This window comes from Aquirufa sp., assembly GCF_964796385.1.
In genome coordinates this window covers 57672-115342 of the sequence record NZ_CBAUBA010000004.1, presented here as the reverse complement: position 1 = coordinate 115342, position 57671 = coordinate 57672, and the positions used below count along the sequence as shown (strand labels likewise).

Sequence of the window (57671 nt, the reverse complement as noted above, 5' to 3'; positions counted from 1 at the left end):
AAGAACTTTCTCGTTTAGGTAGAAATACCATTGATACCTTAACCACATTGAAATGGTTAGAAGATAATGGAGTGAATGTAGTTGTAAAGGGTATGGGTAATCTTCAATCCCATGTAAACGGAAAGAAGAATCCAATTTGGAATTTGATAACCTCTGTAATGAGTTCTCTTTATGAATTAGAAAGAGAGAACATCTTGGAGAGAACAGAGATGGGAAGAAAGATGTACGTTATCAATGGAGGGAAGTTAGGTAGAAAGATAGGTACAGTTGAGAATCGTCAAGAGTTCCTGCAAAAGGATACCAACCAGAAGATTATATCCCTATTGGATAAAGGTAAATCCGTAAGGGATATATCTGGTAGATTAGGTGTTTCTACTAGTACAGTTGTCAAGGTTCGTAAATATCACCTAAACTAACTTTAATTATGATCGATGAACGTAGAAAATGGCAAATTGGGTGTAGGTTAAATGCAATGAATCGTATCATTCCAAAGAAAGAATCTGAATTAGAGATGATTTCTTCCCATTTACCAGAGATTGCAGGTGAGTTCCCCAATAGTCCAAGAGTATTACAATTAATGTACGAGGGGTACAAATTGAAAAATGATTTGAAAAATCTACATCTAGAATTTGAAAATCTTAATTCTGAATTAAATGAGATTTAATTCTAAACTCTCTAAAAAAGAGAGGAAGAGGTTATTTGAGGAGTTTAAAGAGATTCAAAGAGAGAAATCAAAGTTTGAATCAAAGGATAACGACCAATCGGTCTCCTCTTGGGATTTTGTCTATTATATGATGAAGTATAAGTCGAAAGACTAACCCATTCCCTCCACATACTTACTCTTTTTGACGAGGATTTGGAGTTGCAGTATCATACATCTCAATTCGTTCAGTTCATTTTCAGATTTTTCAAACTCTGAAACCTTTGTTTGAATCTTTTCTTTTGGAATATGTTTTGACTCCCATTTGTCTTTAAATTCGGGAATCATATATCCGAACTCATCATAGATTGGATTCCATATATCCAAAAGTTCTATATCTGTAAGGGAACTATCCAATTCACTTGCTAAACCTCTTCTTTGTTTGTCCTCTGTTGATAATGAGGATGAGTTGTAAATCAATCCAAGATGGGATTTTGATTTAGTCAGAAGTAGGTTTCTGTGTGTTTTGGATAGTTTCTCATTACATTGGATATAGAAGTTGAATCCATAGAACTTCCGTTTTGATGGAGTCCCCTTGTTCCTTCGATTTAAATACTTCTTCATTAGAATAATAAATTTAGTATTGAACCGAATGTTTGATAAACACTTGTTCGTAAAGAATCAGAAAGTCTTCAACACATTGAATTGAATCCAAATATTCTGAATATAAATCATCATCATTTATATTTTCACCCCATTTTGACTCACATTCATCCTTTGTATTGATTAAAGTCTGGTATATTGTTTCTAATATTTGGACTTCATTGTGTTCATTTTTGTTCAAAGTTTGCAAGTCAACAATTTTTTCAATTGATTCATTTAAAATATTTGAATAGTTGGTATCAAATTTTTCCATTATTTCTGAACAATCTTCTAATAATGAAATGAACTTGTTATTGGATGTAAATTTTTCTTTTGAATGGATGTTGTAATTGGTATTCATAATTTTGCTGGATTTAAGGAAATCCCTACCTTTTTTGTTTGAAACTTAATTTTGTTTAATTGATGATAATATTTTGTTATTCTTTGAAATTATGAATTGCATATTCTGCAATTATTATATCCAATTTCAAATCAGATATTTGTTTTATTGTTTCTTCCAAATCAGATTCCCATTCCATAACATATTTTTCATAGGTTTCTTTTTCATTATGGAAATCCGACATCAATCGGTAATCAAACTCATATCCTTCCGGGTCATTGTCGTAATCAAACTCATCGGAGTATCTATCAATTTGATTCTGTAAATCCTCAATTCTGTCATTGTATTCTTTTATCAGATTTCCAAACTTCACTAAATCGTTAAGGTGTGAATCAATTTCATTTTTTAACCTCTTTAAAACCTTTTCTTTTAGAATTTCATTGGTTTGTACTTCATTTGAATTATTCATTTCATTTATGGATTTAAGGAAATCCCTACCTTTTTTAGTTTGATACTCATTACTTTGTACTTCATTTGAATTTTTCATTTCACTTATGGATTTGAGGAAATCCTTACCTTTTTTTGAATCGTAGTTCAACCCCGAACTACATAACAAATATACAAAAATTGTATCTAATTATCAAGGAGATTGATTTGTAGATACAACTTTGAAATGTATCTTAAATTCACTAATTTGAGGAGTATTCAAACTTTATTCAAACAATGGGAAGGAAGAAGTCGGTTGATTATTCACCAGAGGAGTTTCAAGAGTTATCAAGAGAAGAAAGACAAATCAGAGGAAGAATGTCTACTCTTAATCGGATGATTAAACGTAGAGAGGATGAGATTACTGAACTTATGAAACCCGTGTTAGAAAAGGAATCAGAGATAAAAACTATTCGGGAAGAATTGAATGGATTAAAGGAGCAAATTTCAAACATTGGGTTTGAATTTCCTTCGTTTAGGATTGAATCTTATATTTCAAAAGGGAAGAGTTATTATAGAGGGGTTTGGTATGTAAATTCTAAAAAGTTTCAATACTACATTGGTTCTGAAAAGATTGTTCAGAAAGTAGTTTCAGAGAAGTATCCAGGTATATTGGTTCAAAATGAGTATGATAAGGTATTGGATTGTTATTTGAAGGATTTACAGATGAGTTACTGGAACAATCAGTATAAGAAGAAAGATGAAGTTTAAGTGTTTTAGTTTTCTTTCAAAATTGAACTGAAATCAACCAACCCATCCTCTGTTTTTATTGTTTGTTTATCAAGATTCAATTCTAAAATACTTATATAAGTTCCGTCAATAAGTAATACGAATACTTCAATGATTTTATAGTCTAATTCATCTCCGAAGTAGTTTTCAGAATAAATAACTCTAAATCTTATTCCGGTTTTATAATTCAGTAGGATGAATTCGGACATCCTATAAACTTCATCTACTTCTTTTGTTTTTGAATTTAGGTATTCTCTTTCTGTGTATTTGAGATATTCCTTCTCATCCCAAAAATTCATATTGGGTTCCTTGCAAGTTATTTCACTTTTTAACCCAAATTGATTTAGTATCTTCTCTAATTTCATATGTTAACTATTGTAAAAAACAATTTAATGAATTTTTTGAGATTGCAGTTGTGAATGATAAAATTATCAGTGTATTGATAATCTCACTACTGAATTAGTGTTCTTTTCAATTTCTACCTAAATTTCAATCTATTAGTGGTTAGGTAGTAAAAAAAGGTGGTTTCTCTCGATTCCACCTTTTTAATTTGATACTTTATCAATGAATGTGTTCAATACCTTCAAACATATTGACACCCGATCCTTCTTTTTTTGTTTATTGTCTTCTATTAATATATGAACGAGGTATCATTTTTGATAATGATATATCTTCTGTTTTGACAGACTTTGAATCCCCTCTGTGAAAATTAGATTTATAGTACTCCTTTGTGAAAAGGTCGTGTTGTTTCTTCTGTAAGATTACATTGTCCAAATTCTGGTGTAACTCTCGTAGTTTATCCATTAAATCCGACAATTGACTAGAATCTAACTTATCCCAGTCTCTGTATATAAGTTGTATAATCTTATTGTAAAGGATTAAATCTGTCTTATCCAGGTATTGTTCGATTTCCATAATTTTAGTGTGTTAAAATGGTGTTTCTGTGGTGAAAAATTGGGTTCCGGTATAAAAGGTAGTTCGACCTTTGATTTTCAAACCATACTTTTTCTCGAATCACGAAATTCAGTTCGGTTTATTGGATTTCAATCTTTACACCAATGTTTGAATAATACTCTTGTATCTCTGATGGTTTGAACATTCGTTTACCATTTAGTTTAACTCCTGCTGGGAACTTATGTTGTCGAATCTTCTTGTAAATACTATATCTGTTTATACCTATCATCTCTTCAATCTCTGTAATGTGGTAAAGGGGTTCAATCGTTATCATATCTGTATAGTTAAGTTGTTTGTACTTATATATATCAGAAATGTAGAAAAGTGGTGTGAAGTGGAAATGAGTAACCAATTATCACACCCCCCTAGTAGTAAGTTTAGATTTTAAATTTGTATCACTTTTGCAGATACCGACCATCCATATCACAATTTCAGTTGGGGTGTATGGTTAATTATTCAATTGGAAACTTACAAAGACCGAAGGAAACATAGAGGGATTTTAGGTTACCTGAACCAATCAGAGTGGATACTGAAAGTTTGGAGTAGGGTTTCCTCGATATACCTAGTGAGTTTCCCCACGAATATATATATCACAAAAAATCTCAAACGAACACAAATGTTCATAAAAGTTGAAAAAATATTGAGTTAAATCGGAGGATCTTAAGATTCAAAAGCAGTGCCTCCGCAAGTGCTTGATTATCAGATAGTTGAGGAGGCCTTGAATTTTAATTGTATTTTTTACTGAATTCTGGAGTTTGAAAAATAGTGGAAGAAATAGTGGAAAATAATATTTGGTAAACAAAAAACCCTTCATACGTTATGTATAAAGGGTTTTTACAATTTAAATGGTGGTAGATCCCGGACTCGAACCGGGGACACACGGATTTTCAGTCCGATGCTCTACCAACTGAGCTAATCCACCTCAATTGCCCGTAGGGTAACGGGACTGCAAAAATAGGAGAAATTTTAGTTAATCCCAATCAGGCCTTTAAAAATTGTCAAAAAATATCTAGATAACCTTTCAAGATCATAGATATAACCGTAAGCTAAACACCGTTTGATAAATTCAGATAAAACTCCGTACTTTAGCTTTATTACACTCCATTCAGATGATATTAAGTATTTTACTTACCTACTTTAGCTCGCTGATAGCTTCACCTGATACAAGTATTCATACCATGGTCGAAGCTCAAGCTATCGTTTCAGATGCAGGTGTCACACCTTTCTGGATGCGTAGTTTGCAATATGGCTCGGTACCCCTAGAGAATCCAGGCTTAGTCCTGCGAGCATGGAATGGCAAGAGCTATAATCTCAAGAAAAAGTACGATTGGAAATATGAGGTCGAAGCAACCGGATGGACTGGTAAACAAAATGACTTCTGGCTAACTCAAGCCTATGTCAGTGGACGCAGAGGTAAATGGGAACTTTGGGCGGGTAGAAGAAAAGAGGTATATGGACTGGGAGATACCACAATGACCGGTGGATTTTACGCTTGGTCAGGGAATGCCATGCCTATGCCAAAAGTACATCTAGGGACGCGCGATTATTTGAATTTTGCCAAGGGATGGTTAGGGGTGCATATGACGTATTCCCATGGATGGTTTGATAATCAGGGGCCAACTATAAATGCTTACTTACATCAAAAATCCTTATACGGTCGATTAGGTAAACCTGATTCATTTATAAATCTTTTTGGAGGTCTAAATCATCAGGTATTTTGGGGAGGGGAAGCCAAAGAAAAAGGTGGCCAATTTGATTATTACCCCTCAAGTCTAAATGCCTACTTTTATGTAGTCACAGCATTAAAAGATCGAACTATTGTGCCGATTGATAAAAATACATCCTGGTATGATGCATGGAATCAATATGGAAATCACATGGGATCAGTTGATTTAGCGATTGAAATAAAGCCTAACTGGGGGAAAATTCAAGTATATAAGCAGACTGCCTATGAAACGGGAAGAGTTGCCTCATTAACTACATCAGATGATGGAATTTGGGGGGCCTCAGTGAAATTAATAAAACATGGATTGATTGAACATGTTGCCATTGAATACCTAAGCACAGCGAATCAAGGGTTGTATGTTGCGAGTTTTGCTAAGGTCCTTGGCCTAGTTGATACCCATTATCCTGAAACGGAAAACTACTTTAATAATGGAGCAAGTGGTGGGTGGGCTTATTGGAAAAAAGGAATTGGAACTCCAATTATTGTAATCGATGCAGAAACGAAACAAGGCGGAATGACATCCTTCCGTTACAATGCCGTCAAATCATTTTACTTTGCCGTTCGTGGCCAATTACCTGCCGAAATTAAGTGGATGATGCGACTATCGCAATCGAAACATGGTTATATTCAGGATGGGACGAATTACCCAAGTTCAAGATTTATTACATTTATTAACCAAAGTTCCTATCAAATTGAAATTGAAAAAAAAATCACCCGATATATCCATTTCGGATTAAATTTCTCTAAGGATAACGGTCAACTATTAACTAATAGTAATGCAATTTCTATAAGTGCAAAATTAAAGTTGTAATTATTCTAATAGTAAAAAATGAAAACTCTAAAAGAGCTGATTGTACTAATATTAGATACTTTTCTAAAAATTTATTATAAATGTTCAAAATCTGAACTCAATAACAATATTTTATTTGTTAAAATAGATGCAATAGGCGATTATCTGATTGCACGGAATTTGATGAATGAATATATTTCTAAACATTCAGGTTATAAATTCCATTTAGTTGCTAACTCTAGATTAAAAACATTTATAGACTTAAATGACAAAAAAAACTACGATACAATTACTTACTGCTCAATTAATTCAAATAGAGAATTCTTCAAAACAATTAAGTTTATAAATAAAATTAGATCTACTAATTACTGCTTAAGCTTTAATCTTTCCTATTCTAGAACGTATCTATCAGACAAAATATCGATTTATTGTGGTGCGGAAACAAAAGTAACATTTATTGGCGATGATTTGAACTATGGCAAATTCAATAAGAAAATGTTTGATGAATTATATGATAAATTGATTGACATAACTCAACTAAATGGCACGGAATATTTACATGAGTTTTCAAAAATGAAATTCTTCTTTGAAGAGATTTCTTTAAATAAAATAACTTTCTCTTCAGCGCCAACTTTGGAAGCAACATACATACCCAATAAAAAAAACGTAATAATTTGTCCCGGTTCTAATGAGTTATATAAAATTTGGAATAGTTCAAATTTTGCAATTTTAGTGGACAACCTGTTAAAAGAATTCTCAAACATAAACATTATTATTTTGTGTGGTCCGGGAGAAAGTGAACTTGGTAACAATATCTGTAATTCAATTAACCCCAATTTCTTAAATCAAGTTATTAAGTATGATTTGAATGATATCAACGAACTGATTAAAATTATAAATACAGGCATAATACTAATTGGCAATGACTCAGCTCCAATTCATATTGCTACTATACTAAATATTAGTAATTATTGTATTTTCAACGGTTCGAGATATGGCCGTTTCGTACCATATAATAATTTATTTAATACTTCAAACAAGTGCATAATGCCTTCAAACATAGAAAAATGTAGCGAACCTTATCAATATAATTCTACAACATTTAAAAATAATGAAATAAATAGTATTGAACCTAATCGCGTATTTGAGGCAGTATTTAAAGAATTAATTAATATTATAAAGGAGGATGAATCAAGGGCAAAAAATTTTACTAATTGGGAACAAGGGTAAATTATTAAATTTAGTTTACGAGAAATTGATGCAAATAAATAACTCTAGCATCTATTTAATCTATTCTCAAGAAATTGAAAATAATATTCAACATATTACAATTACAAAATTTATTGCGAAGGCTTTAAACGTAGAAATAAAGTTTGATTACATAATATATCTTGGGGGAGAAGTAAGGGATGAAAGAAAAATGGAATTAAGAAACATTCAAGTTCCGCTAGAACTACATAAATTTTCCATTGTTGATGATGCAAAATTCATCTATCTAAGCACACTTTCTGTATATGAGAATTTGCCAAATAATGTAACAATAGTAAACGAAGAACTAATCCCCATTAACTGTGAATCACAATATGCAAAAACTAAATATATACTAGATAAAGAAATTTTAAAATCAGAAAATTATATCTGTATAAAACCTGCGTCAATAATTGGTTCAGAAAGACTAAATTCATCTCTTGATAACTTATTAAAAGTATTATTAAAATATCCAATAATAAATAAATTAGTAATACCAGGCCAAATAAGTTTTATTTCAATGGAAGAAATTTCAGATTATATTAATTTTTCAATAATGAATCGAACTAAAAATGAAATAAAAATACTTAGCCATAATCTTCCGATCAGCACGATTCAAAAATTTGTTCTTATAAAACTTGGACTATCATCTAACCAAATAAGAATTAATTTTTTTTGGCATTTTATTAAATTTGTATCTAGGTTATTAACAAAGAAACATAATAAGATAATTGCTAATTTACTTAATAAAAAAACATATATCAGTGATAAACAATTTCCTCTAAAAGAGACATCAGAGATTCTATCAGAACAATTCAATAAAATTTATTAAAACTTGAAAAAAATAAAAGTCATTAGGGTAATAACATCTAATTATTGCATACCTGCACACCTAAGCAATACATTAAGGCGAATTCCTGAAGAATATGTAATGTATGTTATAGGAGATGATGTAATCAAGTTTCGTTCTGAATACCCAAATGTAAATTTTATTAACCTTAAAATACAACGAAACCCCAACCCCATTTTTGACTTATATTGCTTATTTAAGCTTTTTATATATTTCGTTAGAATTAAGCCCGATATAGTACATTCAATTATGACAAAATCTGGGTTAATGGCAATGATTGCTAGTAAATTTTCGGGGACTAAAGTTAGGATACATACATTTACAGGGCAAGTCTGGGCCAATAAGGTTGGAGTTAAAAGAACTTTATTAAAGTTAATTGATATCTTGATATGCAATTTTAGTACAAATTGTTTGACGGATAGCCATTCTCAGTCGGAATATTTATTACAAAATGGTGTTTCAAAAAATAACAAAAAAATTAACGTATTACATAAGGGGTCTTTAAGTGGAGTTGATTTTAATCGTATTGTAAAACTTACGTCTGAAAAAAAATCAAAACTCAGAAATAATTATAACCTAAAAGAAACTGACTTCGTATTAGGGTATATTGCAAGAAAGTCAGAAGAAAAGGGTTGTATTGAAATGTTGGAAATTTTCAAATCAATCCAACGCGAAATACCCAATCTGAAATTATTGTTTGTAGGCCCAGATGAATCTCAGGGTAAGATTACAGAATTCCTACAAAGGAATATGTACTTAAAAGAATACATTATTTCACTTGATTTTTCATTTAATCACTTTGAGTTATTAAATATTATCCAAATTTTATGTCTTCCAAGTAAAAGAGAAGGATTTGGGAGTATTATTATTGATGCATCGGCGATTGGAACTATATCCATAGGTTATGATATAGTGGGAATTAAAGACTCAATTCAAAATTCAGTAAATGGATTTAAAGTTAGTCAGAACAACAGAGATGAATTTATTGATATGATTAAATTAATTCACTCACAAAATAGCCTTCTAAACGAAATGCAAAATAAATGTATTGAATATGCGCGATTAAATTTTGATGCAGACTTGCTAAATAATAAATTATACCAATTCTATAATTCTTAGATTTTTAGACTTTTTCGCTTTCTGGTAATGATGTGTATAAATAATAAAACAGCTAGATAATAAATATACTTTGTTTTATTAAATGCGTGAAAAAAAAACACAAACAGCAAACAGTAATCAATGTATGCTAATAAAAAGGCTTGAAAAATACCTTTTCTAAATTTATTTCGAAACAATAGCCTAATAAATGTAACTAGAGATAGGAATATTAAAGGCCCTAAAATATTAGCAAAACTATAATAGTTTGAATAAGCCGTCTGCATATTAAACTTCTCATTTAATGCGAAACCAGTTGGTCCATACTCATATAATTGTGCAAATATATCAGGAATTTTATCAGGCAAAAATAAACTCAGCCCAGACCACTGAATTTTATTTTCTTGAATCGAATATGCCAAATTATAATAATTTGGAAGTATATAAGAAATTAATTGTTCAAAAGGGGACCCACCTGATCCTCTAATTAAATATGAAAAAGATAAATAAAATGCAAAAAGAACAATAGAGATCAATAAAATATTTTTAAATTTTAGAGGTTTTAGGGACGCATAGTAATAAAAAAATACGGGAAAAATAAATGTGTCAAATACTGTAAATTTTATACCATGAAAAAATGAGACAAACAAAAGAATAAAAACTAAAACTAGATTAATCTTGCTTGTTAGCCGGTTAAATTTTACCCGAATAAAAATATAACTACATATCGCAGGTATATTTAAAAAATATAGATAATTCCAAAAAGTAGAGCTCCCGAAGGTATACTCATACTCTCTAGGATTTAAAACAAGCAAAGAATATGAAAAATCAACCCTGCTAAAATTAATTAAAAAAGCAGAAATTGACAGAAAAGAAAGTAAGTAAAAAATTAAAATCGATCTATTTTCAAAGTAATTATACTGGCTGACAAAATTTGTATTTCTAACTATATTAGATTCAATTTGATTGTCTATGAGTAAGATTACAATTATGGACAACCAAATAACAAGTCCAAAAATCAAGTAATACGTATAATCTGAAACAATGCCACTTACAAATAAATTTTGCGCAAAATCTAAATTCCTTAAATCATAAGCTGGAAAATAGAATTCAGCAGAAACAATAAATAAAAAAGCTAATAATTTATTTTTTAATTGTAAAAACAGTACAATGCCAACTACAATAAAAAAAAGACTAAGCATAAATCATTTTTTTTCGTATGCTCGCGAAAATGTTAATCAAGTAATCTAGCTTTAGAAGGCACATTAATATTGAAATTATAAATTTCATCTTCGGGAGGCCAAATTGTTTAAAATATTTTAAATTTATACTGAAAAAAATTGCCCTATTTTCGAACTTCGGGATACGACGCAGTGTCGCAAAAATCCAATTATAAAATACGTAGCTTGCAAAATCAATTTCCATACTTTTGTCAAATAAAAAACTTGGCACAACTGGAAAGTCATTTAAAATTAATCGCCGCGAAAGAGAATTCAAATCATCCGTTTTATAGATCACACCTACGAAATTTTGCACGTAAATTCCGTTGAATTTAAGTATAGATTTTGTGCACACCCTGTAAAAATAATGCCAGTCCTCAAAATTTCTTTCAAATTCATTAAAATATATATCATTAACAAAGTCTCTAAAAGAAACTATATTGCCACAACTTGTAAATAGTGGATCTTTATTAAATGAATCAAAGAAATTTGATATAAATACACTTCCTGAGCTGTCTTCTTTTAATTGATATTTATTAAAAGAAGGCCTAATGATGTTTGATCCTGTTTCTAATGTCCGACAAATTGCAACTCTAATATGACTATTACTAGAAAATAAAACTTTTGTTTTTTCAATATACAACTCATCAAATTTATCATCTGCATCTAAGTAAAACAATAAATCTTTAGTAGCTAGATCTTTCCCAATATTTCTGCTTTTCCCGGGGCCATAATTATTATCGTTTTTTAAAAAAATAAAATTAAACCTAGAATTAATTGAAATGAATTCTCTAACTAAACTTACACTAGAGTCAGTACTTAAATCATCTACAATCACTATTTCATCTGGCGGTGAGGTCTGATTTATCAAAGATGTTAAACATCCTACGATTGTATCTTCTTTATTATAAACAGAGATTATAACACTTGATGTTAACATTTAGAGCTCAAAAATAATTTTGCTTTTAGAATTAATACTATTAATTTATTTAATGGCCAATACAAATTCGATTGTGTTATTGCATTTATTCGCTCAATTCTATGTAAATAAACTAGATTTTTAGACTCTGAAAATCCTCCACCAAGATAAAATACAGAAACTTGGTTTAAATATTTAATTTTTACTTGGCTCCAAACATTCAGCAAATGTAAATAATCCGCTGAAATCTTATATCTCAAATCATATTTATACCTCGAAAATAGACTTTGATGATAAAATAAACTTTGATGGCATATCATATTACTAATTAAGAATTTAATATTAAGAACTGGAGAATGTGTAATACCATTTTTGATAAAGTCTATAACAATCAAATTCTTCTCAACCAAACTACCCATTTCGTCTGTAACGGTTTTCAATAAATTGGAAGATGTATAAATATCCCCTGCATTCAAAAAAGTAATCCAATCTGAAGTAGCTAATTTAATCCCCTTATTCATTGCATCATAAATACCTTCGTCTTGCTCAGAAATGAATACATCAAAGAGGTATGAATATTTTTCAATTACTTTAATTGTATCATCTGAAGAACCCCCATCTATAACTATGAATTCGCACTTACTTAAATCTTGAAGTAATAAACTCTTTATTGTATTTTCAAGATTAATGGCGTCATTAAAAACAACAGTGATAATAGATAAAGTTTTAATAGACATAAAATACTATCTATTTTTGAAAATAAATTTGTAAAAATGATAAATAAATGGGAACGCTATTAAAATTAGATTTCTCAATTCAAACTTTAAAACGCTGTATAATGTGGGCCTAAAAAATCTCTCTTGAATCAATTCATCAATTTCAAAATTGATACGGTTTGTAGTAGGTTCACTAATTATCCGATTACTAAATCTTGGTAAATTTGCTAGAGGGTTTAAATTGTCTACTGTATGTGTAGCATCCTCTGAAAATCCAATATTAGTAATCATATTCTTTTGGGGCAGAATAGCTTTCTTACCGTTATTCCAACAAGTGAACATCCACTGATAATCCCAAGTATCAATTTCGCCTTTAATTGTTTGATTAAATATAGACTTCCAATAATATCTATCTAACCAATTGCTAAACATTTTATCAATAAAATTATTCGATTTAATATTTTTCAAATGGATATCATAATCTTTCCATCTTGACCTCCAAGTTGCCCAGCCCCAAATAAGTGTGTACTTAGAAAAGAAATAATCCTCCATTATGAGGGAATCGCATAAATGATTACTCCCAGCTATGTGAGAAACGCTAAAATCAAATTCGTATTTAACTAATAATTCAGCGCAATAATGGAAAAATGAAGGATCAGGCAAGCAATCATCCTCTAATATTATCCCTGACTTTTCATTGGTAAAAAACCAATCAATTGAACTGCTTACTGCATGTTTACAACCTAGATTTGTATCGGAAAATTTTGTGAATATTTCACAATTCCAATTACAATTCTGAAGTAAATACTCTCTTATTTCATAAATGATTAAAGCCTCTGAAGGCTTATTTACCCTGGGTCCATCGGAGGCTAAATATATTTTACTGGGTCTAATCTCCTTAATTTGATCAAATACTAATCTTGTTGATTCAAATCTATTAAAAACAATAAATAATATAGGTACATTGAAAGTTATGTTTGAATTACTTTCCGCCATTTTTAATCAAATTATAAATTTGCAATATATTTTCTTCTTGCTTAGCTGCTGTAAACTTGTGTTTAACATTATTTTCTGCAGCATTACTCATTTGCTGGTATAATAATTTATCATTTAGTATGATGAAAAATGCTTTTAAATATTTTTCAAAATTATTACTTACAACAAGTCCCGATTGTCCATTTACAATTGTTTCTGGTAATCCACCAGCATCAGAAACAATACAAGGAAGACCAAAAAATTGTGCCTCAATCACAGATATTCCAAAACTTTCAACGATACTTGGCTGAAAATAAAGATATGACCTAGCGTAATACTCTTGCACATCACTTCTTGCCCCTATAAGTTTTATTCGATCATAATTCATACACTCAAGTCTCATTTGATCCAATAAATCTCCCTCACCTATCCATAGAAATTCAATATCATCGTACAATTGAGTGATTTTTTTTGCAACCTCTAACCATAATTTCGGATTCTTGTACCATACAACATGGCCGACAGTTAAGATTATTTTTTTTTTAGGATGAATCTCTTTTTTCGGTAAGTCTGACCCAACAAAATGGGGACTATTATAAACGATTTTAGTATATTTTTCTGGCACCCCCCATAGTTGAATAAGTTCAGAGCTTAAGTATTGTGAAACTGTAACTATAAATTTATTCTTGCATGACATTAATTTTGGAATTACAAAAAATAAATATGATTTAAATGAGAATTTTGCAGGTGTACTATGTAAAAAATAAACTAATTTTCTTTGCCGAAGAAAAAACAAAAAAAAATTAAACCCTGGAGATCCGGTACTCGAAATGATTAAATCAGGTTTAGCCTTAAAAATTATTGGGAAAAACGTAAAAGCCTCGAAAATCAATGAAAAGTAATTACGCCTAAAAATTGATCCTCTTGCTTTATTCAAAATTAAATTATGACCAAATTTAGCTAGCAATTCCTTCAACTCATCATCAAAATCATTTCTATCAATTACTAATGTTATATCATCTCTAATTTTATCATGTAAATTAACTAATTTAATTAAAAAAGAACGAGTTCCTCCATATCTTGCTGCATCTGCAAATATTAGTACTTTCATGATTTATCTTTTTGAAATCAGGCCAAATTTCCTCATCAAGTTGCCCAAAGAGCCAACAAATGATATAAATGAATCATATTTCTTTAATCTCAAATATTCATGTATAGTTGTTAAATATATGTCTGGAGTATATTTCTCAATAGCTTTAAGGCGCTCTAATTGATGTTTTAATGAGTGTGCCTTAGAATTACTTACACCATCCATATAATGAGTAGAAATAATGAGATCAATTTTAGAATACCTAGCTTTTTGAATTGCCAAGTAAAAAAAAGCATAATCCCCTACAATTTCAAAAGATTCATCATACCCTCCATTAATCAAAAAAAAAGCTCTTTTGATTAATGTACTAGGATGAGACAAATATTTTTCTAGCAAAAAAGATACATCAGGGTTTTCCGGCGACCTAAAATATTGATTTCCCCCATCATGATTAACTGCATGTAAATCTCCAGAAATTAATTCTGAATCTACATGTTTAACAATTTGCTCGCTTATTAAAAATAATGTATCACTGGAATACAAGATATCCCCACTATTTAAAAAAAGTAAAAAATCTCCAGAAGCAAGTGATGCCCCCTTATTCATAGCATTATAAATTCCAGAATCTAATTCGCTTCTCCAAAAAGAAATACTCGTTGAAAATTCATGAATAATGTCAAGACTTCCGTCGATTGATTTTCCATCAATGACAATAAACTCAAAATCACATTTTTTCTGAGAAATTACACTTTCTATAGTTCTTTTGAGACCAGAACTGTTATTCTTATTTATCGTAATGATCGAAATCTTAGGCATATTTAGTTCATATTTTTTTCACAAACCAATTGATACTTATAAAGACCAATTTCGGAAGCTAACTGATAAAACATCCAAAATAATGAAAGTAATATGCCTAAAATGCCATCTTTATATCCCTTTCGGGTAATAAAACTATAATTAAGTTCTACGAAAGGAATAACTAAAATTTTCAAGATACTTGTTTTTCTGCCTGATTCAAACCTCGTCTTACCTTCTTTTTTAAGATATCTAAAATGCTTCCCCAAAAATACTAACCATCCTTGCACCCAGTAATGATGCAATATCAATCCGTTCGAAAAAGGCAGATCTAGGCTATTAAAACCCAATTTATTTTTTCTGCCAATATGTATAATTGGCTCAAATAAAAAACGATTTCTATTCACAAGAATTGGCTTCCTATTTTCTCCTCCCCACGGCGTACCAATCAAGGCATGATTTATAAAATAAAATTGCCAAGGAACATTGATTGAGGCAATGTCAGTAGATTTCTCAATTAGATTAAAATTCTCCTGAAAATATGTCCCTAATTTAGGATCAATAAATTCGTCAGGATCAATATAAATTACCCAATTATGCTTAAGAAAAGGAACCAACTCTGCTTGTACATACTCTGCACATGGAACTAAATCATGATATTGTATATCAGCGCCCATTTCCTTGGCAAGAGACACCGAATTATCTTTCGAACCTAGATCCACATATACAATTTCTTCACAAAAACTTAGCGATCCAATACATTTTTGAATTAAATGAGCTTCGTTCAATCCAACAACTATTGCTGAAATTGGGAGTTTAAGCATAAATCAAAAAAATATCATCTGGATTATAATTTTATTCGATTCCTCCAATAAAAATCTTCTACTTTGTGTAATGAAGGAGTTGGGTTAATGCAAATAAGCTTTTTACCCATAATCCCATAGTTAAAACCATCTTTATCAACTTTATACTTTTCATGTATAAAATTCAGATTAAATTTAGAATACTTTGTATTTGCTATTTTTAAGCCATCAAGAACATCATTTTGTTCAACATGATTAATTATTGAATCTATCTGCTTGCTAATAAATGGCTTTTTATTCAATAACTCCCATCTCCATTCAAAATCTCCATCTTCCTCCCCCACCCCTAACAATCTTTCATCAAACCAGCCAACTTTATCAACCTCTAATCTATTTAACAAGACATGACTCCAACTTGAATTAATTTTAAAAGAAGCAGTTGGGTCTAATTTTAATTGACACTCAATTTGATCAAAAAAGGTTGAACTAGTGATTGTCACATCATCATTTAATAGTAATAAATTATGATTGCTTGAATTAATTAGCGTATTATTCCATAATTTAGAAAGTGATCTAAAATTCGTATATAGAGAAGGATAAATATTATCATAACTAGATAGAAATTCTAGAATTTCTCTTCTATAATTCTGATTTTTCGATTTAAGATTACCATTAACAGACACTATAATTTCTACATCTGGCCTGTATTCCTTTATTGATGTAATCAATGGCTTGAAATAATTTTCAAATCTTTTATCAAATGTTACTATACCGATACTGTATGAAACATCAGGTTTTTTTTTAAATAAATTGAACATGCTATTTTTTCCAAAAACTGTAAATCCCGTTATCTAACTCATATTTATCCCAAACAAAACGTTCTCTCATAGGTTGAATCTTAGCCCACTCCCACATAATTTTTAATCCATCAATTAGGTCGGTTGACTCTGTATAACTTAATAGTTTTATTGATTTTTCAAAAGTGGGATGGGCGTCTTTTACCTCATGTCTCCCCTCCAAATAAACAACTTCCCCAGCTCCTATTACTTCTTTTAATATTGAAGCTGCTTGATTAATTGTATAAGCTTTAATTCCACCTAAATTGATTATTTGTTTAGATGCCTCAACTCGTACTGCCGCATTCCAAAGCGGTTCTAAACAATCATCTATAAAGCTAAATGCCCTTTTCTGCTCTCCATCCCCAAATATTGTCATTGGCTGATCATTTAATGTTTGATACATCCAAATACCCAATACATTTCTATATTTATCCCATATATTTTGATTTAAGCCATAAACATTATGAGGTCTAATAATGCACCAATCTAAACCATGTTGTTCCCCTGCAATTTGAATATCCATTTCGCAAGCATATTTCGCAACTCCATAAGGATCAATAGGATTAGGTAAATCAGATTCTTCAAAGGGAGGATTCCCTTGACCATAGACAGCCATTGATGATGTGAATACTAATCGACTAATCGAGAATTCTATACATAAATTGACAATATTGGCAGTAGCGAGTAGGTTATTGGTATAATTAAATTTTCTAATAAATGGAGAAAGGCCCTCAGCAGCATAGGCAGAAAAATGATAAACAATATCAAAATTATGTTTTTCAAATAACTCTCTTAGACTATTCGAACATGCATCAACTTGATGAAATTCCACAAATTTCCCCACATTTTCCCGATAACCTCCTGATAAATCATCAATTCCTACAATCTCAATCTCGGGAAATTTTAAGTGTATCCACTCAGCCATCCTTGAGCCGAGTAGACCAGCTATACCTGTAATTAATACTGAATTAACTTTTTTCATAAAAATATTTATAATTTAAACTATATTTTAAAAAACCCAAAATCTGAAAAACTCATTAAACGACTACCTTTTGTGAATTTTTCCTCAATAAACAAAGGCACATTGCTAATGGTAAAAATAGACTCCACATTTGGATAAGCAAACGTAATATTTAAAAATAGTGGCCCTGAATTCATATTAGGTGGAATATTCAGAGTTTTCTTAAACATACATATTCCTTTATTTATTTTTATTATTTCACCATCAAAATGACCAGGGGCGTGAAATAAGATTAATGAATTTGTTGTACTTAAAAGAGAAACTTCAAAGTTGCCAGATATTACATCTTCAGTATTAGCCTCAATTTCAATTTCTAATATATCAGAAACTTGAACCGTGCCAGACGCGATTCCATTTATCTGAATTGATTTTATTGAAAAGTTGGATTTAATCTCAGAGAGATAATTTAAAAAATTCAATTCCAAATTATTAGTTGCTTTGGCTAAATATCTAGAAGAAACCATTTCAATTTCACCGAAAGAATCCAATTTCCCATCAACTAATAATAACCCTTTATTACAAAGATTTTTAATCGCATCCATATTATGGCTAACAAATAGAATAGTCCTGCCTTCCTTCGAATTAACATCATTCATCTTTGATAAACACTTTTCTTGAAATTCGGCATCACCAACCGCAAGAACCTCATCAACAATAAGTATTTCACTCTCAAGATGGGCAGCAACAGCAAATGCCAATCTAACATACATGCCTGAAGAATACCTTTTGACAGGAGTGTCTATATACTTTTCAACTCCAGAGAATGCAACTATTTCATCAAAATTACGTTTAATCTCATGCCGTTTCATTCCAAGGATTGCACCATTTAAAAAAATATTTTCTCTTCCTGTCAATTCAGGATGAAATCCAGTTCCAACTTCAAGTAAACTAGCTACGCGACCCTTAAGTTTAATTCTTCCTGATGTAGGAGCAGTAATTTGACTTAATACTTTCAATAATGTACTCTTGCCAGATCCATTTTTACCTATAATACCTAAAGAATCTCCTTGATTCAAACTAAAATTGATATTCTCCAAAGAGTTCACAAAATCTTTACCAGACTTATTATTCCCACCAAATTTATTCCCAATTTTTAAGTGCGGGTCTTCTAGTTTAAATAAGCGCGCAAAAAAACTTTCTATATCTCTTGTAAGAGTACCTGACCCTAATTCTCCTAGGCGATATGTCTTAGACAGGTTTTCTACCGAAATTACTTGCATGTTAGATCAAATTGTATCAATAAATGTTTTTTCAACTTTGTTGAAAAGCAAAAGTCCAACAAAAAAAACAATAATAGAAGTTAAAAAAGAAGCAAAAAAAGACGTTAAAGTAAGAACGCCTTTACCAAACAAGGAACATCTAAGACCTTCAAAAATATATGTCAAAGGATTGAAATACAACATACTCATGAAATGACTAGATTTGTTTTGCAATAATTCAAGAGAATAAATAACCGGTGTTGCATACATAAAAAGTTGTACTCCAAAAACAACTAGAAAGGCAAGATCTCTATATTTTGTAGTCAGGGAACTCACTATCATTCCAAAACCCAGACCTTGTAAAAATAAAAAAAACATAAAAATTGGAAACAATAATAATTTAAATTCAAAATAATAACCAATTGTACCCTTTAGATTGAAATAAACTAATAACCCAACTACCAGACATAGTTGAATTAGCAATTTAATTCCATTTGAAATAACAATGCTTAAAGGCATAATTATTCTAGGGAAGTAAACTTTACCTAGAATTTGAGTATTATCCTTAAAAACAGTTGAAACTTTAATTAAAGAATCAGCAAAAAAAGTCCACGTGGTAATTCCAAGTATATAAAATAAAGGTCCTGGTAGTCCATTAGTAGGCATCCCCGCTAAATTGCTAAAAACAAAAGAATATATAGCTGTCGTAAATATCGGTTGCAGTAAGAACCAAATTGGGCCGAATATAGTCTGCTTATAAAATGAAACTATGTCTCTTTTCACAAATAGAAACAACAAATCTCTATATTCCCAAACTTTTAAAAATTGAAAATTAAATAACGACTTATCTTTATTTATCTCAATATCCCAGCTCTCTTTCTCTAGCATAATCCAAACAATTAATTTAATTTGCAAATTAGATGTTATATCTTCTCAAAACAAAATATATTTATTTTAGTACTTAAAAATCTTAATTAACAAATGGCAATCAGAAATATTTACATATTATTAACATTAATAACTTATGGTATAATTATTATTGGCTATAATATGGGTGTTAATTTAATAACACTTTGGCCAGGAGATTTCCCATTTCAGGATATAAATCTCATATCCGCATCATTAGAATCTTTGACAAAAGGATTCAATCCATATTTACAAAATCCCTTCAACCCTTCACAAGGGCTATTAAATTACCCAAAACTATGGCTTATATTATTCGATTTGCTAGGACTAAAAACTGATCATACTATAAAGGTTGGATTCTGCTTAATTATAGTATACGTATTGATCTGTTTTTTAATTTTCAAACCTAAAAATCTATTACAATTAATTCTATTATTTTTTCTTGTCGTTATATCTCCAAACATTCTATTATTGTTAGAAAGAGCTAACTGCGATATTATCATATTTACATTAACATATATCTCAATTTATTTTCTAAACCTCTTTTCTAAAACGGCTCAAAAAAAGTATTTAACAATATCATTGTTAATTACACTATTCGCATCCTTTTTAAAAATTTACCCAATAATGTTGATTTTTTTATTGATAAATGAAGACTTAAAACTACCTATAAGGCTCAGACTAATAATAATATCCCTAGCGATATTTATTATTTACTTTATAGTAGAAAGAGAAAATATGTATTATGTTCTAATCAATTCAAGTTATCCAATTGAGATCGCATATGGCAAAAACGTTTTTTGGGGCCACATACTAAAAGGGAAATTTCTTTCAATTATATCAAATTTGACTATAGGTTTGTTAAGTGTAATCTCTATAATGTTTTATCTATTTAATAAAAACTCATCCCGTATTTTACTGATTTCTAAAGATAATGGTATGAGTCAAAAACTATTCTTAACAGGCTCTTTGATATATCTATTAACCTTTTTTATAGGGAATAACTTTGACGTAAGATTGATCTTTCTAATTTTTACATTACCACTAATATTTGATAACATTTCACAAAGACCCGTTTCAATTATTTTGATAATAATTTATTTTATTAACTCGTATGGGACTACCTTATCAAATATTATAGCCCCAGAACCAGCTCATTTGCCGAGATTTTCGTCAAATTTAATTCATTTAGTTGAGGAGATTATAGAGGAGTTTTCATCTTGGATTCTTTTCTCTTTGCTTTTAATTAATGTATTCAATTTATTATTTAGAGAACTTATAAAAAATAAAAAACTATTGTCCGTAATAAGCACTTAATCCATGCTTTCTCTTAAAATGTTTATCTAAAATATAATCAGGAAATTTGATTTTATTATTTAAATTAATTGAGTGATATGCCATATGAGCACAAGCTTCTATTGATATGGCATTTTCAAATGCATTATTTGATTTTTCCCCCCACGTAAATGATGCATGTCCTGCTAATAAACATCCTGGTATGCGCATTGGGTCTATTTTTTGATCATGAAAATATTGTACAATTTGTATTCCTGTCTCTTTTTCATAAGCACTTTCTACTTTGTCTTTATTTAGATATGGAAGACATGGCACATCTCCATTGAAATGATCCGAATGTGTTGTGCCTAATATGGGAATAGATTTACTTGCTTGAGCCCAAATAGTTGCCCATGGTGAATGAGTGTGAACGATACCTCCAACTGAATTAAATCCTTTATATATTTCCAAATGTGTTAATGTATCTGAACTTGGTTTTAATTTAGAATCAATTACATTACCATCTAAATCAACAAGAACCATATCTTGCCATTTTAATAATGAATAAGAAACCCCACTTGGTTTAATTGCAAATATCCCATTTGTGCGATCAAATGAAGAGGCATTTCCCCAAGTTAATACAACTAGTCTTTCTCGCACTATTCCCATATTTACTTCAAAAGCTTCTTGCTTTAATTGGTCTAAATATCCTGTTCCCATAGGTGAGTATATTTTAAATTAGTCATAACTGCATTTGGATTAAACCCCAAAGATTTCATTGAATGGCGATATGGTATGATATCATTAGGTCTCCCCCATCTTTCTGGACAAACTAGACATGTTTGCATAGGTGACAATGCAAGAATACTATTAGAATTGATAGGTAGTTTGGTATTAGTATCGACCCACACCCAATCAACTAATTTGCTGTAATTATAAACCAATTCAATGGGTTCATCTTCGGAAAATCTAACCGCTATAGCACGTTCTCCCAAACGGCTTGCTCTATATAAATAAGGAAACTCAACATCCAATAAAAAAAAAGATGGAATATTCCTTTCTCTTACTAATTGCAATACATCATTCTCAATCCCTGCCTCTTTTATATTTAAAACTAGCAACCCATGTTTATAATTGTCTAAATAATCAACTAAACTATCTCCCGAAAGATACGGTTCGTGGTTTAAGATCAATTTACTATCCTGTGATCGAATATCTATTTCACACCCATATTTTACAGGAACGTTAATTAAATCCTTAATTTGGTTTATTCTATGTATGACAATTTCCATCAACGATTACCTTTTTTGATGTCATTCCTTAATTCAATTATATACTTTAATGTTCTGTTGATCAATTTAAATTTCCCACCTATTGTACCTCCCCCCTTCGCCTCGCCAAATTCTCGTTTCGAAAAAAAAACAGAAAACGAATAAATAGAAATTTTAATTTTATTGGCTACAAAAAGTAAATATAAATCTAAAGAAAAGTCAAAAGGAGCTTTTTGAAGATGAATCATAAAGTCTCGATGAAAAACTTTTGGCTGAGCATTAATATCCCATAAATTTTGATTTAAAAAAAAGGAAGACAATAATGACATCCCCCCTGTAAAGAGAGTATCAAAAATATTCCTACCTCTTCTTTCCCCTTTAACAATACAAAAGTTTGAATCTAAATCAACTTTAAATTTTTCATATGCAAGAATAACATCTTTGGGATCTGTTTGTAAATCTGCATGAGTCCAAGATAAAATATGGCCATCAGCTGCATATAAACCTTGCAAAATACCAAAACCGTAACCTTTATTTGTGGGGACTAAGACAGATTTTGCGAATATATACCTCTCTTGTGCTAATAATTGGTCTAACACATTTTGAGTATTATCAGTTGATCCATTATTCACAAATACAAATTGAATATCATGCCTTCCATTACAGGCATAGTAACAAGCTTCTAATAATTTATTCAATGATTTAGACTCGTTATAGCAAGGAATTACAATGGATAAAGCAATCACTTTATTGTTTTTTTTCTAAGACTACTTGTCTCTGTAATGCAAAAAATGAGGGGAAAATTTTACATAAAACCTTATCCATCAAACTTGTTATTTTTAACAAAATAAAGGGGAATGGAATATATTTGGTTTTACTTATAACTCCCCCAGAATTAATAAAAAGAAAAAACTCGCTGAATCCTGTATGTATATTTCTAAAATATGGAATATTCTTATTAAACTCCTCTAAATTATCAAATAATAAATTTGGTATAGCGCAATTGGCAGACCAGAGGTCTTGTGGATCTGTACATATCAAATTTCTATCAAATACATTGATTGTAAAATCATACCCTTCATGTCTCATTAATCTTAACAATAACTTCATTGATGTAGAGCAATTTATTTCTTGAATGATTAATTTACCTCCTGGTTTCAATATTCGAACCATCTCCTCGAAAAATAAAGTTGGGTAAGGAACGTGGTGTATCATATTAGAAGAAACAACAAAATCTAAACTGGCCGAAGCAATATTTGTGTTTAAGGCATCGACCATTTTCAAATCAAGCCATTCGTTGTCTGCATAATCGGTAATTTTAAAATATTCTGATTTTATAAATTCTTTACTTACTCCTGTGCCAGCACCTACTTCAATTCCTTTATCAGTATTTTGAATAAATTCATTCATCCAAGAAAAACGATTTTCCAATAAATAATAGAGATTATTAGAAACATTATTGTAGAAATTTTTTCTAGCTCGAAGCGTATCACCTTCAAAATTCATTCGATTTTCTTGATGACTTAGTGGCTTATATTTCATATATTATTAATATTAATTTTCAAACGATTTTTAAAATACGTTAACCAATATTGATATTGCTTATAATCCTGCGGAGTGCCCCAGCATATGTATTGATCCACTTCATGAACATGTATATTAAGGCCTAATTTTATTGCAACATCAATAGCAACATCAATATAAAATTCATTATTTATTCTATAATTTGATTTAACCATTTCATCTACAGAGTCAAAAAAGGACTTCGCTTTTTTAAAGGTAAATGCTCCGATTATTGCGTGATCACTCATTGGATTTTTACTTATTGGAATCTTACAACTAACATGAGTGGCTTTAGTTGCATTAGGTTCAGTTTCTACCCAACCATACATTTTAGGATTTTGAAGTACTGCCGGATTATTTCTAAAAGTCCAGATCCAACCATCTAATTCTAGATTTTGATACATTTTATCTATAATACTCTGATCATATACCATATCGTTATCGGAAGCTCCAATGTTTAATATAGCATCATCAGGGATATGTTCTCGGGCGGCCAAACAAGTAATTGCTTGGCCCTCTGTTAACTTATCAATAGTTACAATTACAACATTATTCAAATATTTTTCCAATATTTCTTTAATTGGATATTCTTGAATATGATGCTCTCTACATACAAAAATATTTTTGTCGGCAGTTGGCAATGCTTTACATGCACGAACTACCATTGGTATACCATCTAAATCTATAAATGGTTTAGGAATTGTAAATCCTGCATCTTTAAATCTTTGACCCTCTCCAGCCATTGGCACTAGATTAATTCTCATTTGATTATTTATTGCCAAGTATATATAAGTTGATGACTATCATCTAATATTTTAAATAAAGCAAGGCTTCCACTACTTTCTATCTGATTTAAATTGATTTTTGTTGTCTTTATCTCATCTATTAATTTCTTGCCCTCATTTTTAACCGAAGCTACAGTTAAGTGTGGAATCCAATGACTTCCTACAAAAGGAAATCCGTAACGATCATATGATTCTTTGTATTTCCCTTCCCAAATATTATTATAAATTATGGGGGTTTTTACAAAACGTAAAAGAGACTCAGATAAGTCTTGTTGAAATTCAAATGCCATAGAGTTTGGCACTAAGCCAACTGATAATGTATCACCTCCTGTTGCCAAATCATTTTCAAATATTTTCCAAGAATCGACTAAAAAATTAATTTTTGCATTTTTAATACTTAATATAATTTCAGATTGATCTTGTTCATGTGCATTAAATAAAAAAATGGTTGAGTGTACTGGATGATTTAAAAAAATTGCATTAGGCTCTACTTTTCGGAATCTATTCTTCCAAGATTCTACATATTCCTTTAGCTCTTCATTCGGAATCCAAAATAAACCATATTTATTAACTGGTCCTCTAAATCCTACTAATTCATCTTTATACTTAGTATGTTGTTCTTTTGTAAAACTCGGAATTAACTTATTATTAAAAACAAGGAAGTGATACGCTTCAAGATGACGAGGATTCATCTTATGCCAATTATAAATAGGTTGGTTATACACTTTACCTAATAGTGCTCTCAAAACAATGTTATGAGTTACAATAGCAATCTTATTTTTTGCAAATCCCTTATTTATAAAATTCTGAAGCCTATTACTCACATCCAGCTGACTCTCGCCATCAGGAAACTTTGGATCTTCATTTTTATTCCAAGATTGAACTAGTTCAGGAAATCTAACATTTAACTCATTTAAAGTTAACCCCTCGGCTAAGCCATAATCAATCTCATTTAGCAATTCGTCCTGATAAAGTTCTTTACCTTTAAGTAGCTCTCCAGTCTCTAAGGTTCTTACTAGGGTTCCGGTATAAACTACATCAAAGTCGTCATCACAAAAAAAATCAATTGGCTTATTTATGGAGGGATTTCGTCGTACTCCAAGAAAACTTCCATCATTCAAATTGGTCTTCCCGTGTCTAAAAAAAGATAATTTAGTTAACGCTAAATTATTCATCCAGGTTGTAAGCTCATTAATGAAATCTTCAAGCCTAATAAAAATGTTATCTGGCTCTCTATCATTTTCATATTTCCAATTGTGTAGTTCAACTAAAAATTTAGAATGATTCTTAAATGAAGAATTTAAAGAGCCAAAAATTTCTGTTAATTCAAAAATCGTGTATCTATGATTTACTTGAAATAAAATCTTAATTAAGTTAAGTTGTAAGAATTTTAAAACATGATATGCATATTCTTTTTGATGTCTATCATCAATTTGAAACGTATGTTTTTTTTCAGAATACGGTTCTATCGAAAAATCGTATACCCTATAAGTAATAACTTGATTCTTTAAATCATCTAAGTATGCTTCCAGCCCCCTCCTTGTGCCCAATAGGTCATCTAATTGTACACCTGATGCAGGATAAATTTCAGATAGATTCTTGCCAAATATTGCTGGGAAAAACTCCCAATCTAGGCAAGTAAACGGACTTTCCAATACATGTTTGCGATGACCTTGTATATCATATACCATGATATGGAAAACCACGGCTTTTTCATTGTTAAACTTCAATGGCCCGAATGTCATATTGAGCTTAATACTATGGTCTTCTAGCCCAATGTCAACTCCTTTGATCGAACCTGCTGCAACTTCTATCTCACTAAATTTGGTTTTAGAAAGCTCATCAACAATAACAATTATATCAATGTCACTTATCAGATTAATATCAATAGAGGATTCAAATGAGCCTACAAAAGTAATCGAATTTAAGCCATTTATTGGCGCAAGTTTATTTACAATTTCAGTTTTAATCTGCTCTTTTAATAGATTAATATTGAGCATATTCTCCAGATGTTTGCAAATGCATAATATTTTTAATCGGATTTGGAGCTCCTAAAATATAGGACCCTGATACTACCGATTCAACATTTAAATATTTAACTGTAATATCATTTACGCCTCCATCAACACAAATTTCAAATTTTACCCGATTCTTGTGATTATTTAATTTTTCTAAAATAGAAAGTGCTGATAAATCAAATTTTTGTCCTGAAAAACCAGGCAGCGGTATTGAGAGCAATAATACATGCCTAATTTTTCCCTCATCTGTATATGCATCTATTATTTCAATTGGTTCATCTAAACTTAATGCAATTCCAGCCTCTACTTTACTTGAATTTATTTTGTCAATAACTTCTGATAAATCTTCGTCAATTGTCGGATGAACATAAATTACATCGACATAAGCAAGCAAATCATCAAGCCAAAATGATGGATTCTTTGACATTATGTGTACCTCTATTTTCTTTTTTTGCCAATATGCTCTCACAACTTCAGCACGATAGGCTCTAACATCTTTACAACTTGAATTATACGTCTTATCGACAATGTCTATATGAATAAAATCCGAAATGTTTGAAATTTTATTATATATCAATTTTATATCTTCTACTCCATCAGCATAAATTGCTACACCAACTTTTTTATACTCTTGAAAGGAATACCTTCGATGAAGAAGATAAGAAAACATAGAAAACATTCCAGCAATTGCAAATCGGGAAAAGTCTAAATCATATCCTAGATTCTTAATTCTACCTCTTAATATAATTTGAATTGTGAAAGAAAGCGTTGAAATTAAGGTAAAATATAACAAAGCTTTTTTTCTCTTTGAGGGAGTAATATGAAAATTGAATCTAACATTTAGAATAAAGGCCGAAATTAGGCCAAGTATAAATGCAAAAAATGTAGCCGCTAAATGATTAAGGCCATAGAATAATAAAAATTTAGATATTACAAGCTCAATAACGAGTGATAAAAATCCAAAAACGATATATAAAAGCAAAAACCGATATCGGTATATTAAAAAGTAAACTTTTTTCACTTTAAATAAATTTATTAAATGCTAATAATAAATTCCCAAATAATATCAATTAAAATGATTGTTGTTTTGCAGGATAAGCTTATTGACAAATTTATAGTTCAACTTAATTGCAAAAGACCTATTGAAGTTCTAAAAAACAAAAAGATACAACAAAACTATTTTGATTTTTGAAAGATTAAAATATTCAAAAAATTAGTACGATGAGTTAACGGCTTCGCCCTCCTCAACAACAGGGTCATAAATGAAAATGAGGAGTAAAGATAAACAAATTGGCAGTCAGATTAGAGGGAAATTATCTAAAGGTTATATTAACCATCGGAAAGCCAAGAAAGATTCAAAAAACTGATTTAGTTATGTTTAAATATAATTAAACAAATTGTCCCATTATTATAAATTCCTATTTTTACCCCCATGATTCTTCGGACAGAAAATTTAGTTAAGAAATACGGGCAGCGTTTGGTAAACGACCATATTTCGTATCAAGTGGCTCAAGGTGAGATTGTTGGCCTATTAGGTCCCAACGGCGCGGGGAAAACGACCTCTTTTTATATAGCTACTGGTTTGGTGAAACCGAATGAGGGCAAGGTGTATTTAGATGATATGGATGTCACGGATTTGCCGATGTACAAACGGGCACGTTTGGGAATTGGGTATTTAGCTCAGGAAGCATCTGTCTTTAGAACCTTGTCGGTGGAAGAAAATATCCTCGCTGTTCTTGAAATGACAAGTTTATCCAAGGCCGAACAAAAAGAAAAAACCGAAAGTCTCCTTGAAGAATTTTCTCTTACACACGTTCGTAAAAGCTTAGGCCAAGTGCTATCAGGTGGCGAACGCCGCAGAACAGAGATTGCACGCGCATTGGCAGTTGACCCAAAATTTATCCTTTTAGATGAGCCTTTTGCTGGAGTTGATCCTATTGCTGTGGAAGAAATTCAAAGTATCGTGGCCAAATTGAAATACCGAAATATTGGCATCTTAATTACTGATCATAATGTGGATGAGACGCTCTCCATTACGGATCGGGCTTATCTTTTGTTTGAGGGTAAGATTCTGAAGGCTGGGACGCCGCAGGAATTGGCGGATGATGAGCAAGTACGACGACTGTATTTAGGGGCAAATTTTTCTTTACGTAAGAAAATGTAGGCCCTAAATACGGTCGTCTAAGACGTTAGACTCTAGACGTTGGACGTTAGACGATAGAAAAAGAAATAAGTCTGAAGTCCTAAGTACGGAGTAAGAAGAATTTATCTCAATTTGGTAATAATCAGTTATTTTTGGCAAAAAATACAATAACCTGGTCCAATGTCCAACGTCTAACGTCTAGAGTCTAATTTGTCTATGCATAAAGAAACCCAAGCTATACATGCGACTAACCTGGTGGATGAAACCGCCGGGGCAATCGCGACGCCCATCTTTTTAACGACGACGTTTACGCGGGATGTGGATGGATCCTATCCAAAAGGGCATATGTATTCCCGGAATTCGAGTCCCAACCGCGATGCGCTGGAGAAGGGTCTTGCTGCCCTAGAGGGTGGTGCGGAAGCCTTTGCCTTTGCGTCTGGTTTGGCGGCGGTTTCAGCTGTTTTGCAATGTTTGAAATCGGGAGATCATGTACTTATGCCGGCCGTGGGCTATTATGCTTCGGTCAAATTAGCCGAAGAAATCATGGGGCCTTGGGGTTTGCAAATGACGCAGGTGAATATGGAAGATTTGTTGGCCGTGGAAGCTGCCATTCTACCCAATACCCAATTAATTTGGATCGAAACTCCAGCTAATCCGCTTTTAAGTTTAACCGATATTTCCGCCATTTGTGCATTGGCGCATGCCCGTGGCATTCGTGTGGCCGTTGACAATACCATTGCTACGCCTATCCTTCAAAATCCTATTTTATTCGGTGCCGACATTGTCATGCATGCCACCACGAAATATATTGGTGGGCATTCTGATATACTCGGAGGTGCGATTATTGTGCGGGAATCGGATGGGTGGTCGGCACGCTTAAAACGCGTCCAAATACTGATGGGTGCTACTCAAAATCCATTGGATTGTTACTTGTTGGCCCGTGGCCTAAAAACCCTTCCTCTTCGCATGCGCGAGCATTCCGCCTCTGCATTGGAACTAGCGACGCGTTTAGAAAAACACCCAGCGATTGAGCGGGTGCATTACCCGGGTTTGGCATCGCATCCGCAGCATGCTTTAGCTTTACGCCAAATGCCTCATGGTTTTTCAGGTATGATATCGATACAAATTAAAGGGGACGAGGCGAATGCACGCTTGGTGGCGGGGCGGTTGCGTTTGTTCCAACAAGCCACCAGCCTGGGCGGCGTGGAATCGTTGGTGGAGCATCGTCGGTCCATTGAGGGTCCTTCCAGTACAACCCCTGGAAATTTATTGCGGATATCGGTAGGCCTAGAACACGTGGATGACCTTTGGGCGGATTTTGAGCAGGCTTTATGAAACGAGTGTTAGATTTATCGGTCACGCTGGTGGCTCTGGTTATATTTGCGATTCCGATGATTTTGGTGGGTTTGGCGGTGCTGTTTTCTTCGCGTGGCCCAATTTTATATTGGTCGGATCGAGTAGGGCGCAATAACGTCGTTTTTGCTATGCCTAAGTTCCGCACCATGCGGGTGGATACCCCCGTGTTGCCTACCCATTTATTACAAGATGCCTCCTCCTATTTAACGCCTATCGGTTCTTTTTTGCGTAAAAGTAGTTTGGATGAGTTGCCGCAATTGTGGTGCATTTTGATCGGCGATATGTCTTTGGTGGGTCCTCGTCCGGCTTTACATAATCAACATGATTTATTGGACGCACGGACGGCGGCTGGAGTTCACGCTTTAGTTCCCGGTCTGACCGGTTGGGCCCAGGTAAACGGTCGGGACGAGGTGCCACTCGAAGTCAAGGTCGCGTATGATGTGGAATATTTGCAGCGGAAGTCTTTGCTACTGGATGTGAAGATTCTGTTTTTGACTTTGTGGAAAGTGGTGATGGTAAAGGATATCGCGCATTAGCGCGTGCGCGCACTTTCTTTTTTAATTCGTTTATAGATTATTTCGATACGAAGCTTACATTCGTATTTGTCCCTTTTGGGAGTTCCAATTTTGCCTATGTATCTGTCTTTCATTTGATTTCTTTTTTCAAATGTATGTCTAACTAACTGATAATGTTTGTGTTAGTCAAAATATGACTTGATTAATGGTTTGAGTAGGCGTACTTTTGAACACACTAAATATTGATTTATGAAAGCGACCATTGGCCCCCTTGTTGACAGATCAAAGATCATTTCCTCCTTAACAGAGGCGATCAGTCATTATGATCTGATTCATAAAGCCTGGATATTCGGTTCATTTGCGCGAGGTGATAATCACGCCATGAGCGATATTGACATCGTCGTTGAAGCTGATAGTCGCCTGTCACTCATGTCGCTCTTTGGCATACAAGAGCAACTCAGCTCTAAGCTTGGGCAAAAAATTGATATTGGGTTTATGAATACACTAAAACCAGAGATTTGGTTAAACATCGAACCTGATTTGATCGAAATATTCAACCGCTTTACAAGCCCTAACCACCATGAAAAAAACAAAAAACAAATCATTAGAAAGATTGAACCACTTGTTGAATTCCATCCTTGAAATTCAAACCATCATAAACGAAAAAGACGAAGCGTCAATAACCTCAAATTTGCTAACACAACATGCGATTTATTATAAGTTCATTGTCATTGGTGAAGCGATTATGCAAGTCGACAGCAAGATTTTAGATCGATATCCTTACCCATGGCATGAAGTAAAAGGCTTACGAAACTTCATTGCACATGAGTATCACAAAATATCTTTACCGCAAATAATTACAATCATTCGAGAAGACCTTCCTAAATTAGCCCTTCAATTAAACACAATCGTTGCCAACGAATTTGGCCCGCCACATTAACATGCTCCAAGCCAAAAAAATCTGGAAATTTGTCCCGGAACCTGATGCCACCGAAGTAGACCAATTAGCCCTCGAAATGTCCGTGACGAAAAATCGGCATTTCCTGAAACTACTTGTCTCCCGCGGTATCAAAAGCCTCGCACAAGCCAAAGATTTCATGGTTCCCAGCCTCGAAAAGCTCCACGATCCCTTCGCCATGCAAGACATGGACAAGGCCGTCGAACGACTTAGCCGGGCCCTCGAGGATGGTGAAAAAATATTGATATATGGCGATTACGATGTGGATGGAACCACTTCCTTAGCCTTAGTCTATGGATACCTCACAGAAGAATTAGGCGCGGAAGCAGATTACTACATTCCCGATCGCTACGCAGAAGGATACGGTGTTTCGCAGGCAGGGGTGCAGTACGCGGCCGACAATAACTACAGCCTGATTATATCGCTCGACTGCGGCATCAAAGCCCACGAACGGGTACGCTGGTGCAACGAACATGGCATCGATTTCATCGTCTGCGACCACCACTTACCCGAAGAAACCCTCCCCGAAGCCTATGCGGTTCTCGATCCCAAACGCAAGGATTGTCGGTACCCTTTCAAAGAACTCACCGGTTGCGGCGTCGGATTTAAACTCCTGCAAGCGTTCATTCAAGCGAATGACTTAGAACTTGATCCGTTGTATGCGCGCTTGGATTTATTGGCGGCTTCGATCGCGGCCGACATGGTTCCGATCACCGGTGAGAATCGGATTTTGGCTTACTTTGGCCTGCAACTTCTCGGCCAAAACCCAAGTCCCGGCCTAGGATATCTGCTTCAAAAAGCGAACAAAAAAGCACCCATCCAGATATCCGACATCGTTTTTTCCATCTCCCCAATCATCAATGCGGCCGGTCGGATGGACCACGCGCACGGGGCGGTGAAATTGCTCTTATCAAGCGATGCGACCGAAGCCGGGCAGATGGCGGAGGCGGTCATCCAACAAAACATCGAACGGCGAGCAGTGGAAAAAGACATTACCCAACACGCCCTAAGCATGTTTCAGGAAAATTCATTTCTGCAATCGGCCAAAAGTACCGTCCTCTTTCACCCCTCGTGGCATAAAGGTGTGGTAGGAATCGTAGCCAGTAAAATTCAAGATCATTACTTTCGGCCCACCATCATCTTAACCGAATCACACGGACAAGTTGTAGGATCAGCCCGCTCGGTGAAAGGCTTCGACATTCACGCGGCACTTGAACAATGCGTGGATTTATTGACGCAATTTGGTGGGCATACCCATGCCGCTGGCTTACATTTATTGCCTGAAAATCTGGAGGCATTTATCGCGCGATTTGAATCATTGGTACAAGCCGGAACGCCCGCTGGAGAAATTAAGGCTGAATTGCCGGTGGATTTAACCTTGCCTTTGGCAGATCTAAGCCTTTCGTTTTACGATAACCTACTCGTCCGACTTTCCCCCTACGGACCCGGCAATATGCTACCCAATTTTGTGAGCAACGCAATGCTCAGTCGGCCGCCCGTCATCATGAAAGAAGAGCACCTAAAATTATATGTAGGGGATTATGAAGCGGTGGGTTTTGGGATGCGCAAAGATTTCTACGAAGGTTTAGTGGATGCCTACGAAAAAGCCCAGCCGATTCAAATCGTTTACCATTTGGACATCAACGAGTTTATGGGACAGCGAAAATTACAACTGCGCTTGTTGGACTTGGGGATTTAAGCATCGAATAAAAACGAAAATCTGTATCTTTGTCGCTTATCGGTTGTCAAAAGCATGTCTAAAAAATTAATTGTCACCGGCTCCATGGGCCTCATAGGTTCTGAAGTTGCCGAGTATTTCTTAGAAAAAGGTTGGGAAGTTCATGGAATTGACAATAACCAACGCGCCATATTTTTTGGCTTACAAGGCGATAATTCGTCCAATAAAGACCGTTTAGCGAAATATGGGAGTGCATATAAACTGTACACCCACATCGACATTAGGGATCGTCAAGCGATTTTGGACATCATTCCACAAATTCAACCGGATGCCATTGTGCACACGGCTGCGCAGCCTAGTCACGATCGCGCCGCATCCATTCCATTCGAAGATTTTGACACCAACGCCGTAGGAACATTCAACCTACTCGAGTCACTTCGCCGGTACAGCACCAGCGTTCCTTTCGTGCATTTATCGACCAATAAAGTATACGGCGATGCCCCCAACAATATTAAAATGAAGGAGTTGGAGACGCGCTTTGATTACGATGATGCGGCCTACGAACATGGAATTGCAGAATCTTTTAGCATAGACCAATCCAAGCACTCGCTTTTTGGTGCATCCAAAGTATCCGCTGATATTTCCGTTCAGGAATATGGTCGGTATTTCAATATGCCCACGGCCTGTTTGCGCGGTGGTTGTTTGACCGGACCAAACCATGCCGGTGTGGAATTACACGGCTTTTTAAGTTATTTGATCAAGTGCAATATCGAGGAAAGGGAATACTCCGTTTTTGGCTATAAAGGAAAACAAGTACGTGACAATATCCACTCATATGACGTGGCGCGCTTCATCGAGGAATTCATTCAAGCCCCACGCGTGGCGGAGGTGTATAACATAGGTGGAGGAAAAGAAAATTCCGTATCGATTTTAGAGGCTTTTGACCTGATTGCGAAGATTTCAGGCAAGCCCATGAAGTATAAATATGTGGCTGAAAACCGCATTGGCGACCACATTTGTTATTACAGCGATTTGCGCAAAATGAAGGAACACTATCCAAATTGGGACATCACGAAATCCCTGGAGGATGTTTTCCATGACATTTATAACCGCTACATGGAGGTATGAAATTACTCATCACAGGGGGCTGCGGGTTCATAGGCTCAAATTTAGCGGTCCTTTTCAAGCAGCATTACGCCAAAGCTGAGGTGTTTTGTTTGGACAATTTATCCCGCCGAGGATCGGAGGTTAATTTGCGCAAAGTACTTGCCGCCGGAGCTACTTTCATTCATGGTGACGTACGAAATCGCAATGATTTTGACAGAGTTCCTAAGGTAGACATCGTCATCGATGCAGCTGCGGAACCATCCGTTTTGGCGGGCACCGTTCCGGGAGAATTAGAAAATTTGATGGATACCAATTTAAACGGAACCATCAATACGCTCTATTTTGCCAAAAAACACGACGCCGCGTTCATCTTTTTGTCCACCTCCCGCGTCTATCCCTACGATACGCTCGCGGAAGCACAATTAGTGGCCTCACCTAAACGCTTCAACTTATCTGACACCCAGTCACTCGCCGGACTTTCTTCGCGCGGGGTGGCAGAAGATTACCCGTTGGCAGGCCTTCGCTCCTTATACGGTGCAACCAAATTATCTTCGGAATATATCATTCAAGAATTTGCCCACAATTTTGGCATTCCGGCGGTGATTAATCGCTGCGGGGTGTTAAGTGGTCCGTACCAAATGGGAAAAATCGACCAAGGTGTGATCGTGCTTTGGATGGCCAAACATTTCTGGAAGGGACGTTTGGGATATATTGGGTATGGGGGTTTAGGCCAACAAGCCCGCGATGTGTTGCATGTACGGGATTTGTTCCGTTTGGTGCAATGGCAGATCGCAAACTTAGGCATCCAAAAAGGTCAAATATTTAATGTAGGTGGCGGTTTAGCCAACACAGTGTCATTAGCCGAATTGACTGATTTGTGTTCAGAAATTACGGGAAATACCATCGAAATGGGATCGTCGCTGGAGAATCGTCCGGGCGACTTACCGGTTTATATTACAGATAATACCAAAATTACCGAGTTTAGCGGTTGGCAACCGGAAATCTCCGTGCCCCAACTCCTAAGCGAAGTACATGAGTGGTTCATCGCGGATGAAGCGTCATTAAAACCGATTTTGGCCTGATGAAATTAAGCGTTGTTCTTCCTGCGTATAATGAGGAGGGTTCCATTGAGGAAACCTTACGTGCCTTATATGCCCAATTACACGCGGAGCAAATAGACCATGAAATCGTGGTCGTGAATGATAATTCGAAGGATAATACCTTAGGCTTATTGACGCAATTGCAGGCCGACATTCCGTCGTTGGCCGTACATACCAACCGCGGACCCAACGGATTTGGCTATGCGATTCGGTATGGCTTGGAGCGTTTTTCGGGTGACTGCGTGGCTGTGATGATGTCAGATTTATCAGACGACCCTGCGGATCTCGTTGCGTTTTACCGCAAGATGGTGGCGGATAATTTGGATTGCGTTTTTGGTTCGCGGTTTATTCGTGGAGGCGCAACATATGATTACCCTAAGCACAAGTATATTATCAACCGCTTGGCAAATACCCTGATTCGGTTGTTGGTGGGCATCCCCTACAACGACTCGACCAATGCCTTCAAAATGTATCGTAAACATACAATCGATGGGCTAAAACCCTTTTTGTCTGCCCATTTTAACCTAACCATCGAGTTGCCACTGAAGGCTATTACGCGAGGCTACTCATGGGCTGTTTTGCCAAATTCCTGGCGCAACCGCAAAGCGGGGGAATCCAACCTCAAAATAAAGGAAATGGGGTCCCGCTACTTATTTATCCTTTTGTACATCCTGATTGAGAAGTACTTATCGCGGAGCGATTACAAGAAAAAGAACAATTAAAAACGTATCATTTTGATTTTAAGGTTGAGTATGCTGGGATTTTCGAGGGGAAGTTTTGTATAAGTTGGCTGATAATCTTTACTTGCGTCGTTAACCAAAATATAAAACAAGATGAAAGTATTAACACACGTACCTGGAGCGGTATTAGCGTTCCTATTCCTTTTTGGGGGCATCAATTTCTTTTTCCCCATGACACCTATGCCAGTGATGACGGGAAATCCCGCGAAATTTATGGAGCTTTTTGGCGGCACTGGCTACATGACGACCATCAAAGTCCTTGAGGTTATCGGTGGTGTCTTGATCATCTTACCTGCTCATCGGGCAAAAGCGCTTTTGATTTTAGGCCCAATCGCTGTGAATATTCTGTTTTTTGATTTGTTTATCCAAGGCGCACCGGGGATCGGCGTTTTATTAGTGGCGCTTATGGGTGTACAGGCGTATATTGATAAGGCGAAGTTTCGGGTGTTGGTCTAAACCAAATCGCTGTGGGGGGCAGCTATGCCAATGCTGGAAGCTTTTGCATAGCGAAAAAACTACCCCAATAAATATTTCTTAAATCCTTCAAAATCCGTCCCCATGGGGATGGATTTTTTTTGCAGATGCAATAAGGCAGCTAGGCGTTCTGGGACATCCACGGTACAGCCAAGGGTCGATTCTACGGTTGGCAAAAATTTAGCATAATGAGCCGTGGCTAGAATAATGCCGTAGACATCATCGCCATATTCATCCATGTATTGCGACAGCCCATCATAGCCCACCGCGGTATGCGGACACATAATGTAACCGGTTCGTTCAAACACATCCAACATCGTTGCCTGCGTCTTTTCGTCCGAGGTGAAATATCCTTTCATGCGATCACGCACCGCTTTCCATTCATCCCCCGCCAAAATCTTCATCCGAATAAAGTTGGACGGCGCCCCCACATCCATCGCGTTCGATAAGGTCTCGACCGATGGCGAAGGAGCATAATTCCCTGTGGCCAAATAATCTGGCACCGGGTGATTTTCATTACACGCCGCAATGAAATCATGCACCGGCAAGCCCATGCGATAAGCCATCAAGCCCGCCGAAATATTCCCAAAATTCCCCGAAGGAACACAGAAGACAATTGGCTTAGTCACACCTTTACGGCGCGCCTCCGCGTAAGCCGCGAAATAATAAAAGGATTGTGGAATTAAACGAGCGATATTAATCGAATTCGCAGAAGCTAATTCAAATTTCGACCGGAGCTCGGCGTCCAAAAATGCCTGTTTTACGAGTCTTTGGCAGTCATCAAAGGTTCCGTCAATTTCCAAGGCGGTCACATTGCCGCCCAAGGTTGTCAATTGCTTTTCCTGAATATCAGACACCTTCCCACTCGGATATAAAATCGTCACCGAAATCCCCGGCGTATTGAAAAATCCCTGCGCCACCGCACCACCCGTATCACCCGAGGTCGCCACCAAAATGCGAATCTCACGCGCAGATTTCACTAAATAATGCGACATGATCGCCGCCATAAACCGCGCACCAAAATCCTTAAAGGCCATCGAAGGACCATGAAATAATTCAAGCACGCCCACATTCGGCTCCAAATCCACGACCGGCGCTTCGAAGGTCATCGAACGCGCAATAATTCCCTCAATCTCCGCGTCGGTCAACTCGTCTCCAAGCAAATGTTTGCACACCGCCACTGCAATTTGAGGCAAGGTCAAGGTATGAATCGTATCGAAAAAAGCGGCCGGCATTGGCGCAATCTCCTGCGGCATATACAAGCCATTATCAGGAGGAAGACCACGAAAAATCGCCTCCTCTAAACTTACATCCGGACTTTCGTGTTGCGTACTATATAGTTTCATCTATTGTCAATGCATCGTTTTTCAAGTATGGAAGGACATTGTAGCGGTCCATCTCCAAGCAAAATGCGATGTCTTTTTCTATTCCTAAGCCCAATAGGCGGTTGACATGTGAAGAGTTTTTCACGGCGGTCAACAAGTCATTGGAGGCTACATTATATTGTTTCCAGGCCATCAAGGCCGCATCATCCGCCACAGTGAAATCACCATGCAAGGCATCGATCACCGCTCCTGCGAATAAGGTATCTTCTAAATTCGGTTTCCCTTTCCAGCCCGCACAGACAATTAAGGCATCGCCATCCCATTTTCGTAGCGCATCAGTCACGCGTGAAATATTTAAAAATGCACCAACATAAACTTTCGAAGCTGCAACCGATCTGCGTAACGCGACCGTACCATTCGTCGTTGTCACACAGATTTTGGCACCTTTTACACGTTCGACCTGGTACGAGAAGGGCGAATTATCAAAATCAAATCCTTCCGGCGTAATCCCATTACGCTCCGCCGCGGTCAAATAACCTTGCTCGCCATACGACGCACACAAATCAACGTCCTCAACCGGTAAAATCTCTGCTGCTCCGTGCGCAAAAGCCGTCACCATGCAGGAAGTTGCCCGAAAAATATCCACCACAACCACCGCCTGACCACTCAGGTCATACAAATGGATCAAATCCGGCGATAAGCAGACGTCAATTTTCTTCATTATAAAAAAGGCATTTTCACGATAGATGCTTGTACCGCTTTGTCGCGAATCGAAATAAAAATGTCGGAATCTGAGTGGGCTGTTGACACATACCCCATCCCGATTCCCTTTGCGAGCGTCGGCGATTGCGTACCCGAAGTCACTTCTCCGATCACCTCACCCGCTGCGTTCAAGATAGGGTAATGTTGGCGTGGAATCCCACGATCAATCATTTCAAAACCCACTAATTTCTTCGAAGGGCCTGTCGCTTTAATCGCTGCGTGGTGATCCTTCATGATAAAATCTTTGTTGAACGACGTGATCCATCCTAATCCCGCCTCAATCGGCGAGGTAGTATCGTCAATGTCGTGTCCGTATAAACAATAGCCTTTTTCCGTGCGCAGGGTATCGCGTGCGCCTAGGCCCACAGGCAATATGCCTTCAGAAGCACCCGCCGCGAAAATCGCATTCCACATGGCTAACGCGTTTTCGTTTTTGACATATATTTCAAAACCACCCGCTCCTGTATAACCGGTATTCGAGATAATGACATCGTCAAAACCTGCCATTTGGCCTATTTTGAAGGTGTAGTAGGGCATCGAAACTAAATCAACGGAAGTCAATTGCTGTAAAACGCCCGCTGCTTTCGGTCCTTGAACGGCGAACAAACTGTAGTCGGCGCTCGCATTCACCATATTCACCCCAAACGTATTATGCGATGAAATCCAGTTCCAATCTTTCTCTATGTTCGACGCATTCACGACCAATAAATATTCGTTATCTCGAATTTTGTACACCAATAAATCATCTACGATGCCGCCCGTTGCATTTGGCAAACATGAATATTGCACCTTGCCGTCCACTAATTTAGAAGCATCATTTGACGTCACGTATTGAATTAGGTCGAGTGCTTTTTCACCGCTCAAGAAAAATTCACCCATGTGGCTCACGTCGAAAACTCCCACGTTATTTCGTACGCAGTGATGCTCTTCGATCAAATTCGTGTATAAAACAGGCATGTTAAATCCCGCAAAAGGCACCATTTTCGCGCCCAACGCCACATGCGTATCATTCAAATGTACTTGTAACAATTCCTCCATTATTCGCGGTATAAAACTTGTAAAAGGGTTTGGCCCACGGCTTTCAACGTGGATTTATCGATGTTCGCTAAATTATCTTGATGTGTGTGATGATATGGTCCAAAGTCGAATCCACCATTCACAGGTCGTAAATCAATGATGTCAATCATTTGAATTTTCGCCACTTCATTCACCGCCGTATGGTCGTCCGATATGCCAAAGGCATCCGCGTCCAAAAAGAATTCACCATAACCTAAGTCCGAGGCCGTCGACCAAATCGACCGAACCAGTCCGGGTGCATATTGCATAGACGTGCCTTCATGTGGGAATTTGGCCCCTTTGGCGCCTACCATATCCAACAAAATTCCGTAGTATGGACGGTAACCAGCAGGGATAATATTTGAAGCCCAATGTTGTGACCCTAATGCCCAGCTCGCCGGATTCCCAGCTGGAGAATCGTGCGGTTCACCATGATCCTCTAGATCGAAAAACACAAAATCAACACCTACATTCGGTTTGTTTTTTGTCTCGGCTAGCACGCGGGCAATTTCAATCATAACACCTACGCCAGACGCGCCGTCATTCGCCGCATCGATGGGTTCATCCTTGCGGACTTGATCTTTATCAGCCATGGTCCTCGAATCCCAATGCGCCGCAAGCAAAATACGTTTCGCCGCCGAAGGATTAAATGACGCAAAAATATTGGTCCCTTGAAGGGCTTTGCCATCATAGCGATTAGCCGAAAACTCTTGGGTTGTAACGGTTAAACCGTAGGATTTCATTTTGGTTACGAGCCAATTTCCACATGCTTTTTGAGCGGGCGAATTGGGAATGCGTGGCCCAAAAGCAACTTGTTTGGCAATAAATGCATACGCAGAATCTGCGGCAAAATCGGGTGTGGGAACTAAAGTAGCCGTGGAAACGGTTTCTTGGGAGCCTGTTTGGAGAGATTGGTATCCGTAATAACCACCGGTGAGTACGAAGATGACCAATAAAAATAACGCGATGCGGGAGCGATTCATCCGGCAAAGATACAAATAAGGATTTAAGATTTGAAACGCTGCCAAGGTTATGTACCTTGCGCTTTAACAGAAAAAAATTATGGGAATTAGCCCAAAGGAAGAAAAGTTCATCAACAATCTTCAGCAAGAAATATTGGATTATTTGGAATTGAACGATGACCGTTCGTTTTCCGTCAATCAATTACATAAGGCGTTCGCGATTCGCGATCGCAAGACCAAGGAAATTTATTCGGATGTTGTCGCGCGCTTGGTGCGTGAGGGTCGTTTGATCAAGCAGGCCGACGGTAACGTGCGCGTGGATACGGATTCGTTTGTGATCGAAGGTCGCGTGGATCATGTCAATGCGCGTTTTGCATTTATCGTCCGAGATGATGCCGAGAAGGATATTTGGGTTTCGACTCAAGATTTATACGATGCCAAAGACGGCGATCGTGTGCGCGTTCAAGCACGTAAATCATCAAATAAGAAGCAGGATCGCCCAGAAGGTGAAGTAGTGGAAATTTTAGAACGCCGTTCTGCGGAGCTCGTGGGTGTCCTTCAAGTGACGCCTGGCTATTCATTTTTGATCCCGGATTCTAAGAAAATTTACGAAGATATTTATGTCAATCGCTATGAAACGATGGGCGCCAATCACTTGGATAAAGTGATTGTAGAAGTGTTGCGCTGGGCCACCCCTGGCAAAAAAGCCGAAGGTCGGGTCGTCAACGTATTAGGTAAGGCGGGAGAAAATGAGACAGAAATGCACTCAATTTTAGCAGAGTACGGCTTGCCGTATGAATTTCCGGAGGCGGTAGAAGATGCGGCAGATGCGATTTCTGTAACGATTCCAAAAGATGAGATTAAGAAGCGTAAGGATTTACGTAAGATATTGACCTTTACCATTGACCCGATTGATGCTAAAGATTTCGATGATGCCATCAGTTATCAGGTGTTGAAAAATGGGAATACGGAGATTGGCGTGCACATTGCCGACGTATCTCATTATGTGAAGCCGGGGAGTATTTTGGATCAAGAGGCCTATAAGCGTGCGACATCCGTGTATTTAGTGGATCGCGTGGTACCGATGTTACCCGAGAAATTATCGAATGGTTTATGTTCATTACGGCCAAACGAGGACAAATTAACCTTCTCCGCCATTTTCGAATTCAATGAAAAAGGGGCGGTTGTGAAGGAGTGGTTCGGTCGGACCGTCATCCATTCGGATCGTAGGTTTGCGTACGAACAAGCCCAAGAATTAATTGAACATACGGGCGAGGTGACCGACTCGTTTGAGCCCATTATCAAACAATTAAATCAGTTTGCACATATCTTACGCGAGGCGCGATTTAAAACGGGCTCGGTGAATTTTGAAACGGCGGAGGTTCGGTTTGAATTGGACGATGCTGGTAAACCAATCGCCGTGCACCCTCGAATTCGAAAAGATGCGCATAAATTGATTGAAGAATTTATGCTTTTGGCGAATAAAAAAGTCGCCACGTTTGTCCATGAGATGCGCCAAATAGACCCTCGAAATACGATGGTGTATCGGGTGCATGAGGCGCCAGATCCGGAGAAATTGCGAGTATTCTCGACCTTTGCGAAGAAATTTGGGTATCAAGTGACGACGGAGCCGAAGCAGGTGAGTCATTCATTTAATGCCTTGATGGAAGCGATAGAGGGTAAAGGTGAGGAGCATGTGTTGCAGAGTTTGGCAGTGCGGACGATGTCCAAAGCACGTTACAGTACAGATGCAGTTGGGCACTTTGGCCTGGCGTTTCCGTTTTATTCACACTTCACGAGTCCGATTCGTCGGTACCCGGATGTGATGACGCATCGTTTGTTGCAGCATTATTTGGATGGTGGTGAGTCGCCACAGCGTACGCCGTTGGAAATTCAGTGCAAGCACAGCTCGGATCGCGAGAAATTAGCGGCGGAAGCGGAACGTGCGTCAATCAAATACAAGCAGGTTGAATTTATGAGTTTGCATGAGCCACAAGTATTTGATGGCATCATTACGGGTGTGACGGAATTTGGTTTATTTGTGGAGATTGGGGATACCTCGTGTGAAGGATTAGTTCGCATGGTGGATTTGAATGATGATTTTTACGATTTAGATAAAGAGAATTACCGGATCGTTGGCAAGTCAAATGGCCGCGTATTCACGTTCGGCGACAAGGTCAAAGTGAAAGTTCGCAGTACGAATTTGGCGAAGCGGACGATTGATTTGGAGATGATCGGGATGCGGAATTCGAATGGCTATGCGAATAATCGCGAACGCAGACGCGATATGCCGCGCGGCAGCGCGCGGAGTTCGAAGGTGATTCCGAGAGGGAAAAGGAGGAGGTAGGGAGCAGTGGTCAGTAATCAGTGGTCAGTAGCTAGTCCGGAGTGAGAGGAAATTTATAGCCCCATGCTTTAGCGTGGGGTTTTCTTTTAGTCCGAAGAAAAATAGGTAGTATCCTCTGTCTAATTTGCCTCCGGACTCATTGCCTCCGGACTTCGGACTTTTTTCCTTCGGACTCCGGACTTATTGACTTCGGACTTTTTTTTACCTTTGCTACATGAAATACTTCCTCCTACTCTTGTTGGCCTCTTTCATTTCGCTAACATCCCAGGCTCAATTTCGAATTAAAGTCACGGCAAAAAATACGGCCGACTCGATCGTCTATGTGCGCACAAGCGTTTACGACGATCAAAATTACGTGCCCAAAGACACCATCTCCCTAAGAAAATCAGGTTGGAAAGTCAGCAAAAAAGCCATCATCGGGGGCATTGGTTTTCTTTATTTCCCCAAAACAAAAGCAAAAATTTGGATCTGTTTAGACAACAACGATTCGCTGTCGGTGAGTCTTTCAGGCCCCGATTATCTAGCGTCGATTCAGACGAAAGACAAGAAAAATAAGTTGTTTTTTGAGTACCAACGGATGGAGAAATCATTGGCATTTATCGATACCTTATACAAAAAGGAACAGGCGAACGGAAGGAAATTCTCCTATTCGGAACGCGCCGCATTTTTCAAAATGAAGTCGGACAGCCTGACCAAATTCCGCACCCAGGCATTAAAACGCTTGAAGCCAACGGACGCTTTGGCGATTCATTTTAAATCCTTGAACACATTAGACCGCTCTATTCCGGATCGAAAAAATTATGCCAAACGTGCGGCATTCCTACAAGAAATCCCATTCAACAACCCTAAATATCTGTTTACGCCTAATTTTAAAGCGACGCTCACGGAGTACATGAGCTATTATCCCTTACAGGCGGACTCGATGCAGGTGGGTATGGATTTGGTATTGGGAAAATTTAACTGCGATGCGAAGGCCTATCCGTATGCGTTTGATTTCTTCGCCCGATTAATGAAAAATCGGAATATCCAGAACAATACGGAGGGCTATGTGTACTTTTTAACGCGTTATGTCAAACAGTCTGGCTGTAAATTCTTACCTGAAAAACGCAAAATGGAATTTCTGCAGGAACTAGATGGTTTGAGTGGTTTACCGCTAAACCAGTTGAGCCCCGCGTTAAATTTGGCGGACACCACGGGTAAGTCGGTGGATTTACACAGCTTTGCCAAAGACTACGACTACACGCTTTTGGTATTTTACGCACCTACCTGTGAACATTGCCAAAAGGAGGTACCCGAGGTTGAAAAAGTGCTCAAAATGACTGAATCAGTGCTTCAATTGAAGATTGGTCGCTATGCGATTTGTAATGAGCCTGGTGTTCCTGATGCCACTTGGAAAGAATTCATTGCCAAATACAACCTCAAAGAAAACTACGCACACGTGACCATGCCTGGCATCACGAAGGAGCGCTTAATCTACGATGCGCTCTCCAATCCTGTTTTTTACTTATTGGACAAGCAAGGAAATATCGTCGGGAAAAAAATGGGCGCGGTGACAATTCGGAAGTTTTTTGGGGCAAAGCAGAGGAAATAGTCCGGAGGAAAATAGTCCGAAGTCCTGAGGGCAATATGAAGCATCCATTGACAAATTAACGTCTAGTGGAAAAAATCCTCCGGACTTCGGACTATTTTCCCTCGGACTAACGTCTAAAGTCCAACGTCTTTTGTTTCCCTACTCGCCTCCAATAAATCATACCAATCCTCATGCTCAAGCGTGATTTGGAATGAATTCACAATATTGCGAATGCGGTTTTCTTCTAAGGTTCCAATAAGCGGTAAGGCGCCTAATTTCACCAACCACGCGACCGCGATTGATTCGATATTGGCATCATATTTCGCGGCAATTTCATTGAGTTTTTTACGCAATTTCAACGCACGCTCGTCGGTGCCATGCTCAATCCGTCCCCCCGCTAAAGGCGAAGTCGCCAAGGGTCGCATGTATTTTTGTTTGATGTAATCAAGTGCACCATTATCCAGCGTAGTGGTATTCAGCAAGTTCAAATCGATGTGACTGGAAACGATCGGAATGTTCAAATAAGAAACCAATAACTGATGCTGGTGTACGGAGAAATCCGAAACCCCGATGTTTTTCACTTTACCTGCCGACTTCAATTTTTCCAAGGCATGTGCGGTAGCTTCCAGGTCAGAAAGTGGGTCTAATTGGTCCAATAAAAACACATCTAGGTAATCAGTTTGCAAGTTGCGCAATGAATTTTCGACCGATTTCGTAATGTGTTCCGCGGAGGTATTTACGTGATTCACCCGAAATTGGGGCATTGGATTAACGCCACATTTAGAGAAAAGAACGATATCCTGACGCTTAAATGATTGCTTCGCAAGCACCTCGCCAAAACGCTTTTCACACGTATAATCTCCGTATCGATCCGCATGATCGAAGGTATTTATGCCCAATTCAAGACACAAATTGACAATCTGCTCCATATTACCCTGATCAGAAGTCCAGCGCCAAAACCCATACATAGCTGGTGAAACTTTAGGACCGGCATCACTTAAATAGACCTTGTTCATGCGAGAATAACTTGAGAGGCGGCTAATAAATCATCGACCAAATGGGTCGCATTAGTTTCTGTTGACGGTGGCGCAATACGAATCGTACGCAATCCAGCACGCGTTCCAGCGGTAATATCACGTTCGTGATCGCCCACCATCCAGGAGGCGTCTAGGTCAACTTTATATTTGGCCGCAGCCTTTTCGATCATCAATGAGCCTGGCTTTCTAGTCAATGAATGACTATCAAATTTTTCATGGTATGGGCAGAAATAGATGTCATCTAATGCCACTCCCGTACCATCCTGAATCGCCTGATGAATCATCATGACATCTTCCCGCCGGTAAATGCCTTTGGCAATGCCGCTTTGATTGGTAATTATCACCAACAAATAACCCGCTGATTTCAAAGCTTTAAGCGCCTCGCCTACCCCGGGCGGGATAATAAAATCCTCCATGCGGTAGACGTAATCGACACGGTCGACGTTCAAGACGCCGTCCCGGTCTAAAAAAATACACTTTTGCTTCATTAAACTAGAAAATACGACTCCAAGGGATACGGCTCAAAATCAATACCAAAGCCGCTAATGTGAAAATCAACGCATTTTTATGCTTCGCAGCATCCGCAATTGCCTTCTTGTTTTTGGCATTATTTACAGTCGCCAAAACCACCGCGATGATGTTCACCGAGATGTGCTCAACGGCCAATAAACGCGTGGCAGGATCCTTCATCGCCGCGCCAAAATCATTAAGCGCACCCATTGTTATCGGGCTTAAGAAGAAATAAAGGACTAAACCGATCAGCAATTGCGTGTGCAATGAGATCATGAAGAATAAACCTGCTTTGCGGTCTGAATCCGTAAATAATGAATTATTTGACTGGCCGCGTAACGCGCGCACAATCACATTGATACCTAAAATGAACACGACTACGAATAGTGCGATGTGAACGTTTGTAACAATTGAATACATGAGATAATAAGTTTTAGTTTGTCGCAAAGATACAAAAAGCCCGCGGACCGTGACCTTTGTTACGAATAATCCTCTATTTTTCTTTACCTTTGGCCCATATTTTACCCCTAAATTATGCCAAATTCATCAGGTTTAAAGGCAGCCATTAATGCCCGTTGCCCTCAATGTCGCGAAGGCCGTTTATTCAAATTCAAATGGTGGAATATCTTCAATTTTGCCCAAATGGAGGATACATGTTCGGAATGCGGCATGCGTTACGAGGTAGAACCCGGATTTTTCTACGGCGCCATGTACATTTCCTATGCATTTACAGTAGGTATCATGCTGATTGGAGGTCTCGTTATTTATAATTTTTTTAACGACCCAGATGCGATGGGTTACGTGATACCAATTACGCTGATTTCACTGGCTTTGGTTCCGGCGAACTTCCGTGTTTCCCGAGTGATTTTTATACATTTGTTTTCAGGCGTCACCTACCGTCCTAATAAATGAAAATACTCGATTGGTACATTTTGAAAAAATTCTTGAAGACCTATGTCTTCGCGGTTTTTCTTATTGTATTGATCGTGATGGTCATCGATTACACCGAAAAAATCGATGATTTCATTCGAAAAGAGGCTCCATTTCGAGCCATTATCTTCGATTACTATTTGAACTTTATTCCGTATTGGGCGAATTACATTAGTCCGCTCATGGTGTTTATTGCGACTGTTTTTTTCACGGCGGGGATGGCCTCAAAAACCGAAATTATCGCAATTTTAAGCTCTGGAATTAGCTTTCCGCGCTTGATGCGTCCGTACATTATCGGATCTTCCATCATCGCCTTAGGTACCTTCGTGATGATCGGTTGGATCGTCCCAAATGCCAACAAAATCCGCGTTCCGTTCGAACACGAGTACATTAACGGTACGTATTATTTTGACAAACGCGATGTGCACATTAAAATTGGGCCCGATGTGTACGCCTACATTGAGAGTTACGACAATAATTCAAATACAGGCTATCGGTTTAGTTTGGAGCGCATTGCCGACAATGAGATCAAGCAAAAATTAATGTCGGACCGCATCACCTGGGATTCCGTCGCCAAAAAATGGTCCATACACGATTACCGCATTCGTACCCTTTCCGGTAGTGGGAACGCGCTCGTTTACGGTACCAAAATCGACACCACACTCAATTTATTACCCAAAGATTTTCAGAATAAACACTTATTGCACGAGACATTTACGTTGCCAGAGCTGAACCGACATATCGATTTGGTTCGGTCGCGGGGTGCGGATGGGATTGAAGTGTTTTTGATCGAGAAATACTTACGGTTTGCGAACCCGTTTTCGGTGATTATTTTGACGATTATCGGTTTCTTGGTTTCTGCGCGGAAGGCGCGTGGTGGCGTGGGATTTCAGATTGCGCTGGGTTTCTCTTTGGCATTCGTTTATATCTTGTTTTTCATGATGAGTAAAGGGATTGCGGAAGGGGGCGGCATGCCACCGATGCTTGCCGTATGGCTCCCGAATCTGGTGTTTTCCGCGGTGGGTGTGGGTTTATATTACACGATTCCGAGGTAAATGAAACAAGCACCCCAACTTCTTGATTATTTTAAAATTCACTTTATCGTTATCCTGTACGCGTTCACGGCGATTTTAGGCAATGCGACGCATGCGAATGCGCTGACGATTGTGTTTTTTCGTTGTGTGATTGCGGCGGTGGGCTTAGCTGGAATTTTATATTTCTCCAAAACCTCATTTCGCGTTAAGCGTGATGTCTGGAGGGTGTGGCTGCTAAATGGGGTGTTTATTTCCGCACATTGGCTGTTATTTTTCGGCGCTGCCAAAGTCTCCACCGTCGCCATGTGTCTCGCAGGGCTTTCCACCCAGACTTTTTGGACTTCCATTTTGGAGCCTATTGCTAAAAAACAAAAGATCGCTTGGATCGAGGTGTTGCTAGGGTTGATTGTGGTTGTCGCTTTAGCGATTATTTTTTCTTTTCAACCCGGCCAATGGCTCGGATTGGTGATGGGTATCGGATCTGGTTTTTTCGGAGCGCTGTTTTCGGTGATTAATGGAAATTACACGCACTCGCATGATCCTAAATTAATTACGGTTTACGAGATGGCTGCGGCGGGTGCCATGACAGGGTTGGTTTGGATGTATGGATTAAGTTCGGGGGCTATGGGTTTTGTGCCACTGGGACTGGATTGGCTCTGGATAGGCATTTTAGCGGTTGTTTGCACGGTGTATGCGTACACGGAAACGATTCATTTGTATAAGGTTTTTAGTGTTTTTTCGATTAATCTGGTGATTACGTTGGAGCCCGTGTACGGCATCTTGCTCGCCGTCTTCATTTTTGGCCAAAAAGAAATCATGCACCCCGGTTTCTATTGGGGTACAGGTTTATTGGTTTTAACGGTCATGGCCCACCCTTTTCTCAAGAAAAAATAATCAGTTTCCGGGTCAATAACCCATAGGAAAAATCCTCCCTACCCCTTAGCTTTGCCAAACCTTGGAGGATTGGCAAAGCTAGCTGATCGCTTCGGAAACTAGACCTATGAAAAAATACAATATTGCCATCGTTGGCTTGGGATTTGGGGCGGAATTTATCCCGATTTATTTGAAACATCCTTTGGCAAATATGTATGCCATCTGCCAGCGCAATGAGGATAAACTTAACTCAATCGGTGAAGCTTATGGAATCGCGACCCGCTACTCGGATTTTGAAAAATTAATCCAAGACCCGAATGTCGACGTCGTCCACATTAACTCGCCCATTCACCTACACGCCGAGCAAACACTCAAAGCACTAAACGCCGGAAAACATGTAGCCTGCACCGTTCCGATGGCAACTTCGGTTGAAGAGTGCAAAGCGATTGTTGAAGCCAGCAAACGCATGGGCAAAAAATACATGATGATGGAAACGGTCGTCTACGCCCGTGAATTTTTATACATTAAGGAACTTTACGAAAAAGGCGAGTTGGGGAAAGTTCAATTCTTGAAGGCTTCGCACCAACAAGACATGGACGGTTGGCCGGATTACTGGCCAGGTCTCCCGCCGATGCACTACGCGACACACTGCGTTGGCCCAGTTGCTGGTCTATTAAAACTCGAAGCAGAATACGTATCATGCTTTGGATCCGGAACAATCCGCGAGGAATTAATCCAACATTACAATTCGCCATTCGCCGTGGAATCCGCACACATTAAATTCCGCGATTCTGACCTAAGCGCAATGGTTTACCGTTCCTTATTTGACGTAGCCCGCCAATACCGCGAAAGTTTCGAAGTATACGGTTCCCAAAAATCAGTTGAATGGCCTTTAATCGAAGGTGAAGAATTAGTCATTCATACGGCCAAAAAACCAGAGCCCGAAATCCCAAGCAAAGTACCTACGCCCGATTTCGCGCATTACTTACCAGAAGAAATCCAACGATTCACCACAAAAGGCGTGTACGACGAAGATGAAAATACGCACCTTTCCTTTACGCAAGGTGGTGGCCACGGTGGTTCACACCCACATCTTGTCAATGAATTTTTACAAGCCCTAGCCGCTGATCGCGACCCGTTCCCGAACGCACCGCAGTCGGCGAACTGGACATCCGTGGGTATTTTAGCCCACGAATCTGCCCTACAAGGTGGAAAAATTATTGAAATTCCTAAATTCTAAGCCATGCGTTTATACCTAATTGCCTGCCTTTTACTGACCCAATTAACGTTGCAAGCCCAAACCGCTCGCCGCCTCGAACTCCTATTTTTAGGTGACAAAGGCCACCACAAACCCTTCGATCGCTACCCAGCATTGCAGTCGGCAGTGGGCATAAAAGGCATGAACGTCACCTACACGGAATCCATCAAAGACTTGAATACGGCGTATTTGAACAAATTTGACGCATTAGTCATTTTCGCAAACCACGATTCGATCGCAGCGCCACAAGAAAAAGCGTTACTTGCCTACGTTGCAGGCGGCCACGGACTTGTCGCAATCCACTGCGCTTCATTCAACTTCCGAAATTCGAAGGAATTTGTGAAGATGGTGGGCGGGCAGTTTTGGCGCCATGGCATGGATTCAATTCGCGTGAAAAATGTGGCGAACACGCAGGTAAACATCAAAACGGTCGACGAAACGTATTTGCATAGTCAATTGCAGGCCGACAATGTTATTTGGCAAAATCGAATTTTAGGACCTGAGCAAGCCAAAGATAAACCGGGCGCAACCACGGAACCATATACCTGGACACGCACGTACGGAAAAGGGAACGTGTTTTACACGGCCTATGGCCACGACGAGCGCACATGGGAGACTGAAGGATTTCAAGATCTAGTGACGCAAGGAATTTTGCATGCGGTGGGCGCTGAAAAACGGGCGATTTTGGCTGCATTGAAGCTTCCTGAATTGAAATATCGCGAGGCTCGTTTGCCTAATTACGAAAAACGCAAGGGCCCTCAAATGCAACAATTGCCCTTGACACCCGAAGAATCTGTGAAGTTTATTCAGGTTCCTGTCGACTTTAATTTGCAAGTTTTCGCATCTGAACCGAACGTGATGCACCCGATTGCCATGGCTTGGGATGCGAAAGGCCGACTATACGTTTTGATCACCAAAGACTACCCGAACGAGCGTAAAGAGTCCGGCGGTAGCGATTATATCCTCCTTTGCGAAGACACAAATAACGACGGAAAAGCGGATAAATTTACCAAATGGGCAGATGGTTTGAGTATCCCAACGGGTATGGTGTTCGCCAATGGCGGTTTGATTATTTCGCAAGCTCCGCACATGGTTTTCTTAAAGGATACCGATGGTGACGACAAAGCGGATGAGAAAAAAATATTGTTCACGGGCTTTGGCACGGGAGATACACATGCGGGCCCATCGAATTTACATTATGGTTTCGACAACTGGATTTGGGGTGCCGTGGGTTATTCTGGATACAAAGGGAAAGTGGGTGCTGATTCACTGCAATTCGCCCAGGCATTTTTCCGTTTCAAACCCGATGGTTCTAAAATGGAACACATGACTACGACGTCAAACAATACCTGGGGTTTTGATTTCAATGAGGAAGGTGATGTGTTTGGGTCGACGGCCAACAATGCGCATGGTTGGTACATGGCGATTCCGCACCGGAATATATGGCGTGCGCCGATGTCCTTAAACGGTTCGAAAAATACGGATACGCACAAAGACATGCGGACGATTACGAAAAAGGTGCGCCAAGTGGACGTATTTGGTGGATATACAGCCGCAGCAGGTCATAATTTTTACACGGCGCGTTCATTTCCGAAGAAATATTGGAATCAAATTGCCTTCGTTTCAGAGCCAACTGGCCACGTGATTCATCAAAACAATCAAGTCAAAACAGGTTCCGATTTCAACGACAAAGAAGCCTTTAATTTCTTAGCCGGAGCAGATGAGTGGGTATCACCCGTATTTGCGCAAGTTGGCCCGGACGGCGCCGTTTGGGTGGCCGACTGGTATTCCTATATCATTCAGCACAACCCGGTTCCGCAAGGATTTAAGAATGGAATGGGAAATGCATATGACACAGATTTACGTGATTTTACGCATGGTCGTATTTACCGCGTGGGGTATAACCAAGCGCCTGTCTACGTGCCTGTAGATTTAAGTACTTCAGAGAATTGCATCAATGCATTATCGAATTCGAATTTATTTTGGCGCTTAACGGCTCAACGATTATTGGTGGAGCGCGGCAATAAAGACGTGGTTCCTGCCTTAATTAAGCTAGTCCAAACAGCCAAAACAGACGAGATTGGCTTAGCACCGGGTGCGATTCATGCACTAAGAACATTAGAAGGTTTGGGTGCCTTGCCGCTTTCAGTTGTCACAAACGCATTTAAACACCCAAGTGCAGCAGTTCGCAAACAAGCGGTTCAGGTATTGCCTCGGACAGAAACAGGCGCAAAAGCGATTTTGACAAATGGTTTATTGAATGATAAAGACTCTTTGGTGGTATTGAACAGCATTTTGGCCTTGATCGAAATGCCTACGAGTCCGGCCGTGGAAAAAGCGATGGTACAAAAAATCGCACAATCTCAAACGTCAACGGACCGTTGGATCCCAGACGCGCTAACCGCCTGGATGATGTCGGCAAATCAATCACGCATCAAATCTTTCATCACTTCAGAAGGTGCAAAAGCATCCGCAGTTGTCGCTGAAAAATTAGCGAAAGACTTGAAAAATCCTTCGGTAGAAGGCACGCAAGTTGGGCTTGATTTAGTCGTGGAAGAGGTCCAGGTTAAAAGTGGAACCTTCCGTTTGCGTGAAAGTTCTCCCTTTGTAATTCGGGTAAAAAACCGGGGAGACAAGGCAATCACCAAAGGTACTCCGGTTCCATTAACCGTTAAAATTGAGGGCATGGGCACACGAATTGATCTGGAATCGTACACATTTGTGGATGGTGTCGCGCCGGGAGAAACAGTATCGATTGTAAAAAACAACAACGGTCCATGGGTCGGCAATTTAGGTTGGACCGCAGAATCTGCTGGTAATTATGTGATGGAAATTAACCTCGATACCAAAGCGGTTTTGGGTGAATCAAATCGGGCGAATAATACGTACCGACAAGCCATTACGGTCAATGCCAATACGTCGTTGAATGCCTATATGATGGAAAAAATCTTCCGTGCCGGGGCTGTTAGTTGGACTGCCAATGAGGTCATGGATCACCTTACTTTGATTCAAAATAAATCGGGTGTTGCCATGGGTGCGGCGATTAAAGGCGCGGCGGGAACTTGGAATGCCAAGCGGGTAGCTGATCTGAGTGACAATTCGAAGTCGGCATTTATCCAATTAGGTGCCAACTTACAGCCGCAGCAAATCGATGCGTGGGAGCGTTTGGCTAGCTCTTGGAAAGTAGAAATTCCGACGCTTGCAACGAAGGGCGTGGTGATTCGTCGGGTCATCCAAACGATCAAAGAGGAAATGAAATATAGCCCGGCTGAATTCACGGTACCAGCGGGTGCGACGGTGGAATTGATATTCGAAAATGTGGATGCGATGCAGCACAACTGGGTGTTGGGTGCATTGGGAAGTCAAGAAAAAATTGGTTTAGCCGCTGACAAAATGATCACAGCAGCGGATGGCGTAGCGAAAAATTACATCCCGTCGATGCCAGAAATTTTGGCATATACACCGCTAGTTGATTCGGATGGCCGTGCGAAAATCGTTTTCAAAGCACCGACTGTGCCGGGTAGTTATCCATTCTTGTGTACGTTCCCGGGGCACTGGCGGATCATGAATGGGGTGATGAAAGTAGAGAACTAGACTTTAGACATTAGACGTCAGACGTTAGACATTGGTAAGCGCTAACGACTGGCGACTGATGACTGATCACTGAATACTGCGACTTCGGACTATTTGCCTGCGGACTGATCTTTAACTACTGAATAACTAGGTAATAATTCGATTGCCACATTTTTTGGGCATTGGCATCTGCTAAGTAGAATCGATATTTACCTGGAGGCATATTGGCAACTTGAAATTTATAACTCACAACTACCTCGCTAAACCATGCCAAATGAGGGTAGTTGGTGAAAACCCGATACTGCCCCTCCGTAGGATGTGCGACCCCTTTTTCGTTTACGAGTACGCCATAATATTCATGTCGAAGTAACGGAGATTCGTCAATTTGTAGATGAAACACCCCATTTTTTTGCCCCGTGATATCAAATTTTTCACCTTCTTTTTGGGTAGGCCACGTGCTTAGCGCGAGTAATTTTTTAAGGTAATTGGGCGGGAAATACGATGATCCGGTGATTAATGCATTGATTTTAGCCGTTATGCCAAATTGCCTGTCTTCTTTAATTCCAAATCCCAGGCCATAGTGGTTGGTGGTCAAATTATACAAGCCCGCAACGCGTTGTTCATACCAAGCCTTAACGCGCGGCTGGTAGGAGATGATTGACACGGTCCAAAAAATAATGGCAAAAGCCAACGTACTATATAGGTAGACCTTGGTTGGTTTTAACAAAAGCCAAAGTAAATAAAGCAAGGTAATGGCGAGGAGCGAGAATATCTTATGGTTACCAATAAGGAAAGAAAACAAGCCGTTTTGGGTACGTAAGATGCTCAGCATGGCCACATTGCATAGGCAGTAAATGAATGCCAAAACTAAAAATAGGTAAATATCGGCTGCACTGCGCGTAGGTTTGTCTAATGTATGAATGGGTTGCTTATAAAATGGAATCATATAGCGCTGAAAACCGAACCAGAGCCCTACAATAATACTAATGAAAACTACAATTCCCGCCCAAAATGTAATGATGAGTCGGAACGGATAACTATCCCCCTCCCAAAAATCAATGAAGCTTCCTAGTAAAATAAAGAACGCCTGAGGGGACTCTAAGGGGTACGCAAAAAAGTATGTGAGCCCTTGAGCGATCAAATTGGAGGCTGGATTTTTAATAAAAAACAGACTCATAAAAATACCACTTCCTAAGACCCAAAACCCCAGTGCTTTCCAATCACGTTTCAAAACAAAAACAAAAGATGCGATTAACATAAAAAGTAGACCGTCGGAATTGGATAAGCACGCCAGAAAAATGGCTAAAATACCCATGATAGTCCCTGATCGCTTCCCTTTGACCAAATAGTAGATTCCTATAAGTCCAAAACCAATCACCAAATTGCGCTGAAAAGTCAGGATAAACCAGAAGATCGCTGATGAACATTGCAAGTTCAAAAACAAGAAAGGAATAGGTAAAAAGAAGTAAATCTTCTTGGAATTTGGGGCAGGAATAACCTTCCAAAAGAGGTGAAAAAGTGGGATTAAATACAGATATGTTAGAATGGATAACCATTTAAAATTAATCACTCCCCCAAAAACTGAAAGTAAAAGCACACAAATTTTCAATATGACAATCCGGTGTTCATTATTTGGAAACCACACCATCTGAAACCGTTGCTGCCAATCGGGCGATAAATTCCAATTATGTAAAAGGAGTACCGCCTCGATATCGTCTAGCCAGAATATGTTTGGCGTAAATCCATATAACATTGCAAAAAACAATCCGATTGGAAGCAGGGCAACTGCGTATGGAAATGCTTTAGAACGAGTGAGTGACATGCGGTTTTTGTGGAATGACAAAATTACGTTATAACGGCTAGATATGAAAATATAATTATCTAGAGGTGAGAGGTAAGAAGTGAGAAGTAAGAGAAGAGAGGGACTGATGACTGGCGACTAGTTACTGACTACTGCGACTTCGGACTATTTGCCTTCGGACTGTCGACTAGTGACTAGCGACTTGCGACTATCTTTCGTACCTTTGCCGCATGAAATTTGACATTGAGACATTTGACCCAAACTCGAAGGCGAGAGCGGGGAAACTACATACGGATCATGGGGTCATTGAGACGCCCATTTTTATGCCGGTGGGAACTGCGGGGACCGTCAAAGCAGTCCATATTTCAGAATTACATGACCCAATTCAAGCTCAAATCATCCTCGGAAATACCTACCATTTATACCTGCGTCCAGGATTAGATATCATTGAACAGGCAGGTGGCCTACATAAATTTAACGGTTGGGACAAGCCTATTTTGACCGATTCAGGTGGTTATCAAGTCTATTCTTTGGCTGGTACAGGCCGAAAAATCAAGGATGAAGGTGTCAAATTTAAGTCGCATGTGGACGGAAGCTCGCACTTTTTCAGTCCGGAGGGTGTGATGGATATCCAACGGACCATTGGCGCGGATATCATCATGGCATTTGACGAATGTACACCTTATCCGTGTACCTACGAATACGCGCGCAATTCCATGAACATGACGCATCGGTGGCTGGATCGTTGCATCACACGTTTCAACGAGACCGAGCCAAAGTACGGCTATGAGCAAACGCTTTTTCCGATCGTTCAAGGAAGTGTATACTCAGATTTACGAAAAATTTCAGCAGAATATATTGCGTCAAAAGGCGCTTTTGGCAATGCTATTGGAGGATTATCGGTGGGGGAACCGATTGAAGATATGTACCAAATGGCCGATGAGGTTACGGATATTTTACCTAAAGACAAGCCCCGCTATTTGATGGGTGTGGGTACGCCGGCGAATATCTTGGAGGGAATTGCGTTGGGCATTGACATGTTTGATTGCGTGATGCCCACGCGCAATGCACGCAATGGAATGATATTTACGAGTCAGGGTACGATTAATATCCGCAATGAAAAGTGGAAAAATGACTTTTCGGTGATTGATCCGCAATTTGCTGATGGACTACATGGGCAGTATACGAAAGCCTACTTGCGGCATTTAATTCGCTGCGAGGAGATGCTTGGATCGATGATTGCGAGTGTTTGCAACCTGAGATTCTACCTTTGGATGGTGGGTGAAGCCCGCAAGGAGATTCAGGCAGGCACGTTTACGGCGTGGAAAAACCGCGTGGTTCCGCAATTCAGCCAGCGCCTATAATCACGGAATAGGCAATACCTTACTTTCTTTAAAGCTAGACAAAATGACCATCGTGGATGTTGCCGCAACCTCCTCGATTTCGTTGATTTTCTCCAACATTAATTTTTGGTACGTCGATATATCCTTTGAAATAATCTTCAACATAAAATCTCCAGAACCGGTCACGTGGTGACATTCAATCACTTCCGGAATCAGGTTGATTTGTTGGACAAATGACTCCGTCACTTGCTTTTTATGTCCTGTGAGGGTTACTGTTACAAAGGTGCTTACGCCTAGGCCAACTTTATCTCTATCTACTTGAGC

58 protein-coding genes and 1 tRNA gene (2 of these 59 cut by a window edge) are annotated in these 57671 nt (G+C 38.1%); 26 read left to right on the top strand and 33 right to left on the bottom strand.

Annotation, left to right across the window (positions count from 1 at the left end; translation table 11 throughout):
• Window positions 1–416: the 3' portion of a recombinase family protein gene (locus AC1W6K_RS02835; protein ID WP_481946373.1), read on the top strand. The gene continues 196 nt to the left of window position 1, outside the view; 416 of the gene's 612 nt are visible here — the last part of the coding sequence; its start codon lies off the left edge, out of view; it ends in the stop codon at window positions 414–416.
• Between the two features lie 8 nt (window positions 417–424).
• Complete coding sequence (locus tag AC1W6K_RS02830; protein WP_481946372.1) at window positions 425–664, top strand: hypothetical protein; 240 nt, start codon at window positions 425–427, stop codon at window positions 662–664.
• A 150-nt stretch (window positions 665–814) separates the two neighbouring features.
• On the opposite strand, the gene AC1W6K_RS02825 is transcribed toward AC1W6K_RS02830, so the two are convergent.
• From AC1W6K_RS02825 to AC1W6K_RS02815, 3 genes are all read right to left on the bottom strand, one after another.
• Window positions 815–1264, bottom strand: a complete 450-nt coding sequence (locus AC1W6K_RS02825; protein ID WP_481946371.1) for a hypothetical protein — start codon at window positions 1262–1264, stop codon at window positions 815–817.
• A 13-nt stretch (window positions 1265–1277) separates the two neighbouring features.
• A complete protein-coding gene (locus AC1W6K_RS02820; RefSeq protein WP_481946370.1) occupies window positions 1278–1643 on the bottom strand; it encodes a hypothetical protein in 366 nt (121 codons plus the stop codon).
• Between the two features lie 76 nt (window positions 1644–1719).
• Entirely contained in the window at window positions 1720–2169 is a 450-nt protein-coding gene (locus tag AC1W6K_RS02815; RefSeq protein ID WP_481946369.1) for a hypothetical protein, read from the bottom strand.
• Window positions 2170–2426: 257 nt separating this feature from the next.
• Here AC1W6K_RS02815 and AC1W6K_RS02810 point away from each other — a divergent pair, with 257 nt between their 5' ends.
• Complete coding sequence (locus AC1W6K_RS02810) at window positions 2427–2819, top strand: hypothetical protein (RefSeq protein WP_481946368.1); 393 nt, start codon at window positions 2427–2429, stop codon at window positions 2817–2819.
• Between the two features lie 5 nt (window positions 2820–2824).
• On the opposite strand, the gene AC1W6K_RS02805 is transcribed toward AC1W6K_RS02810, so the two are convergent.
• The 3 genes from AC1W6K_RS02805 to AC1W6K_RS02795 form a co-directional block, all read right to left on the bottom strand.
• The gene (locus tag AC1W6K_RS02805; RefSeq protein WP_481946367.1) at window positions 2825–3202 is read right to left on the bottom strand and encodes a hypothetical protein; all 378 of its coding nucleotides are present in this window, start codon (window positions 3200–3202) and stop codon (window positions 2825–2827) included.
• A gap of 668 nt (window positions 3203–3870) precedes the next feature.
• Entirely contained in the window at window positions 3871–4065 is a 195-nt protein-coding gene (locus tag AC1W6K_RS02800; protein WP_481946366.1) for a helix-turn-helix transcriptional regulator, read from the bottom strand.
• A 572-nt stretch (window positions 4066–4637) separates the two neighbouring features.
• Window positions 4638–4713 (bottom strand) — tRNA-Phe (locus AC1W6K_RS02795).
• A gap of 187 nt (window positions 4714–4900) precedes the next feature.
• Between AC1W6K_RS02795 and AC1W6K_RS02790 the strand changes: the two genes are divergently transcribed.
• Genes AC1W6K_RS02790 through AC1W6K_RS02775 form a run of 4 tightly spaced genes read left to right on the top strand, consistent with a single transcriptional unit; the run spans window position 4901 to window position 9524 of the window.
• Window positions 4901–6328, top strand: coding sequence for a hypothetical protein (locus AC1W6K_RS02790; protein ID WP_481946365.1), 1428 nt, complete (start codon window positions 4901–4903; stop codon window positions 6326–6328).
• Window positions 6329–6346: 18 nt separating this feature from the next.
• Complete coding sequence (locus AC1W6K_RS02785) at window positions 6347–7537, top strand: glycosyltransferase family 9 protein (protein ID WP_481946364.1); 1191 nt, start codon at window positions 6347–6349, stop codon at window positions 7535–7537.
• Window positions 7494–8387 (top strand): Rossmann-fold NAD(P)-binding domain-containing protein, encoded by an 894-nt coding sequence (locus AC1W6K_RS02780; RefSeq protein ID WP_481946363.1) that lies wholly within the window; start codon window positions 7494–7496, stop codon window positions 8385–8387. The genes AC1W6K_RS02785 and AC1W6K_RS02780 overlap by 44 nt, the downstream gene beginning before the upstream one ends.
• 3 nt (window positions 8388–8390) lie before the next feature.
• Complete coding sequence (locus AC1W6K_RS02775; RefSeq protein ID WP_481946362.1) at window positions 8391–9524, top strand: glycosyltransferase; 1134 nt, start codon at window positions 8391–8393, stop codon at window positions 9522–9524.
• On the opposite strand, the gene AC1W6K_RS02770 is transcribed toward AC1W6K_RS02775, so the two are convergent.
• Genes AC1W6K_RS02770 through AC1W6K_RS02720 form a run of 11 tightly spaced genes read right to left on the bottom strand, consistent with a single transcriptional unit; the run spans window position 9521 to window position 19965 of the window.
• Window positions 9521–10702 (bottom strand): O-antigen polymerase, encoded by a 1182-nt coding sequence (locus AC1W6K_RS02770; RefSeq protein ID WP_481946361.1) that lies wholly within the window; start codon window positions 10700–10702, stop codon window positions 9521–9523. The two genes, AC1W6K_RS02775 and AC1W6K_RS02770, sit on opposite strands and share 4 nt — an antisense overlap.
• Entirely contained in the window at window positions 10695–11660 is a 966-nt protein-coding gene (locus AC1W6K_RS02765) for a glycosyltransferase family 2 protein (protein ID WP_481946360.1), read from the bottom strand. The genes AC1W6K_RS02770 and AC1W6K_RS02765 overlap by 8 nt, the downstream gene beginning before the upstream one ends.
• Window positions 11654–12376, bottom strand: coding sequence for a glycosyltransferase family 2 protein (locus AC1W6K_RS02760; RefSeq protein ID WP_481946359.1), 723 nt, complete (start codon window positions 12374–12376; stop codon window positions 11654–11656). Before AC1W6K_RS02760 ends, AC1W6K_RS02765 begins: the two co-directional genes overlap by 7 nt.
• A gap of 6 nt (window positions 12377–12382) precedes the next feature.
• Window positions 12383–13351, bottom strand: a complete 969-nt coding sequence (locus tag AC1W6K_RS02755; protein ID WP_481946358.1) for a nucleotide-diphospho-sugar transferase — start codon at window positions 13349–13351, stop codon at window positions 12383–12385.
• A complete protein-coding gene (locus AC1W6K_RS02750; protein ID WP_481946357.1) occupies window positions 13338–14441 on the bottom strand; it encodes a glycosyltransferase family 4 protein in 1104 nt (367 codons plus the stop codon). Before AC1W6K_RS02750 ends, AC1W6K_RS02755 begins: the two co-directional genes overlap by 14 nt.
• 3 nt (window positions 14442–14444) lie before the next feature.
• Entirely contained in the window at window positions 14445–15236 is a 792-nt protein-coding gene (locus AC1W6K_RS02745) for a glycosyltransferase family 2 protein (protein WP_481946356.1), read from the bottom strand.
• A 2-nt stretch (window positions 15237–15238) separates the two neighbouring features.
• The gene (locus AC1W6K_RS02740; protein ID WP_481946355.1) at window positions 15239–16039 is read right to left on the bottom strand and encodes a glycosyltransferase family protein; all 801 of its coding nucleotides are present in this window, start codon (window positions 16037–16039) and stop codon (window positions 15239–15241) included.
• Between the two features lie 23 nt (window positions 16040–16062).
• Window positions 16063–16836 (bottom strand): hypothetical protein, encoded by a 774-nt coding sequence (locus tag AC1W6K_RS02735; RefSeq protein WP_481946354.1) that lies wholly within the window; start codon window positions 16834–16836, stop codon window positions 16063–16065.
• Window position 16837: 1 nt separating this feature from the next.
• Complete coding sequence (locus AC1W6K_RS02730; RefSeq protein WP_481946353.1) at window positions 16838–17839, bottom strand: NAD-dependent epimerase/dehydratase family protein; 1002 nt, start codon at window positions 17837–17839, stop codon at window positions 16838–16840.
• Between the two features lie 20 nt (window positions 17840–17859).
• Complete coding sequence (locus tag AC1W6K_RS02725) at window positions 17860–19098, bottom strand: ABC transporter ATP-binding protein (RefSeq protein ID WP_481946352.1); 1239 nt, start codon at window positions 19096–19098, stop codon at window positions 17860–17862.
• A gap of 6 nt (window positions 19099–19104) precedes the next feature.
• Window positions 19105–19965 (bottom strand): ABC transporter permease, encoded by an 861-nt coding sequence (locus tag AC1W6K_RS02720; RefSeq protein ID WP_481946351.1) that lies wholly within the window; start codon window positions 19963–19965, stop codon window positions 19105–19107.
• Window positions 19966–20058: 93 nt separating this feature from the next.
• On the opposite strand from AC1W6K_RS02720, the gene AC1W6K_RS02715 reads away from it, so the two are divergent.
• Complete coding sequence (locus AC1W6K_RS02715; protein WP_481946350.1) at window positions 20059–21300, top strand: hypothetical protein; 1242 nt, start codon at window positions 20059–20061, stop codon at window positions 21298–21300.
• Here AC1W6K_RS02715 and araD read toward each other — a convergent pair.
• Genes araD through AC1W6K_RS02680 form a run of 7 tightly spaced genes read right to left on the bottom strand, consistent with a single transcriptional unit; the run spans window position 21277 to window position 27916 of the window.
• A complete protein-coding gene (gene araD / locus AC1W6K_RS02710; protein WP_481946349.1) occupies window positions 21277–21978 on the bottom strand; it encodes an L-ribulose-5-phosphate 4-epimerase AraD in 702 nt (233 codons plus the stop codon). The genes AC1W6K_RS02715 and araD overlap by 24 nt on opposite strands.
• A complete protein-coding gene (locus AC1W6K_RS02705; RefSeq protein WP_481946348.1) occupies window positions 21960–22550 on the bottom strand; it encodes a PI-PLC domain-containing protein in 591 nt (196 codons plus the stop codon). Before AC1W6K_RS02705 ends, araD begins: the two co-directional genes overlap by 19 nt.
• The gene (locus tag AC1W6K_RS02700) at window positions 22550–23275 is read right to left on the bottom strand and encodes a glycosyltransferase family 2 protein (RefSeq protein WP_481946347.1); all 726 of its coding nucleotides are present in this window, start codon (window positions 23273–23275) and stop codon (window positions 22550–22552) included. The genes AC1W6K_RS02705 and AC1W6K_RS02700 overlap by 1 nt, the downstream gene beginning before the upstream one ends.
• 1 nt (window position 23276) lies before the next feature.
• The gene (locus tag AC1W6K_RS02695; protein ID WP_481946346.1) at window positions 23277–24071 is read right to left on the bottom strand and encodes a class I SAM-dependent methyltransferase; all 795 of its coding nucleotides are present in this window, start codon (window positions 24069–24071) and stop codon (window positions 23277–23279) included.
• Window positions 24068–24835: a glycosyltransferase family protein gene (locus tag AC1W6K_RS02690; protein WP_481946345.1), complete on the bottom strand. Its 768-nt coding sequence runs from the start codon at window positions 24833–24835 to the stop codon at window positions 24068–24070. Before AC1W6K_RS02690 ends, AC1W6K_RS02695 begins: the two co-directional genes overlap by 4 nt.
• A 29-nt stretch (window positions 24836–24864) precedes the next feature.
• On the bottom strand, window positions 24865–26877 hold the full coding sequence (locus AC1W6K_RS02685) for a histidine phosphatase family protein (RefSeq protein ID WP_481946344.1): 2013 nt from the start codon (window positions 26875–26877) through the stop codon (window positions 24865–24867).
• Complete coding sequence (locus AC1W6K_RS02680) at window positions 26864–27916, bottom strand: GtrA family protein (protein ID WP_481946343.1); 1053 nt, start codon at window positions 27914–27916, stop codon at window positions 26864–26866. The genes AC1W6K_RS02685 and AC1W6K_RS02680 overlap by 14 nt, the downstream gene beginning before the upstream one ends.
• Window positions 27917–28327: 411 nt before the next feature.
• Between AC1W6K_RS02680 and lptB the strand changes: the two genes are divergently transcribed.
• From lptB to AC1W6K_RS02630, 10 genes are all read left to right on the top strand, one after another.
• A complete protein-coding gene (lptB, locus tag AC1W6K_RS02675; protein ID WP_481946342.1) occupies window positions 28328–29059 on the top strand; it encodes an LPS export ABC transporter ATP-binding protein in 732 nt (243 codons plus the stop codon).
• A 195-nt stretch (window positions 29060–29254) separates the two neighbouring features.
• Entirely contained in the window at window positions 29255–30373 is a 1119-nt protein-coding gene (locus tag AC1W6K_RS02670; RefSeq protein ID WP_481946341.1) for a trans-sulfuration enzyme family protein, read from the top strand.
• A complete protein-coding gene (locus AC1W6K_RS02665; RefSeq protein WP_481946340.1) occupies window positions 30370–30930 on the top strand; it encodes a sugar transferase in 561 nt (186 codons plus the stop codon). The genes AC1W6K_RS02670 and AC1W6K_RS02665 overlap by 4 nt, the downstream gene beginning before the upstream one ends.
• Window positions 30931–31158: 228 nt before the next feature.
• Window positions 31159–31551: a nucleotidyltransferase family protein gene (locus AC1W6K_RS02660; protein ID WP_481946339.1), complete on the top strand. Its 393-nt coding sequence runs from the start codon at window positions 31159–31161 to the stop codon at window positions 31549–31551.
• Complete coding sequence (locus tag AC1W6K_RS02655) at window positions 31532–31849, top strand: HepT-like ribonuclease domain-containing protein (protein ID WP_481946338.1); 318 nt, start codon at window positions 31532–31534, stop codon at window positions 31847–31849. Before AC1W6K_RS02660 ends, AC1W6K_RS02655 begins: the two co-directional genes overlap by 20 nt.
• Window position 31850: 1 nt before the next feature.
• Window positions 31851–33566: a single-stranded-DNA-specific exonuclease RecJ gene (gene recJ / locus AC1W6K_RS02650; RefSeq protein WP_481946337.1), complete on the top strand. Its 1716-nt coding sequence runs from the start codon at window positions 31851–31853 to the stop codon at window positions 33564–33566.
• Window positions 33567–33620: 54 nt separating this feature from the next.
• Entirely contained in the window at window positions 33621–34673 is a 1053-nt protein-coding gene (locus AC1W6K_RS02645) for an NAD-dependent epimerase/dehydratase family protein (protein WP_481946336.1), read from the top strand.
• Complete coding sequence (locus AC1W6K_RS02640) at window positions 34670–35734, top strand: NAD-dependent epimerase/dehydratase family protein (RefSeq protein WP_481946335.1); 1065 nt, start codon at window positions 34670–34672, stop codon at window positions 35732–35734. The genes AC1W6K_RS02645 and AC1W6K_RS02640 overlap by 4 nt, the downstream gene beginning before the upstream one ends.
• Complete coding sequence (locus tag AC1W6K_RS02635; RefSeq protein WP_481946334.1) at window positions 35734–36474, top strand: glycosyltransferase family 2 protein; 741 nt, start codon at window positions 35734–35736, stop codon at window positions 36472–36474. The genes AC1W6K_RS02640 and AC1W6K_RS02635 overlap by 1 nt, the downstream gene beginning before the upstream one ends.
• A gap of 111 nt (window positions 36475–36585) precedes the next feature.
• Entirely contained in the window at window positions 36586–36948 is a 363-nt protein-coding gene (locus AC1W6K_RS02630; protein WP_481946333.1) for a hypothetical protein, read from the top strand.
• Between the two features lie 59 nt (window positions 36949–37007).
• Here the strand turns inward: AC1W6K_RS02630 and thrC are convergent, their stop codons facing one another.
• From thrC to AC1W6K_RS02610, 4 genes are read right to left on the bottom strand one after another with little or no spacing between them, the layout of a single operon-like run.
• On the bottom strand, window positions 37008–38312 hold the full coding sequence (gene thrC / locus AC1W6K_RS02625) for a threonine synthase (protein WP_481946332.1): 1305 nt from the start codon (window positions 38310–38312) through the stop codon (window positions 37008–37010).
• A complete protein-coding gene (locus tag AC1W6K_RS02620) occupies window positions 38299–39012 on the bottom strand; it encodes a 2-phosphosulfolactate phosphatase (RefSeq protein ID WP_481946331.1) in 714 nt (237 codons plus the stop codon). Before AC1W6K_RS02620 ends, thrC begins: the two co-directional genes overlap by 14 nt.
• Complete coding sequence (gene gcvT / locus AC1W6K_RS02615) at window positions 39012–40091, bottom strand: glycine cleavage system aminomethyltransferase GcvT (protein WP_481946330.1); 1080 nt, start codon at window positions 40089–40091, stop codon at window positions 39012–39014. Before gcvT ends, AC1W6K_RS02620 begins: the two co-directional genes overlap by 1 nt.
• Window positions 40091–41092 (bottom strand): M28 family peptidase, encoded by a 1002-nt coding sequence (locus AC1W6K_RS02610; RefSeq protein WP_481946329.1) that lies wholly within the window; start codon window positions 41090–41092, stop codon window positions 40091–40093. The genes gcvT and AC1W6K_RS02610 overlap by 1 nt, the downstream gene beginning before the upstream one ends.
• Before the next feature lie 79 nt (window positions 41093–41171).
• On the opposite strand from AC1W6K_RS02610, the gene rnr reads away from it, so the two are divergent.
• A complete protein-coding gene (gene rnr / locus AC1W6K_RS02605) occupies window positions 41172–43418 on the top strand; it encodes a ribonuclease R (RefSeq protein WP_481946328.1) in 2247 nt (748 codons plus the stop codon).
• 214 nt (window positions 43419–43632) lie between these two features.
• Entirely contained in the window at window positions 43633–45009 is a 1377-nt protein-coding gene (locus AC1W6K_RS02600; RefSeq protein WP_481946327.1) for a peroxiredoxin family protein, read from the top strand.
• Between the two features lie 113 nt (window positions 45010–45122).
• Here AC1W6K_RS02600 and AC1W6K_RS02595 read toward each other — a convergent pair whose 3' ends face one another.
• The 3 genes from AC1W6K_RS02595 to AC1W6K_RS02585 are packed head-to-tail and all read right to left on the bottom strand — an operon-like array spanning window position 45123 to window position 46955.
• Window positions 45123–46004: an aldo/keto reductase gene (locus tag AC1W6K_RS02595; protein WP_481946326.1), complete on the bottom strand. Its 882-nt coding sequence runs from the start codon at window positions 46002–46004 to the stop codon at window positions 45123–45125.
• Entirely contained in the window at window positions 46001–46513 is a 513-nt protein-coding gene (locus AC1W6K_RS02590) for a D-glycero-alpha-D-manno-heptose-1,7-bisphosphate 7-phosphatase (protein ID WP_481946325.1), read from the bottom strand. Before AC1W6K_RS02590 ends, AC1W6K_RS02595 begins: the two co-directional genes overlap by 4 nt.
• 4 nt (window positions 46514–46517) lie before the next feature.
• A complete protein-coding gene (locus AC1W6K_RS02585) occupies window positions 46518–46955 on the bottom strand; it encodes a hypothetical protein (RefSeq protein ID WP_481946324.1) in 438 nt (145 codons plus the stop codon).
• A 114-nt stretch (window positions 46956–47069) separates the two neighbouring features.
• On the opposite strand from AC1W6K_RS02585, the gene AC1W6K_RS02580 reads away from it, so the two are divergent.
• From AC1W6K_RS02580 to AC1W6K_RS02560, 5 genes are all read left to right on the top strand, one after another.
• Window positions 47070–47447 (top strand): DUF983 domain-containing protein, encoded by a 378-nt coding sequence (locus AC1W6K_RS02580; RefSeq protein ID WP_481946323.1) that lies wholly within the window; start codon window positions 47070–47072, stop codon window positions 47445–47447.
• A complete protein-coding gene (locus tag AC1W6K_RS02575; RefSeq protein WP_481946322.1) occupies window positions 47444–48520 on the top strand; it encodes an LptF/LptG family permease in 1077 nt (358 codons plus the stop codon). The genes AC1W6K_RS02580 and AC1W6K_RS02575 overlap by 4 nt, the downstream gene beginning before the upstream one ends.
• Window positions 48521–49393, top strand: coding sequence for a DMT family transporter (locus AC1W6K_RS02570; protein WP_481946321.1), 873 nt, complete (start codon window positions 48521–48523; stop codon window positions 49391–49393).
• 106 nt (window positions 49394–49499) lie between these two features.
• Window positions 49500–50612 (top strand): Gfo/Idh/MocA family protein, encoded by a 1113-nt coding sequence (locus AC1W6K_RS02565; RefSeq protein WP_481946320.1) that lies wholly within the window; start codon window positions 49500–49502, stop codon window positions 50610–50612.
• Between the two features lie 3 nt (window positions 50613–50615).
• Window positions 50616–54224 (top strand): PVC-type heme-binding CxxCH protein, encoded by a 3609-nt coding sequence (locus tag AC1W6K_RS02560; protein WP_481946319.1) that lies wholly within the window; start codon window positions 50616–50618, stop codon window positions 54222–54224.
• A gap of 115 nt (window positions 54225–54339) precedes the next feature.
• Here AC1W6K_RS02560 and AC1W6K_RS02555 read toward each other — a convergent pair whose 3' ends face one another.
• On the bottom strand, window positions 54340–56025 hold the full coding sequence (locus AC1W6K_RS02555; protein ID WP_481946318.1) for a hypothetical protein: 1686 nt from the start codon (window positions 56023–56025) through the stop codon (window positions 54340–54342).
• Window positions 56026–56234: 209 nt separating this feature from the next.
• Here AC1W6K_RS02555 and tgt point away from each other — a divergent pair, with 209 nt between their 5' ends.
• Window positions 56235–57368 (top strand): tRNA guanosine(34) transglycosylase Tgt, encoded by a 1134-nt coding sequence (gene tgt / locus AC1W6K_RS02550; RefSeq protein ID WP_481946317.1) that lies wholly within the window; start codon window positions 56235–56237, stop codon window positions 57366–57368.
• On the opposite strand, the gene AC1W6K_RS02545 is transcribed toward tgt, so the two are convergent.
• Window positions 57369–57671: the 3' portion of an Lrp/AsnC family transcriptional regulator gene (locus AC1W6K_RS02545; RefSeq protein WP_377983256.1), read on the bottom strand. 168 nt of this gene lie beyond the right edge of the window; 303 of the gene's 471 nt are visible here — the last part of the coding sequence; the start codon falls outside the window, past its right edge — the gene reads right to left on this strand; its stop codon occupies window positions 57369–57371.

Coding starts and splice junctions, on each gene's coding strand:
- AC1W6K_RS02645 (WP_481946336.1), top strand. CDS start 33,621: ATGTCTAAAAAATTAATTGTCACCGGCTCCATGGGCCTCATAGGTTCT.
- AC1W6K_RS02590 (WP_481946325.1), bottom strand. CDS start 46,513: ATGAAGCAAAAGTGTATTTTTTTAGACCGGGACGGCGTCTTGAACGTC.
- AC1W6K_RS02685 (WP_481946344.1), bottom strand. CDS start 26,877: ATGCTCAATATTAATCTATTAAAAGAGCAGATTAAAACTGAAATTGTA.
- AC1W6K_RS02750 (WP_481946357.1), bottom strand. CDS start 14,441: ATGAAAGTACTAATATTTGCAGATGCAGCAAGATATGGAGGAACTCGT.
- recJ (WP_481946337.1), top strand. CDS start 31,851: ATGCTCCAAGCCAAAAAAATCTGGAAATTTGTCCCGGAACCTGATGCC.
- AC1W6K_RS02830 (WP_481946372.1), top strand. CDS start 425: ATGATCGATGAACGTAGAAAATGGCAAATTGGGTGTAGGTTAAATGCA.
- AC1W6K_RS02595 (WP_481946326.1), bottom strand. CDS start 46,004: ATGAACAAGGTCTATTTAAGTGATGCCGGTCCTAAAGTTTCACCAGCT.
- AC1W6K_RS02600 (WP_481946327.1), top strand. CDS start 43,633: ATGAAATACTTCCTCCTACTCTTGTTGGCCTCTTTCATTTCGCTAACA.
- AC1W6K_RS02570 (WP_481946321.1), top strand. CDS start 48,521: ATGAAACAAGCACCCCAACTTCTTGATTATTTTAAAATTCACTTTATC.
- AC1W6K_RS02755 (WP_481946358.1), bottom strand. CDS start 13,351: ATGGCGGAAAGTAATTCAAACATAACTTTCAATGTACCTATATTATTT.
- AC1W6K_RS02660 (WP_481946339.1), top strand. CDS start 31,159: ATGAAAGCGACCATTGGCCCCCTTGTTGACAGATCAAAGATCATTTCC.
- AC1W6K_RS02725 (WP_481946352.1), bottom strand. CDS start 19,098: ATGCAAGTAATTTCGGTAGAAAACCTGTCTAAGACATATCGCCTAGGA.
- AC1W6K_RS02730 (WP_481946353.1), bottom strand. CDS start 17,839: ATGAAAAAAGTTAATTCAGTATTAATTACAGGTATAGCTGGTCTACTC.
- AC1W6K_RS02695 (WP_481946346.1), bottom strand. CDS start 24,071: ATGAAATATAAGCCACTAAGTCATCAAGAAAATCGAATGAATTTTGAA.
- AC1W6K_RS02770 (WP_481946361.1), bottom strand. CDS start 10,702: ATGCTTAGTCTTTTTTTTATTGTAGTTGGCATTGTACTGTTTTTACAA.
- AC1W6K_RS02620 (WP_481946331.1), bottom strand. CDS start 39,012: ATGAAGAAAATTGACGTCTGCTTATCGCCGGATTTGATCCATTTGTAT.
- gcvT (WP_481946330.1), bottom strand. CDS start 40,091: ATGGAGGAATTGTTACAAGTACATTTGAATGATACGCATGTGGCGTTG.
- AC1W6K_RS02760 (WP_481946359.1), bottom strand. CDS start 12,376: ATGTCTATTAAAACTTTATCTATTATCACTGTTGTTTTTAATGACGCC.
- araD (WP_481946349.1), bottom strand. CDS start 21,978: ATGGGAACAGGATATTTAGACCAATTAAAGCAAGAAGCTTTTGAAGTA.
- AC1W6K_RS02565 (WP_481946320.1), top strand. CDS start 49,500: ATGAAAAAATACAATATTGCCATCGTTGGCTTGGGATTTGGGGCGGAA.
- AC1W6K_RS02735 (WP_481946354.1), bottom strand. CDS start 16,836: ATGTTCAATTTATTTAAAAAAAAACCTGATGTTTCATACAGTATCGGT.
- AC1W6K_RS02810 (WP_481946368.1), top strand. CDS start 2,427: ATGTCTACTCTTAATCGGATGATTAAACGTAGAGAGGATGAGATTACT.
- thrC (WP_481946332.1), bottom strand. CDS start 38,312: ATGAAACTATATAGTACGCAACACGAAAGTCCGGATGTAAGTTTAGAG.
- AC1W6K_RS02740 (WP_481946355.1), bottom strand. CDS start 16,039: ATGCTTAAACTCCCAATTTCAGCAATAGTTGTTGGATTGAACGAAGCT.
- tgt (WP_481946317.1), top strand. CDS start 56,235: ATGAAATTTGACATTGAGACATTTGACCCAAACTCGAAGGCGAGAGCG.
- AC1W6K_RS02560 (WP_481946319.1), top strand. CDS start 50,616: ATGCGTTTATACCTAATTGCCTGCCTTTTACTGACCCAATTAACGTTG.
- AC1W6K_RS02705 (WP_481946348.1), bottom strand. CDS start 22,550: ATGGAAATTGTCATACATAGAATAAACCAAATTAAGGATTTAATTAAC.
- AC1W6K_RS02670 (WP_481946341.1), top strand. CDS start 29,255: ATGCATAAAGAAACCCAAGCTATACATGCGACTAACCTGGTGGATGAA.
- AC1W6K_RS02635 (WP_481946334.1), top strand. CDS start 35,734: ATGAAATTAAGCGTTGTTCTTCCTGCGTATAATGAGGAGGGTTCCATT.
- AC1W6K_RS02575 (WP_481946322.1), top strand. CDS start 47,444: ATGAAAATACTCGATTGGTACATTTTGAAAAAATTCTTGAAGACCTAT.
- AC1W6K_RS02785 (WP_481946364.1), top strand. CDS start 6,347: ATGAAAACTCTAAAAGAGCTGATTGTACTAATATTAGATACTTTTCTA.
- AC1W6K_RS02720 (WP_481946351.1), bottom strand. CDS start 19,965: ATGCTAGAGAAAGAGAGCTGGGATATTGAGATAAATAAAGATAAGTCG.
- AC1W6K_RS02815 (WP_481946369.1), bottom strand. CDS start 2,169: ATGAAAAATTCAAATGAAGTACAAAGTAATGAGTATCAAACTAAAAAA.
- AC1W6K_RS02790 (WP_481946365.1), top strand. CDS start 4,901: ATGATATTAAGTATTTTACTTACCTACTTTAGCTCGCTGATAGCTTCA.
- AC1W6K_RS02715 (WP_481946350.1), top strand. CDS start 20,059: ATGGCAATCAGAAATATTTACATATTATTAACATTAATAACTTATGGT.
- AC1W6K_RS02665 (WP_481946340.1), top strand. CDS start 30,370: ATGAAACGAGTGTTAGATTTATCGGTCACGCTGGTGGCTCTGGTTATA.
- AC1W6K_RS02820 (WP_481946370.1), bottom strand. CDS start 1,643: ATGAATACCAATTACAACATCCATTCAAAAGAAAAATTTACATCCAAT.
- AC1W6K_RS02580 (WP_481946323.1), top strand. CDS start 47,070: ATGCCAAATTCATCAGGTTTAAAGGCAGCCATTAATGCCCGTTGCCCT.
- AC1W6K_RS02825 (WP_481946371.1), bottom strand. CDS start 1,264: ATGAAGAAGTATTTAAATCGAAGGAACAAGGGGACTCCATCAAAACGG.
- AC1W6K_RS02805 (WP_481946367.1), bottom strand. CDS start 3,202: ATGAAATTAGAGAAGATACTAAATCAATTTGGGTTAAAAAGTGAAATA.
- AC1W6K_RS02610 (WP_481946329.1), bottom strand. CDS start 41,092: ATGAATCGCTCCCGCATCGCGTTATTTTTATTGGTCATCTTCGTACTC.
- AC1W6K_RS02630 (WP_481946333.1), top strand. CDS start 36,586: ATGAAAGTATTAACACACGTACCTGGAGCGGTATTAGCGTTCCTATTC.
- AC1W6K_RS02765 (WP_481946360.1), bottom strand. CDS start 11,660: ATGTTAACATCAAGTGTTATAATCTCTGTTTATAATAAAGAAGATACA.
- rnr (WP_481946328.1), top strand. CDS start 41,172: ATGGGAATTAGCCCAAAGGAAGAAAAGTTCATCAACAATCTTCAGCAA.
- AC1W6K_RS02585 (WP_481946324.1), bottom strand. CDS start 46,955: ATGTATTCAATTGTTACAAACGTTCACATCGCACTATTCGTAGTCGTG.
- AC1W6K_RS02555 (WP_481946318.1), bottom strand. CDS start 56,025: ATGTCACTCACTCGTTCTAAAGCATTTCCATACGCAGTTGCCCTGCTT.
- lptB (WP_481946342.1), top strand. CDS start 28,328: ATGATTCTTCGGACAGAAAATTTAGTTAAGAAATACGGGCAGCGTTTG.
- AC1W6K_RS02800 (WP_481946366.1), bottom strand. CDS start 4,065: ATGATAACGATTGAACCCCTTTACCACATTACAGAGATTGAAGAGATG.
- AC1W6K_RS02690 (WP_481946345.1), bottom strand. CDS start 24,835: ATGGCTGGAGAGGGTCAAAGATTTAAAGATGCAGGATTTACAATTCCT.
- AC1W6K_RS02780 (WP_481946363.1), top strand. CDS start 7,494: ATGAATCAAGGGCAAAAAATTTTACTAATTGGGAACAAGGGTAAATTA.
- AC1W6K_RS02640 (WP_481946335.1), top strand. CDS start 34,670: ATGAAATTACTCATCACAGGGGGCTGCGGGTTCATAGGCTCAAATTTA.
- AC1W6K_RS02745 (WP_481946356.1), bottom strand. CDS start 15,236: ATGCCTAAGATTTCGATCATTACGATAAATAAGAATAACAGTTCTGGT.